48 protein-coding genes and 3 pseudogenes (1 of these 51 running past the window's edge) are annotated in these 56741 nt (G+C 72.1%); 29 read left to right on the plus strand and 22 right to left on the minus strand.

The genetic code is table 11. The features are described from left to right. Nucleotides 1-134 precede the first annotated feature (134 nt). Entirely contained in the window at nucleotides 135-2930 is a 2796-nt protein-coding gene (locus AB0D93_RS19420; protein WP_362120855.1) for an AAA family ATPase, read from the minus strand. Nucleotides 2931-3104: 174 nt separating this feature from the next. Here AB0D93_RS19420 and AB0D93_RS19425 point away from each other — a divergent pair, with 174 nt between their 5' ends. Then, nucleotides 3105-3449, plus strand: coding sequence for an STAS domain-containing protein (locus AB0D93_RS19425; RefSeq protein ID WP_362120857.1), 345 nt, complete (start codon nucleotides 3105-3107; stop codon nucleotides 3447-3449). Then, a complete protein-coding gene (locus tag AB0D93_RS19430; protein WP_362120859.1) occupies nucleotides 3446-5146 on the plus strand; it encodes a SpoIIE family protein phosphatase in 1701 nt (566 codons plus the stop codon). Before AB0D93_RS19425 ends, AB0D93_RS19430 begins: the two co-directional genes overlap by 4 nt. Before the next feature lie 31 nt (nucleotides 5147-5177). Here AB0D93_RS19430 and AB0D93_RS19435 read toward each other — a convergent pair whose 3' ends face one another. From AB0D93_RS19435 to AB0D93_RS19455, 5 genes are all read right to left on the minus strand, one after another. Further along, nucleotides 5178-5888, minus strand: coding sequence for a sulfite exporter TauE/SafE family protein (locus AB0D93_RS19435; protein ID WP_362120861.1), 711 nt, complete (start codon nucleotides 5886-5888; stop codon nucleotides 5178-5180). After that, nucleotides 5885-7360: an amidohydrolase family protein gene (locus tag AB0D93_RS19440; protein WP_362120863.1), complete on the minus strand. Its 1476-nt coding sequence runs from the start codon at nucleotides 7358-7360 to the stop codon at nucleotides 5885-5887. Before AB0D93_RS19440 ends, AB0D93_RS19435 begins: the two co-directional genes overlap by 4 nt. A gap of 34 nt (nucleotides 7361-7394) precedes the next feature. Beyond that, nucleotides 7395-8747 (minus strand): solute carrier family 23 protein, encoded by a 1353-nt coding sequence (locus AB0D93_RS19445; protein WP_362120865.1) that lies wholly within the window; start codon nucleotides 8745-8747, stop codon nucleotides 7395-7397. Between the two features lie 220 nt (nucleotides 8748-8967). After that, nucleotides 8968-9768 (minus strand): SAM-dependent methyltransferase, encoded by an 801-nt coding sequence (locus AB0D93_RS19450; RefSeq protein ID WP_362120867.1) that lies wholly within the window; start codon nucleotides 9766-9768, stop codon nucleotides 8968-8970. A 696-nt stretch (nucleotides 9769-10464) separates the two neighbouring features. After that, on the minus strand, nucleotides 10465-11577 hold the full coding sequence (locus AB0D93_RS19455) for a 4Fe-4S binding protein (RefSeq protein ID WP_362120869.1): 1113 nt from the start codon (nucleotides 11575-11577) through the stop codon (nucleotides 10465-10467). A gap of 164 nt (nucleotides 11578-11741) precedes the next feature. Here AB0D93_RS19455 and AB0D93_RS19460 point away from each other — a divergent pair, with 164 nt between their 5' ends. The 5 genes from AB0D93_RS19460 (at nucleotide 11742) to AB0D93_RS19480 (ending at nucleotide 17436) form a co-directional block, all read left to right on the plus strand. Next, on the plus strand, nucleotides 11742-12446 hold the full coding sequence (locus AB0D93_RS19460; protein WP_362120871.1) for an SDR family oxidoreductase: 705 nt from the start codon (nucleotides 11742-11744) through the stop codon (nucleotides 12444-12446). Between the two features lie 336 nt (nucleotides 12447-12782). After that, the gene (locus AB0D93_RS19465; protein WP_362121133.1) at nucleotides 12783-14663 is read left to right on the plus strand and encodes an ABC transporter ATP-binding protein; all 1881 of its coding nucleotides are present in this window, start codon (nucleotides 12783-12785) and stop codon (nucleotides 14661-14663) included. Nucleotides 14664-14809: 146 nt separating this feature from the next. After that, entirely contained in the window at nucleotides 14810-15778 is a 969-nt protein-coding gene (locus AB0D93_RS19470) for a threo-3-hydroxy-L-aspartate ammonia-lyase (RefSeq protein WP_362120873.1), read from the plus strand. Between the two features lie 171 nt (nucleotides 15779-15949). Beyond that, a complete protein-coding gene (locus AB0D93_RS19475; protein WP_362120875.1) occupies nucleotides 15950-16636 on the plus strand; it encodes an SDR family oxidoreductase in 687 nt (228 codons plus the stop codon). Nucleotides 16637-16677: 41 nt separating this feature from the next. Then, nucleotides 16678-17436, plus strand: a complete 759-nt coding sequence (locus tag AB0D93_RS19480; protein ID WP_362120877.1) for an SDR family oxidoreductase — start codon at nucleotides 16678-16680, stop codon at nucleotides 17434-17436. A gap of 64 nt (nucleotides 17437-17500) precedes the next feature. Here AB0D93_RS19480 and AB0D93_RS19485 read toward each other — a convergent pair whose 3' ends face one another. Further along, nucleotides 17501-18286 carry an SDR family NAD(P)-dependent oxidoreductase gene (locus tag AB0D93_RS19485; RefSeq protein ID WP_362120879.1) on the minus strand — a complete coding sequence of 262 codons (786 nt, stop codon included), beginning with the start codon at nucleotides 18284-18286 and terminating at the stop codon, nucleotides 17501-17503. A gap of 160 nt (nucleotides 18287-18446) precedes the next feature. Between AB0D93_RS19485 and AB0D93_RS19490 the strand changes: the two genes are divergently transcribed. Further along, nucleotides 18447-19157 (plus strand): TetR family transcriptional regulator, encoded by a 711-nt coding sequence (locus AB0D93_RS19490; protein ID WP_362120881.1) that lies wholly within the window; start codon nucleotides 18447-18449, stop codon nucleotides 19155-19157. Nucleotides 19158-19363: 206 nt separating this feature from the next. Beyond that, nucleotides 19364-20815: a WGR domain-containing protein gene (locus tag AB0D93_RS19495; protein ID WP_362120883.1), complete on the plus strand. Its 1452-nt coding sequence runs from the start codon at nucleotides 19364-19366 to the stop codon at nucleotides 20813-20815. A 99-nt stretch (nucleotides 20816-20914) separates the two neighbouring features. Here AB0D93_RS19495 and AB0D93_RS19500 read toward each other — a convergent pair whose 3' ends face one another. Together AB0D93_RS19500 and AB0D93_RS19505 are read right to left on the minus strand one after the other, a co-directional pair. Then, entirely contained in the window at nucleotides 20915-22498 is a 1584-nt protein-coding gene (locus AB0D93_RS19500) for a glycerol-3-phosphate dehydrogenase/oxidase (protein WP_362120885.1), read from the minus strand. Then, nucleotides 22495-23094 carry a TetR/AcrR family transcriptional regulator gene (locus tag AB0D93_RS19505; RefSeq protein WP_362120887.1) on the minus strand — a complete coding sequence of 200 codons (600 nt, stop codon included), beginning with the start codon at nucleotides 23092-23094 and terminating at the stop codon, nucleotides 22495-22497. Before AB0D93_RS19505 ends, AB0D93_RS19500 begins: the two co-directional genes overlap by 4 nt. Before the next feature lie 113 nt (nucleotides 23095-23207). On the opposite strand from AB0D93_RS19505, the gene AB0D93_RS19510 reads away from it, so the two are divergent. From AB0D93_RS19510 to AB0D93_RS19520, 3 genes are all read left to right on the plus strand, one after another. After that, the gene (locus AB0D93_RS19510) at nucleotides 23208-24800 is read left to right on the plus strand and encodes an FAD-binding oxidoreductase (RefSeq protein WP_362120889.1); all 1593 of its coding nucleotides are present in this window, start codon (nucleotides 23208-23210) and stop codon (nucleotides 24798-24800) included. A gap of 33 nt (nucleotides 24801-24833) precedes the next feature. Beyond that, complete coding sequence (locus AB0D93_RS19515; RefSeq protein ID WP_362120891.1) at nucleotides 24834-25715, plus strand: diacylglycerol kinase family protein; 882 nt, start codon at nucleotides 24834-24836, stop codon at nucleotides 25713-25715. Nucleotides 25716-25874: 159 nt separating this feature from the next. After that, a complete protein-coding gene (locus tag AB0D93_RS19520; RefSeq protein ID WP_362120893.1) occupies nucleotides 25875-26252 on the plus strand; it encodes an NUDIX domain-containing protein in 378 nt (125 codons plus the stop codon). 18 nt (nucleotides 26253-26270) lie between these two features. Here the strand turns inward: AB0D93_RS19520 and AB0D93_RS19525 are convergent, their stop codons facing one another. Then, nucleotides 26271-26642: a hotdog domain-containing protein gene (locus AB0D93_RS19525; protein ID WP_362120895.1), complete on the minus strand. Its 372-nt coding sequence runs from the start codon at nucleotides 26640-26642 to the stop codon at nucleotides 26271-26273. A 99-nt stretch (nucleotides 26643-26741) separates the two neighbouring features. Further along, nucleotides 26742-27213: pseudogene (locus AB0D93_RS19530) on the minus strand (molybdopterin molybdenumtransferase MoeA); the annotation flags it as partial. Nucleotides 27214-27360: 147 nt separating this feature from the next. Between AB0D93_RS19530 and AB0D93_RS19535 the strand changes: the two are divergent. Together AB0D93_RS19535 and AB0D93_RS19540 are read left to right on the plus strand one after the other, a co-directional pair. Further along, nucleotides 27361-28317: a Dyp-type peroxidase gene (locus tag AB0D93_RS19535; protein WP_362120897.1), complete on the plus strand. Its 957-nt coding sequence runs from the start codon at nucleotides 27361-27363 to the stop codon at nucleotides 28315-28317. 157 nt (nucleotides 28318-28474) lie between these two features. After that, on the plus strand, nucleotides 28475-31003 hold the full coding sequence (locus AB0D93_RS19540; protein ID WP_362120900.1) for an ATP-dependent Clp protease ATP-binding subunit: 2529 nt from the start codon (nucleotides 28475-28477) through the stop codon (nucleotides 31001-31003). Nucleotides 31004-31025: 22 nt separating this feature from the next. Here the strand turns inward: AB0D93_RS19540 and AB0D93_RS19545 are convergent, their stop codons facing one another. Beyond that, nucleotides 31026-31556: a GreA/GreB family elongation factor gene (locus tag AB0D93_RS19545; RefSeq protein ID WP_362120902.1), complete on the minus strand. Its 531-nt coding sequence runs from the start codon at nucleotides 31554-31556 to the stop codon at nucleotides 31026-31028. A 390-nt stretch (nucleotides 31557-31946) separates the two neighbouring features. Between AB0D93_RS19545 and AB0D93_RS19550 the strand changes: the two genes are divergently transcribed. Next, nucleotides 31947-33371: an NAD(P)/FAD-dependent oxidoreductase gene (locus AB0D93_RS19550; RefSeq protein WP_362120904.1), complete on the plus strand. Its 1425-nt coding sequence runs from the start codon at nucleotides 31947-31949 to the stop codon at nucleotides 33369-33371. A gap of 193 nt (nucleotides 33372-33564) precedes the next feature. Here AB0D93_RS19550 and AB0D93_RS19555 read toward each other — a convergent pair. The 4 genes and pseudogenes from AB0D93_RS19555 to AB0D93_RS19570 all read right to left on the minus strand — a co-directional run. Continuing rightward, nucleotides 33565-33843: pseudogene (locus tag AB0D93_RS19555) on the minus strand (MerR family DNA-binding protein); the annotation flags it as partial. Nucleotides 33844-33946: 103 nt separating this feature from the next. Beyond that, nucleotides 33947-34552, minus strand: coding sequence for a YdeI/OmpD-associated family protein (locus tag AB0D93_RS19560; protein ID WP_362120906.1), 606 nt, complete (start codon nucleotides 34550-34552; stop codon nucleotides 33947-33949). Between the two features lie 176 nt (nucleotides 34553-34728). Then, nucleotides 34729-35478 carry an SDR family oxidoreductase gene (locus AB0D93_RS19565; protein WP_362120908.1) on the minus strand — a complete coding sequence of 250 codons (750 nt, stop codon included), beginning with the start codon at nucleotides 35476-35478 and terminating at the stop codon, nucleotides 34729-34731. A gap of 425 nt (nucleotides 35479-35903) precedes the next feature. Then, nucleotides 35904-36875: an alpha/beta hydrolase gene (locus AB0D93_RS19570; protein WP_362120910.1), complete on the minus strand. Its 972-nt coding sequence runs from the start codon at nucleotides 36873-36875 to the stop codon at nucleotides 35904-35906. Nucleotides 36876-37076: 201 nt separating this feature from the next. Between AB0D93_RS19570 and AB0D93_RS19575 the strand changes: the two genes are divergently transcribed. Continuing rightward, nucleotides 37077-37247: a hypothetical protein gene (locus AB0D93_RS19575; protein ID WP_362120912.1), complete on the plus strand. Its 171-nt coding sequence runs from the start codon at nucleotides 37077-37079 to the stop codon at nucleotides 37245-37247. Between the two features lie 312 nt (nucleotides 37248-37559). Continuing rightward, nucleotides 37560-38516 carry a hypothetical protein gene (locus AB0D93_RS19580; protein ID WP_362120914.1) on the plus strand — a complete coding sequence of 319 codons (957 nt, stop codon included), beginning with the start codon at nucleotides 37560-37562 and terminating at the stop codon, nucleotides 38514-38516. Between the two features lie 202 nt (nucleotides 38517-38718). Here the strand turns inward: AB0D93_RS19580 and AB0D93_RS19585 are convergent, their stop codons facing one another. Next, complete coding sequence (locus tag AB0D93_RS19585; RefSeq protein WP_362120916.1) at nucleotides 38719-39399, minus strand: hypothetical protein; 681 nt, start codon at nucleotides 39397-39399, stop codon at nucleotides 38719-38721. Nucleotides 39400-39833: 434 nt separating this feature from the next. Between AB0D93_RS19585 and AB0D93_RS19590 the strand changes: the two are divergent. The 3 genes and pseudogenes from AB0D93_RS19590 to AB0D93_RS19600 all read left to right on the plus strand — a co-directional run bounded on the left by AB0D93_RS19590 (nucleotide 39834) and on the right by AB0D93_RS19600 (nucleotide 42727). Continuing rightward, nucleotides 39834-41030, plus strand: a pseudogene (locus AB0D93_RS19590) (beta-ketoacyl-[acyl-carrier-protein] synthase family protein). Between the two features lie 330 nt (nucleotides 41031-41360). Then, nucleotides 41361-41897, plus strand: a complete 537-nt coding sequence (locus AB0D93_RS19595) for a hypothetical protein (protein ID WP_362120918.1) — start codon at nucleotides 41361-41363, stop codon at nucleotides 41895-41897. Between the two features lie 362 nt (nucleotides 41898-42259). Further along, nucleotides 42260-42727, plus strand: coding sequence for a GNAT family N-acetyltransferase (locus AB0D93_RS19600; RefSeq protein ID WP_362120920.1), 468 nt, complete (start codon nucleotides 42260-42262; stop codon nucleotides 42725-42727). Between the two features lie 163 nt (nucleotides 42728-42890). Here the strand turns inward: AB0D93_RS19600 and AB0D93_RS19605 are convergent, their stop codons facing one another. Further along, nucleotides 42891-43289, minus strand: coding sequence for an ACT domain-containing protein (locus tag AB0D93_RS19605; protein ID WP_362120922.1), 399 nt, complete (start codon nucleotides 43287-43289; stop codon nucleotides 42891-42893). Nucleotides 43290-43582: 293 nt separating this feature from the next. Then, nucleotides 43583-44740: an erythromycin esterase family protein gene (locus AB0D93_RS19610; RefSeq protein WP_362120924.1), complete on the minus strand. Its 1158-nt coding sequence runs from the start codon at nucleotides 44738-44740 to the stop codon at nucleotides 43583-43585. Nucleotides 44741-44843: 103 nt separating this feature from the next. On the opposite strand from AB0D93_RS19610, the gene AB0D93_RS19615 reads away from it, so the two are divergent. Continuing rightward, the gene (locus AB0D93_RS19615; protein ID WP_362120926.1) at nucleotides 44844-45593 is read left to right on the plus strand and encodes a TioE family transcriptional regulator; all 750 of its coding nucleotides are present in this window, start codon (nucleotides 44844-44846) and stop codon (nucleotides 45591-45593) included. A gap of 26 nt (nucleotides 45594-45619) precedes the next feature. Here AB0D93_RS19615 and AB0D93_RS19620 read toward each other — a convergent pair whose 3' ends face one another. Further along, nucleotides 45620-46162: a DUF1707 domain-containing protein gene (locus AB0D93_RS19620; protein WP_362120928.1), complete on the minus strand. Its 543-nt coding sequence runs from the start codon at nucleotides 46160-46162 to the stop codon at nucleotides 45620-45622. Between the two features lie 106 nt (nucleotides 46163-46268). Here AB0D93_RS19620 and AB0D93_RS19625 point away from each other — a divergent pair, with 106 nt between their 5' ends. Then, nucleotides 46269-47108 (plus strand): LLM class F420-dependent oxidoreductase, encoded by an 840-nt coding sequence (locus AB0D93_RS19625; protein ID WP_362120930.1) that lies wholly within the window; start codon nucleotides 46269-46271, stop codon nucleotides 47106-47108. A 462-nt stretch (nucleotides 47109-47570) separates the two neighbouring features. On the opposite strand, the gene AB0D93_RS19630 is transcribed toward AB0D93_RS19625, so the two are convergent. Then, on the minus strand, nucleotides 47571-48494 hold the full coding sequence (locus AB0D93_RS19630; protein ID WP_362120932.1) for an SDR family oxidoreductase: 924 nt from the start codon (nucleotides 48492-48494) through the stop codon (nucleotides 47571-47573). An 83-nt stretch (nucleotides 48495-48577) separates the two neighbouring features. Between AB0D93_RS19630 and AB0D93_RS19635 the strand changes: the two genes are divergently transcribed. Further along, entirely contained in the window at nucleotides 48578-49144 is a 567-nt protein-coding gene (locus AB0D93_RS19635) for a helix-turn-helix domain-containing protein (RefSeq protein WP_362120934.1), read from the plus strand. A gap of 213 nt (nucleotides 49145-49357) precedes the next feature. After that, nucleotides 49358-51016: a penicillin-binding transpeptidase domain-containing protein gene (locus AB0D93_RS19640; protein WP_362120937.1), complete on the plus strand. Its 1659-nt coding sequence runs from the start codon at nucleotides 49358-49360 to the stop codon at nucleotides 51014-51016. A gap of 121 nt (nucleotides 51017-51137) precedes the next feature. Here the strand turns inward: AB0D93_RS19640 and AB0D93_RS19645 are convergent, their stop codons facing one another. After that, on the minus strand, nucleotides 51138-51806 hold the full coding sequence (locus AB0D93_RS19645; protein ID WP_362120938.1) for an O-methyltransferase: 669 nt from the start codon (nucleotides 51804-51806) through the stop codon (nucleotides 51138-51140). Nucleotides 51807-51998: 192 nt separating this feature from the next. Between AB0D93_RS19645 and AB0D93_RS19650 the strand changes: the two genes are divergently transcribed. From AB0D93_RS19650 to AB0D93_RS19670, 5 genes are all read left to right on the plus strand, one after another. Further along, nucleotides 51999-52556, plus strand: coding sequence for a YciI family protein (locus AB0D93_RS19650; RefSeq protein WP_362121135.1), 558 nt, complete (start codon nucleotides 51999-52001; stop codon nucleotides 52554-52556). Between the two features lie 90 nt (nucleotides 52557-52646). Next, complete coding sequence (gene argG, locus AB0D93_RS19655) at nucleotides 52647-54095, plus strand: argininosuccinate synthase (RefSeq protein ID WP_362120939.1); 1449 nt, start codon at nucleotides 52647-52649, stop codon at nucleotides 54093-54095. 117 nt (nucleotides 54096-54212) lie between these two features. Next, a complete protein-coding gene (locus AB0D93_RS19660; protein WP_362120940.1) occupies nucleotides 54213-55169 on the plus strand; it encodes a helix-turn-helix domain-containing protein in 957 nt (318 codons plus the stop codon). Between the two features lie 99 nt (nucleotides 55170-55268). Further along, complete coding sequence (gene gap, locus AB0D93_RS19665) at nucleotides 55269-56267, plus strand: type I glyceraldehyde-3-phosphate dehydrogenase (RefSeq protein WP_362120941.1); 999 nt, start codon at nucleotides 55269-55271, stop codon at nucleotides 56265-56267. 138 nt (nucleotides 56268-56405) lie between these two features. Next, nucleotides 56406-56741: the beginning of an acyl-CoA desaturase gene (locus AB0D93_RS19670; protein ID WP_362120942.1), read on the plus strand. It continues 738 nt past the right edge of the window; only the first 336 of its 1074 coding nucleotides appear in the window; the start codon lies at nucleotides 56406-56408; its stop codon lies beyond the right edge, outside the window.

Genomic DNA, 56741 nt, shown 5'->3' on the forward strand with positions numbered 1-56741 from the left:
CCGGAGCCCGGCCCGCGGGGCGGCGAGCGGGCTGTGTGCGGCGGCGCCGTGCGGGGCTGGGGGGGGCGGTGGTCGCATCCCGCCGCCCCCCGCCGGCGCGCACGAGCCCGTCCAGGCTCGTGCGCGAAGAGCCGTCACCCCCTTGGCGCCTCCGGTTGTCGCGGAGAGGACAGCACCGTGCGCAGGTGTCTGCGGGAGCTGACTCCCAGCTTGGCGAAGACGTTGCCGAGGTGCCACTCCACCGTGCGCGGGCTGATGAAGAGCTGGGCGGCGATCTCGCCGTTGGTGTTGCCGTCTCCGGCCAGCCTGGCGATCTGGCTCTCCTGGCTGGTGAGTTCGTCGAGGACGCCGACCGTCCGCTTGCGTACGGTCTCCCCGGTGGCCAGCAGCTCCCTGCGGGCGCGTTCGGCGAAGGCTTCGGCCCCGCTGCGGTTGAACAGCTCGTAGGCGGGTCCCAGCTGCGCACGGCTCTCCTGGCGGCGGTTGCGGCGGCGCAGCCACTCGCCGTACAGCAGACGGGCGCGGGCCAGGTGGACGGTGATCCGGCAGCGTCCGAGGTGTTCGACGGCCTCCCGGTACAGCGCGTCGGCGGCCCGGTCGTCGCTCATCAGCGCCTGTGAGCAGGCCCCGACGCCCAGGGCCCATGGCGTTCCGCCGGCGCGGGTGCGTTCGGTGAGCGTGGCCAGCGGTGCCACGGCCGTCTCGGGCCGCCCGCTGCGTACGGCCGCCTCGATCAGCTCGGTGAGGGCCCAGCCGTAGAACCCCAGGTCCTCGAACCGGCACGCGCGCAGCGCGGCCGACAGCGCGTCGTCGTAGCGGCCGAGGCCGTTGTACAGCAGCGCGGTCGCGTACTCGGCGAGGGCGAGAGAACGGCCCTCTCCCCGGGCGCGGACTTCTTCGACGGTCGTGCTGATGAGGTCCAGAGCCCGGGATTCCCGGCCCCGCCAGGCGGCGAGCACGAGCGACGCGTACATCATGGGTACGCCGCCCACCGCCTGCGAGATCGCCGTGGCCTCGTCGATCAGAGCCGCGGCGGTGTCGAGTTCGCCGGCGTGCACCTGGAAGCAGGCCTGGTAGCTCAGCGCCATCGGCAGGACGGCGAGCGCCCCCGCTTCGCGGGCGAGGGCGACCGCGCCGGTCCCCAGCTCGTACCAGGCATCGTCGTCCCACAGTTCCGGTGCGAGTGGCTCCGGTGTCACGCGGCACGCCAGCCACAGCCAGCGCATGTCCGCCTCCGCCGCGGCCGGCTTCTGCTCCTGCCGGACGGCATGCTGTGCGCGCCGTAGGGCCTCGATGCCGGCAGGGTAGCCATCGATGATCCGGCCGGCCACGCTGTCCAGGAGGACGTCGACGGTCCGCGGCGGTGTCGGCGGCGGCGGTCCGGCGCGGACCGCCTCGGCCACCTCCCGCTGCCCGGGCCCCTCGCTCAGACGGCCGGCGTAGATCGCCGCGCCGGCCGCTTCCAGCAGGGTGTCACGGGCCAGGGCGGCGTCGAGAGGGGCCAGCCGGTGTGCGGCGTCGAGCAGGAGCCGAGGCGCTTCGCTGCCGCGCACCTGGGAGAACACCAGCCGGGCTCGCAGCCGTTCGAGCCGGGCGCGTTGCAGGTCGTCGAGGGGGCCGGCCTCCGCGACCGCCAGCAGGTTGTCGGCCTGGTCGGCTCCACCGGCGTCGATGTGGGCCTGAGCCGCGGCCAGCGCGCGGATGGCGCGGCGTGCGGGATCGGGGGTCAGTTCCGCGGCCCCCTGCAGGAACGAGGCCTCCGCGGCGACTCCTCCCCGGCTGCGGGCTCGGCCGGCCGAGCGTTCCAGGTCGAGGGCGACGCTCTCGTCGGGACTGGCGGCGGCGTGGGCGCGATGCCAGGCCCGGCGATCGGGATCGAGACCGGGATCGGTCGCTTCTGTCAGTGCTCGGTGCGCCGCCCGCCGGTCCGGCGCGGACGTCCTGTGGTAGACGGCCGAGCGCACCAGCGGGTGGTGGAACCGGACGGAGGTGCCGAACTCGACAAGTCCTGCGGCCTCGGCGGGTGCTGCGGCGTCGGGCGGTATCCCCTGCAGGGCCGCCGCGCGTCGCAGCAGGCACGCGTCCCCGGTCGGGTCGGCCGCAGCCGTCAGCAGGAGCCGCCGGCTGTCCCCGGGGAGCGACCGGAACTGCTGGTAGAAGGCGTTCTCCAGGCAGCTCGCCAGCGGGCGCCCGCTGGCGAGCCAGAAACCGCCCGCCAGCTCCGCGGGCACCCGTGGCAGATGCAGGAGGGCCATCGGGTTGCCGTGGGCCTCGGCGACGATCCGGTCCCGTACCAGCGGATCGAGCGGTGCACGGAGGGTCGAGGCCAGCAGGGCACGGGCGTCGGGCTCGCTCAGCCCCTCGACGACCAGCTCCGGCAGCCCGGCCGGCTCGTGATCGCCGGGGGCATCCCGCACGGCGAAGATCAGAGCCACGGGTTCGGCCATCAACCGCCTGGCGGCGAACGCCAGAACCTGCCGGGACGCCTCATCCAGCCACTGCGCGTCGTCGACGAGACAGAGCAGGGGCCGGTCCTCGGCGGCGCCGGCCAACAGACCGAGCACGGCAAGCCCCACCAGGAACCGGTTCGGCGCCTTTCCCTCCCGCAGTGCGAACGCGACGGAGAGGGCGTCGTGCTGCGGTGCGGGCAGACGTCGCAGCCCACCGAGCAAGGGCGCGCAGAGCTGGTGAAGGCCGGCGAAGGGAAGTTCCATCTCCGACTCGACACCTGTGACGCCGACGGTACGGAAACCGACGGCTGTGTGCCCTGCGTGGTCCAGCAACGCGGTCTTGCCGATGCCCGCCTCACCGCGCAGCACCAGGACGGCGCTGCTGCCTGAGCGCGCTTGGGCCAGCACCCCCTCCAGCACGGCCCGCTCACGGTCCCGGCCGCGCAGTCCGACCTGCGGATGTGTGACAGGCACGCTCATGAGTCGGCTTCCTGGTCCGTTTCTCAATTCTATGCCCCCGGGGTTTCAGCCCCGGGGCCGATCCCCGGGGGTTTCCCCGGGGCGAGGCACAGCGGCGTGCCCGACGGTGGATGAGCCGGTGACACGAGGTCCCGGGCAGAAAGCCGCCATCCACGACCCCTTGGAGTCACACAGATGTTCACCCTCACCATCACCACCCACCCGGTGTCCGCGTCGTCCGCCGCCCCCGTTCATGGCCGTCACGCGCTGGTCGTCGTGTCCGGCGAACTGGACGTGGCCACCGCGCCCCGGCTCCAGGCGGTCCTTCGCGACTGCGCCGAGCGGGGCGAGCACATCAGCATGGACCTGGGGAGGGTGCGCTTCATCGACGGGGCGGGGCTACGCCCGCTGGCCGACGCGGACACCCGCGCACGCCGCCAGGGCCGGCGGTTCACCATCGTCTCGGCCGCCCGGCCGGTACGCCGGGTCATGGGCCTGACGGATCTGCGCCACCTGGTGCAACCGGCGGTCACGACATGACCGGGCTGCTGGACCGTCTGGCCCTCCTGGAGTCGGTCCGCACCAGCGTCGGGCACCGCCAGAACGTGGCGGCGGTCTGCCAGGAACTGGTGGAGGCGGTGGTGCCCGCCTTCGCGGACACCACCGACGTCGAGGTCCTCGACGACGTCGTACGTGGAGAGGAGCCTCCCACCGTTCCCCTCGCCCGGGACGTTCCCCTGCGCCGAGCGGCCCTGCGCGGCCGCCTCCGCGCCCAGGTCGGAGACGTGCACCCGCTGCCGGCCGGGACCCCCTTCTCGGATGTCCTGTCCGACCTTCGGCCGCGTCTCGTCCCGCTCGCGGCGGACGGCCCGTGGCCGGCCACCGACCCGGCCAGAGGCGAGGCCGTACGGCGGTCCGGAGCCCACTCCCTGATCGTGGCACCGCTCGTGCTGGGCGAGCAGGCTCTGGGCGTGGTCAGCTTCTACCGCCACCCACGACAAGAGCCCTTCGAGCGGGACGACGTCGCGGTGGCCTCGGCCATCTGCGCGCATGCTGCGCTCTGCATCAACAACGCCCGGCAGTACATGCGTGAGTGGATCATCGCCTCGACCGTCCAGCGCCGTCTCCTTCCCCGGCATCCGGCCCAGCGGCCGACCGTGGAGCTGGCCCCGCTGCACCTGCCGGACCAGGAAGGCGGTGGCGCCTGGTACGACGCGATCGCGCTGCCCGGCGCCCGGACCGTGCTGGTCGTCGGCGACGTGGCGGGGCGAGGCATTGCCGCGGCCACCACGATGGGACTGCTGCGCACGGCCCTCCACACCCTGGCGGCCCTGGACCTGCAGCCCGACGAACTCATGGCCCGCCTCAACGACACCGCTACCCGTCTCGCCACCGAGCGTGCCGCCCTTCCCGCCTCGGATCCCCTGCATGGCGAGCCGTTCACGGCCGGCTGCGCGGTCGCCGTCTACGACCCTGTCGATCTCACCTGCACCGTCGCCCGTGCCGGCCTGCCCGCGCCGGTCGCCGCCCTTCCCGACGGCACCTCGGCTCCCCTCCCGGTCCCCCCAGGCCCCCCGCTCGGCGCGACAGGCACCGCCCCCTTCCCCGCGACCACCGTCGGCCTTCCGGAAGGAACCACCCTGGCGATGGGCACCCACGCGCTCGCCGACGAGGTTCTGGCGCCGGCCGCTCCCTTGCGCCCGCTCCTGGACGGTGCCGGCACAAAGCCCCTGCCGGACGTGCGCGACAGCCTCGCGGTCGCGCTCACCCGAGGTCACCGGGCCGGCGAGCGACTGATGCTGCTCGCCCGCACGAAGGCGCTCCCCACCGGCCAGGTACTGACCCGCACCCTGCCCGCGGGGCCCGAGGCCGCGCCGGTGGCCCGTCAAGCGGTCCGCCGCCGACTGAAGGACTGGGAGGTGGACGACGAAACCGCGTACACCACGGAACTCATCGTCAGCGAGCTGGTCGGCAACGCGGTCCGCCACGGCGCTCCGCCCGTGCAGTTGCGCCTGATCCACGACCGGACGCTGACCTGCGAAGTCGGTGACGCCGCGGCCAGCGCTCCGCGGGTGAAACACGCGCGCACCGTCGACGAGAACGGCCGGGGGCTGTTCATCGTCGCGAACCTCGCCGACCAGTGGGGCACCCGCTACCGGACGCGGGGAAAGACCGTCTGGGCCCAGCAAGCGGCACCCACACCGGCCACCCCCGGTGCCGCGGGCAGGCAGGAGTGACGCAGGCTTCCGCGGCGCTTTCCCGGCCGGGTCAGGTCCCCGCCATCAGCACCACCCCCGACACGAGGGCGAAGACGAGGACGAAGGCACGCATCCTCTTCGCGTCGAGACGCCGGTGCGCGAGCCGGCTCAGCCAGGCGCCCGCCGCGAGCGCGGGCAGGAGCAGGAGCGCCCAGCCCATGTCCGCCGGACGCCCCCGCCCGGTGCCGAACAGCAGGGCCAGGGAGGCGACTTCGCCCACCAGGAAGCAGGCGGCGACCGTGGCCCGCAGCTCGCCCGGCGGCCGGTGCTGGTAGACGAGGGCGAGGGGCGGGCCGCCCACGCCGGTCGCCGTCTCGGTCAGCCCGGTGACGACACCGGCGCCCACATAGGCACCGCGCCCGGGCACGAACGACGGCACGACCAGGCTCACCACGGCCGCCAGCACCGTCGCCGCCCCGACGACGGCCCCGAGAGCGCCCTCCGGGATCACCCACAGCAGCGCCAGCCCCGCAGGTGTCGCCGACAGCCGCGCCGCCGTGATCCACCGTGCGCCGCGCAGATCGAGACTGCGCCGCTCGCGCCAGGCGACGTACAGGTTGAGCGGGATCATCGCGGTCAGCACGAACACCGGCAGCAGCCCCGGATCGAGCAGGCCCGCGACCGGTGCCACGATCAGCGCGAACCCGAGGCCGCTGGTGCCCTGCACGAAGGCGGCCGCCGCGACGGTCAACGCCAGCACCGCCAGTGTGCCGGCGCTCATCGCCGGCCACCGGGACAGGGCACGACCGGGTCACGGGGCGGCTGGGAGTCCGCCGCCGCGACCGTGGTCCGCGTCGCCGCCGTCCGCTGCCGTGCCGCCACCGACGTCGGATGGACCCGGGTCACCCCGGCGCGCCCCATCACCCGCGGGGCCAGCTCGGCGGCCCGGCGGACCAGTGCCGGTCCGTCCCAGTCGGGCGGCCAGCCGCGCCACAGCCGCAGCCGGCCGGCGACGAACACGGCGGTGAGCTGGTCCCGGTTGCCGCGCCGGACCAGCTCCCACGGCAGGTCCCAGGACGGCTGCATCTCCGGCCCGCCGACGTCCACCAGGAGGAAGTCCGCGGCGGCACCGGGCACGACGCGTCCCGTGCGCCGGCCGAGTCCGACCGCGTCCGCCCCGCCCGCCGTGGCCCGCTCCCACCACGTCCAGCCGGCGCCGCAGGAGGAGTCGCCGCAGGCCAGGCCGTAGGCGAGCCGCTGGGCGAACTCCGCCGCGTCCGCGAGCCGGAAGCCGTCCCCACGCGTCCCGTCGGTGCCCAGCCCGAACCGGATGCCCCGCTCGGCGAAGGTGGTCGCGGGGGCGACGGCGTTGCCCTTCCACGCGCTAGCGACCGGGTTGTAGCTCACCGCCGTACCGCTGTCCGCGAGCAGCGTCACCTCGGCCGGGGTGAGCAGCGTCGCGTGCGCCGCCAGCAACTGCGGTCCCAGCGCGCCCACATGGTGCAGATGCTCCAGGGGCCGCAGCCCGTGCCGGACCAGTGAACGCTCGACGGCGACGAGGTGTTCGTTCACATGGATCTGTACGACCGTGCCCGCGTCGGCGGCGAGTCGCGCGGTCACCGCCAGCGTGTGCGGGGTCGCGGCCTCCGGCACGGACACGGCGAGCGAGGGACGGACCAGGTCGTCACCGCCGTAGCGGGCCAGGTGTCTCTCGGCGGCGGTGAGCACGGTCCGCGGATCCGCGTCCCGGCCCGTGCCGTCCGGGGCGTCGTTGCAAACGAGCCCCAGCACACAGCGGATGCCCGCGTCGCGCGCGGCCGAGCCCACCACGTCCACGTCCACCGGGGCCCGGGTCCCGGCCTCGGCCACCGTCGTGAAACCGCCCCGCAGGGACTCCAGAGCGGCCAGTTTCGCGGCGACGTACGCCGACTCCTCGTCGAGTGCGCGCTCCAGGGGCACCCACACCCGGCGGAAGATCTCCGACGGCTCCCCGAAGGCCAGGGCGCCACCGAAACTCTGCGTCAGATGGTGGTGGGCGTCGACGAAGCCCGGAACCAGCGCGTGTCCGGGCAGCCGGACCGGTGTCGGCGAGGGGTGGGTCCGGACGATCCGCTCGACCGGGCCGACGTCACGGAACACGCCGTTCCGCACGAGTACCGCGTGCCGCTCCAGCGGGCCGTCGGGGGTCAGCGTCACGTCGGGGACCAGCAGCAGCACGTCACGGCGGAGCAGGTCGGGGGTCAGGTCGGTCATGCTTCTCCGTTGTCCGACGGGTTGGGTGGCGAGGTCAGACACGGGCCGCGGAGCCCGGTGCCTCGGCCGGCACGGCGGCGGTGTCGGCGGTGCGTCGCCCCAGGTGGTGGAAGACGACGTTGAGGACGGCGGCGACGAAGGCGCCCACGGCGACCCCGCTCTCCAGCAGGATCCGCACACCGGACGGGAAACCGGCGTACACGCCCGGGACCAGGATCGGCAGCAGCCCCAGCGCGAGCGCGACCGCGCAGGTCACCGTGGCCGTGTGGTCCTCGAGCCGGGCCCGGCCGAGCATCTGCACGCCGAGTACGGTGATCACCGCGAAGACGACCATCGCGGCGCCGCCGACCACGGCCGACGGCAGCACGCTGATGGCCCGCGCGACGGGGGTCAGAAAGCCGAGGACGACGAGGACGACCCCGGCGGCGGCCGTGACGTAGCGGCTGCGTACGCCGGTGACCCGCACGATGCCGATGTTCTCCCCGCTGGTCACCATCAGCGGCAGCCCGAAGCAGCCGCCGAGGAGCGAGGTCAGGGCGTCCCCGCGTACCGTGCGCGGCACGTCGGAGCGGACGTCGACGTCCTTGCCGACCGCCTCCGCGTTGATGACGGTCTGCCCGGTCGCCTCCGCCATGGACGCGAGGCTGTACAGCATCAGCGGCAGCGCGGCGAGCAGGTCGAAGACGGGGGTGCCGAACGGCAACGGCCTCGGTACGCCGACCAGTTGGCCCGAGAGCGCGGGACCCGGGTGGACCTGGCCGAGAGCGACGGCGAGGGCGGTGCCGGCCACGAGCCCGAGGAGTACGGCGAGTTGTCGCAGGACCCCGCGCAGCAGCCGGGTGAAGGTGACGATCAGGCCGATGGTGGCGAAGGCCAGCCCCAGCCGTACCGGTTGGGCGAAGCCGGGTGTGCCGGGCTGCCCGGTGACCAGCAGTGCGCCGACCTTCACCAGGTTGACCCCGACGATCACGATCATCGTGCCGATGACCAGCGGCGGGAAGAATCTCAGCAGGCGTGCGAACAACGGCAGCACCAGGAAGGTGAACGCGGCGGTGAGGAGCACCGCGCCGGTCGCCGTGCGCAGCCCGTGCGCTTGGGCGATCGACAGGAAGAGGATCAGCGGCGCGCCGCCCGGCAGCATCACGAACGGCAGCCGTGGCCCGAACTTCCATGGGCCGAGGGACTGCACGAGTGAGCCGATCCCGGACAGCAGCAGGGCCGCCGAGAGCAGGTCGACGGTGATGCCCGGGCTGAGCCGGAGGGTGGCGCTCATCAGGAAGATCGCGGATATGGGTGTCGCCGCCATGACGAGGACGTGCTGGAGGCCGAAGAGCAGGATCCGCCCGAGGGGGCGGGACTCGTCGACGGGATGTACGGGACTGGACACGTGCGGGCTCCGTTCGGCTCGCTCGGCTCAGGCCTCGACGATCCGGCCGTGGACGGCGGCCAAATCGATTTGGCCAAATCGATTTGGCCGCCAGTATGGAGGCGCCGACGGGGTGTCGGTCAAGGGGGCGGGCAGCACGGGACACCGCGCCCTGGGCGATCCCGCGCCCGGCGGCGAGGACGCGCGGGGCGCGGTGTGGCGGGCCGTTGGAGTCCCGGGGTCAGGCGTTCTTGCGGGCCACGCCTCCGTAGAAGCCGATCTCGGCCGAGCCCGGCGGCGGGGTGCTGTCCGGGCGCCAGAACGGAACCTGGGTCAGTCCCGGCTCGACCGGTTCGAAGCCGTCGAAGAACCGCGCGACCCGGTCGCGGGAGCGCAGGTTCATGGTGGCCGTCGCGCTGTTGTAGACGGCCTCGGCCTCGCTGCGGTCGTCGGCGAAGTCGCCCGTGGCGTGCGACAGCACCAGGAAGCTGCCGGCCGGGAGCGCGTCGCGCAGGGTGGCCACGATCCGCTCGGGCTCGTCCGCGTCGCGGAGGAAGTGGAGGACCGCGACGAGGAACAGGGCGACCGGGCGGCCGAAGTCGATGATCCGGCGGACCTCGGGGTGATCGACGACCGACTGCGGATCGCGCAGGTCGGCGAGCACGATGCCGGTCGTTCCGGCCCGGCTGAGCAGCGCGTCGGCGTGCGCCTTCACGATCGGATCGTTGTCGACGTAGGCGACGCGCACGTCCGGAGCCCGTTCCTGGGCGACCTCGTGCACGTTGGGCGAGGTGGGCAGGCCGGTGCCGATGTCGAGGATCTGACGGACGCCGCTGTCGACTACGTACCGGACCGCACGGTGCAGAAAGGCCCGGTTGGCCCGCACGGAGATCCACACCTCGGGAGCGGCCGCGGCCAGTTGGCCGGCCGCCAGCTGGTCCACCTCGTAGTTGTCCTTGCCGCCCAGGAGGTAGTCGTAGATCCGTGCGGGATGCGGCTTGCTGGTGTCGATGTGCACGGCCTGGCCGCCGTCCTGAGTCACGCTGGGCTCCTCTCCCCAACCGCCGCGGTCTCGGTCCCGCACCCGGTTGGCCAAAGCTTCCCATATCAACTTCCGTGCCGATGCGAAGAGTTCGGCTGCGGACGGTCACCCGGTGATGCGCTCGCCCAGGCGCGGCGCCTGACCGGCGGGACCGGGACCACCGTGTGGGACACCCGGCCGGTGCCCTCCACCGTGAGGGGCACCCGCGCTGGACTTCGAGCCGGAGTTCGCCGCCGTGATCGGGCGAGCGGGCCGGAACCTCACCCCGAGCAGGCCCGCGACCACATCGCCCACTGCATGCGGTGACACGCCGGCAGTCGGCCGCCGCTGGAGGCCCACTCGGTGCTCGGCGGGTGTCGCTCGGGGGGTTGTCCCTGTGTCCGGCGTGCCTCGTGCGGCGGTCCCGCCCGTCGGTCGCCGGGGCGGGCGTCACCCGCCCGGCCCGGCTCCGCTGGCATCTTGGCGGACGGCGGCGGAGGGTCTGAACGAGATCGGTGAGTCGATGGTTCGTCCGACCGGTCGTCGAGTCGTCCCTCCGTGTCCGTGACGAGGCGGGCCGACGCCCCGGGGGCGGGGAACGGTTGAATCCATGCGCTCGGTTCGTTCCCCGCCCCTACCACCCGGGCGCGCCCGCTCGGGTTCCCGTCTCCGCCGCGGCTCCGGACGCAGGGCCAACGGAAGCGGAGCGGCCGGCACTCAGTGCCCGTCGGGTGTCTCGGCGTCCGCTCTCGCCGGGGGCCGCCAGCCGCCGGAGACCTCCTTGGTCGGCTTGTGCGGGAAGCGGCGTTCGGCGTACCGCTGCGCCTGCGAGCCGGGCAGGACGTAGAGGGTCTCGGTCTTATCCTGGAGGGGACGCAGGACGGTGTCCAGGTAGGCCCTGCGGTCGTCGAGGTAGGGGCCCAGCACGTCCTCGCCGGCCGGACAGACGGCCAGGCAGTACCCGGACTTGTAACTGGGCTTGAAGGCGAGGCTCTGCCACATCGACGCGTTCTCCGGGTCCGTGACCCGGGAGCGGAAGTCGGCGGCGTCCTCGCTGTCGGCCACGGTCTGCACCCAGTCGTTGAACCCGCTCATAAACTCCCGGTAGTTGTGGGTCGTGCAGGCCCGCGCGTCGAACGAGCCGTCCTTGCCGATCGCGCCCACCGGGCAGGCGGCGACGCACAACTTGCAGTCCACGCACGGGCTGTAGTCCAGCTCCTGCCCGTACGCGCTGACCGGGGCGTCCACGAGCACCGTGGCCAGCAGGACGAAGTTGCCGAACCTGGGGTGGATGACATTGCGGTGCAGCCCCATCACGCCGAGGCCGGCGGCCACGGCGACCGTCTTGTGGGCCACCACCCAGATACGGCCCGGGAAGCGCTCCATCTCCTGGGGAAACCCGGCGGACGGGTTCAGCGCGCGGTAGCCGGCGTCCCCCAGCGCCCGGGCCACCTTGCGGGCGGCGGCGTTGACCTGTTCGTCGGTCTGGTGGAACTCCTGGTTGCCCACGCTGCGCGCGGGCGAGCGCATGCTGTCGCGGTTCATCCGGACCATCAGCGAGACCAGCGAGCGCGTTCCCGGCAGCGCGGCCAGGACGTGCTCGCGCTCGCCTGCGAGGTCGGGATGGTCGAGGCTCACCGCCGCCGCGTCGTCCGCGCCGGCCTCCAGACACAGCGCACGCAACCGGTCCGCGTCGATCACGGGCGGCGGCGCGGAGCGGTCGCCGGCCGATCGGGCGGCACGTACGGCCCGCACGGACGGGTGGGCGGCGAGTCCGGCCGGGAGCTTCTTCGGGCCTTCCGTGTCCTCAGCGGCGTCCTGCGCGCTCATCTTGCCCCTTCCAGCATAGTTGGAATTCCAAACTCACTATGCCGGTCGGCGGGGCGTTCGGGCAAGGGGTCGCTCCGCGTGCCCTCGCCGACGCGCTTGAAGTTGGAAACCGATCGGTTTACGGTGATGGGAAACCGATCGGTTTACAAGCTTTGGAGATGGTCATGACGTCGATCAAGGACTCTGTCGCGCTGGTCACCGGCGGCAGCCGCGGCCTGGGCAAGGCGCTGGTGGAGGAGCTGTACGCGCGCGGCGCGGCCAAGGTGTACGCCACGGCCCGCGACCCGCGCACCGTGACCCACCCCGACGCCGTGCCGCTCGGTCTGGAGGTCACCGACCCCGCTTCCGTCGAGGCCGCGGCGGCCCAGGCCCAGGACGTCACGATCCTGATCAACAACGCCGGTGTCTCGCTCGGCGCGACCTCCTTCCTCGACGCCCCCGTCGACGACGTCCGCCGTGAGTTCGAGACCAACTTCTTCGGGCCCCTCCTGGTCACCCGGGCCTTCGCGCCGGTCATCGGGCGCAATGGTGGCGGGCACCTCCTCAACGTCCACTCCGTGCTGTCCTGGCTCGGCGTCGCGGGCTCCTACAGCGCCACCAAGGCCGCGCTGTGGTCCCAGACCAACTCCCTGCGCCTGGAGCTGCGTCCGCGTGGCATCGAGGTCACCGGACTGCACGTCGGGTACATCGACACCGACATGACCTCGAAGATCGACGCACCGAAGTCCACACCGGGCGACATCGCCGCCCTGGCGCTGGACGGTGTCGAGGCCGGGGCGTACGAGGTCCTGGCGGACGACATCAGCCGGAGCGTGAAGGCGGGGCTCTCCGGAGACCTGGTGGCGCTGTACCCGCAACTGGCGGCATAGGCCTGTCGTTTGGATCACGCCGCGGACGCGGGGGCTGGCCCGCACGTCTGCGGCGCTGTCCTGCGACCTGATCCAAACGACCGGCCCCAGCCGTCGCGGGTCGGCCGACCGGCGAAACATCACTGGTCACAGCAGTCACAAGGATCGGCGTTTCGGCCACGCCGCACCGTCATAAAAGCCCTGCGCCACTGCGACCGCGCGTTCGAGGGCCCCGGATCTGCGGGTCCGGTCTTCGTCCGGAAACGTGTGCGTTCGAGTCCCCCGCGCCCTCGTTGAGTTGGGCACCGCCGGACCACCCGGGTGCGGTGCCGACCCGAAGGAGGGACGCAGGTGACCGTGACCGACGCCTCGACAGAAGACTTCCCGCCGCCACCTCCACCGCCGGCCACGATCGGTTACGCGGGCAAGGCGGGCAAGAACCCCCTGGAAGAAGCCAGTTTCCGGAAGATGTGCGGGCGCCTGCCGTCCGTGCTGCGCCACACCGCGGGCATGGCGTGGTCCGTCGACCGGTCCGGGGTCGTCCTGCTGCTCGCCTGCCAGCTCCTCACCGGCGTCTCGGCCGCCGTGGTCCTCGGCTGCACCGCGCGCGCCATGACACACATCCTCGGTGCGGGCCCGGTGTCCGAACGTCTGCACGGGGCCCTGCCCGCCCTCGTGGCCGTCACCGCGGCCGCGGCGGTTGGCCGAATCAGCAGGGCCCTGGCGTCCTACGCCGACGGCCGGATCACCCCGCGCCTGGTGACCGAGGCCGACGTGGCGCTCGTATCCGCCGTCTGCCGGGTGGAAGCGGCCGCCCAGGACGAGGACGGCTTCGCCGACCGGCAGGAGGCCGCCGAGGTCGGCGTCACCCGCACCACCACGATGGTCAAGGACGCGCAGCAGTTCCTGGCCTCGCTCATCCGCATGATCGCCGCCGGCGGCGTCATCACCGCGCTCCACTGGCTGATGCTCCCGCTGTTGCTGCTGGCGGTCCTGCCGGCGGGCCTGGGTGCCGTGCTGTCCGCCCGTGTCGACTACGAGACGCACTACGCCAACGTCGGCGACCGCAACGTACGCGGCATGATGCGCTGGTGGGCCACCTTCTCGCGGCACGGCGACGAGGTGCGCGCGAACGGCATGACCGACTACCTCGTCTACTGGTACCGCGCGCTGTCCGAGCGCATCGACCGGCGCATCCTGACCGCCGCGCCCCGCATGCTCCGGATCACCCTGGCGACCTCCGTCCTCGGCGGTGCGTTCCTGCTCCTCACCTGGGCCGCGCTCGCCTGGCTCGCGATGACCGGGCGGGTCGCCCTGCCCGTCGCCGCGACCGCGGTGGTCGCCGTGCAGACCACGCTCGCCGCACTGTCCCAGTTCGTGCAGTACGGCGCCGCGATGTTCCACACCTCCCTCTACCTCGCCGACATGCGTTCCTTCCTCGACATGGCGGCCGAACGCGCCCCGAAACGCGGGGAGTCGACGATCCCGGAGCAGGTCGAGGAGATCCGGCTCGAAGAGGTCGTCCACCAGTACCCCGGCAAGGCCGGACCCGCCGTGGACGGCGTCTCGCTCACGCTGCGGCGCGGGGAGATCCTCGCGATCGTCGGCGAGAACGGCTCCGGCAAGTCCACGCTGACCAAGCTCATCACCGGCATCCTGCTCCCGGACAAGGGCCGTGTCCTGTGGGACGGCGTCGACCTCGCGCGCGCCCGGCCCGACTCCGTCTGGAGCCGGACCGCGCTCGTCCCGCAGAACTTCGCCTGCTGGCCCCTTCGCGCCAGGGAGAACATCACCCTCGGTCAGCCGCGCACCCATGACGACGGTCCGGTGTGGGACGCCATCGACGCGGTCGGCATGCGGGAAGCGGTCGAACGCCTTCCCCGCGGCCTCGACACCCTGCTCGCACGCGAGATCTACGGCGGCGCCGAGCTCTCCGGCGGCCAGTGGCAGCGCCTGGCCTGCGGCCGCGCCCTGTACCGCCGTTCCCCGCTGCTCATCCTGGACGAGCCGACGTCCCAGATGGACCCGCGCGGCGAGCACCAGATCTTCCTGGAAATCAAACGCATCGCCGCGCGGCGCATCACCATCGTGGTCACCCACCAGCTGGAGAACACCCGCCTCGCGGACCGGATCGTCGTCCTGCGCAACGGCCGGGTCGTCGAGCAGGGCGGCTACGACGACCTCGTGCACGCCGGCGGCCTCTTCGCCGAACTCGTCGCGCTGGCCAAGGACCGGTGACGAGCAGCGGCGCCACGTCTCCACCGACGCCCGTCCGGCTCCTTCTGGACAGACGGGCGTCGGGCTGCCTAGAGTCCTTGTCCAAGAATGGAAAATCAATCCAATCGCCGTTCCGGCGGACCGGAGGAAGGGAAGGGGAGACCGTCATGGCCGCCGCTTCGCCCGTAACGTTCGACGACGTCCGTGCGGCCGCCGCACGCCTCGACGGCATCGCCCACCGCACCCCCGTCCTCACCTCGCGCACCCTCAACGCCCTGGTGGGCGCGGAGGTGTTCATCAAGTGCGAGAACTTCCAGCGCGTCGGTGCCTTCAAGTTCCGCGGCGCCTACAACGCGGCCGCCCAGCTCTCCCCGGACCAACTGGCCAGGGGCATCGCCGCCTACTCCTCCGGCAACCACGCCCAGGCCACCGCCCTGGCGGCCCGCGAACTCGGCACCGGCGCCGTCATCCTGATGCCCGAGGACGCCCCGCGCCTCAAGCGGGAGGCAACCGCCGGATACGGCGCGGAAATCGTCACCTACGACCGCTACACCGAGGACCGCACCGCACTCGGTGAGGCACTGGCCGAGGACCGTGGCCTGGCCCTCATCCCGCCCTACGACCACCCCCACGTCATCGCCGGGCAGGGCACCGCGGCGCTCGAACTCCTCGACGAGACCGGCCCGCTCGACGCCCTGGTCGTACCCGTCGGAGGCGGCGGCCTGATCGCCGGGAGCGCCACCGCCGCCAAAGCCGTGCACCCCGGCATCCGGATCATCGGCGTGGAGCCGGAGGAAGGGGACGACACCAAGCGCTCGCTGGAAAGCGGCTCCCGTGTCACCCTGCCCGTGCCCCGGACCATCGCCGACGGACAGGCGCTGCCCACGCCCGGCGAGATCACCTTCGAGATCAACCGGCGCCTGGTGGACGCCATCGCCCTCGTCAGCGACGCCGAGATCGTCACCGCCATGCGCTTCGCCTTCGAACGCCTGAAGATCGTCCTCGAACCCAGCGGCGCCACCGGCCTGGCCGCCCTCCTGGCCGGCCGGATCGACAGCCTCCCGCCCCGCATCGGCATCATCGCCTCCGGCGGCAACATCGACGCCCAGAGGTTCGCGGAGCTGCTGAACGGCTGAGCGAAGTCCCTCGCACCCATCACATGCGCGACCACGCGATCCGGTGCAGGCTGGCTGTGGAGGGGGAAGCGGTCCACGGACGCGCTGACGGTGGCAGCCGAGCGGGGCGCCGGAGCGTCATCCCGCCTGCGCACGCCGGCCGGCGGCAGTCGCCGGCAGGGAGGAAGCGCCATGGAGATCAAAGGCTCAGTGGCCCTGGTGACGGGAGCCAACAGGGGCATCGGCCATGCGTTCGCCCGCGCGCTGGTCGAGCGCGGAGCGGCCAAGGTCTACGCGGGTGTCCGCGATCCGGCACAGGTGACCGATGAGGACCTCACGGCACTGCGGCTGGACGTCACCCAGCCCGACGAGGTCGCCGCGGCGGCCGCCGCCGCGAGTGACGTCACCATCGTGGTCAACAACGCCGGCGTCGGAGGGTTCGGCACGGAGCTCCTGACGGGCTCCTTCGACGACGCCCGACAGGCGATGGAGACCAACTATTTCGGCACCTGGGCCGTCTCCCGTGCCTTCGCGCCCGTCCTGGCCCGCAACGGCGGCGGCGCCCTGGTGAACATGTTGTCGGTCGCCTCCTGGTTCTCCCGGCTGGACTACCCCGGATATGCGGCCTCCAAGGCCGCCCAGTGGTCGTTGACCGGCGCGCTGCGCCATGGCCTGCGTGAACAGGGGACCCTCGTGGTCGCCGTCCACGCCGGTTTCGTGGAGACGGAGCTCAGCTCCTTCACGGACGCACCGAAGATCAGCGCGGCCGACGTCGCGGAGCAGACCCTGGACGCCCTCGCCGACGACCGGGCCGAAGTCCTGGCCGACGACTGGACCAGGCAGGTCAAGCAGGCCCTGTCGCAACCCGTGGAGCGGTGAGAAGGAGCCTGCCGCCCTGTCCCTGGGGCTGAGGAGGACTCATGTGTGCCGAGCCGTCCGCTGTGCACGGCAGCCGTGCACCGGCCCTGCCCGGACAGACCGTCGTGGTCATCGGCGGCAGCGCCGGCATCGGGCTGGCGACCGCCAGGCACGCCCGCGCCGAGGGCGCCACGGTGATCCTGACCGGGCGGAACCCCGAACGGCTGCGGACCGCGGCCGCACAGGCCGAAGCGAGCACCACCGCCGCCTTCGATGCCAACGATCCGGCGCAACTGCAGCGGTTCTTCGAGGAGTTGCCCGGACCGGTCGACCATGTGCTGGTCACGGCCGGGCACCCGACCTACGGACGCCTGCTGGACATGGACCCGGAACAGGCTAGCCGGGCGATCGGCGGGCACATGGTGCTCGCCCTCGACGTCGCGCGGCACGCCGTCGGCACCGTGCGACCGGGCGGCACGCTGCTGTTCGTGGGCGGCACAGGCGCCCGACGGGTGCGCGCCGGCCTCGGCGTCGCGCCCGCGGCCACGGCGGCGATGCCCGTGCTCATCGCCGGCCTCGCGCTCGAACTGGCGCCCGTCCGGGTCAACCTGATCGCTGCGGGGTTCGTGGACACGCCGTTGTCGTCCAGGCTCCTCGGCGAAGGACTCGAGGCCCGGCGCGAGGAACTGCGTGCCACGCTGCCCATCGGCCGCGTCGTCGTACCGGCCGACGTCGCGGCCCTCGCCGTGCACATCATGACCAACACGGCGCTCACCGGCGCGACCTACGACATCGACGGTGGCCAGCAACTCGTCGGCTGAGAGCGGACGCGCGGCGGGCGGACGCGGCACGCCCGCGGGCCGCACCTGAAGGCCGCTCGCCGCGTCAGAAGTGCGTGCCGCCGTCGATGCGGATCTCCGTGCCGGTGACGAACCTCCCGTCCTCCGAGGCGAGCATGGCGACGACGGACGCCACCGTCTCGGGCCCCGCGAAGCCCTGCCCCACCGCCGGGAGGAGCTTGGCGAACAGGGTCAGGTCGGCGTCCTCGGGCAGCCCCGGTCCGGCACTCTGCCCGCTGACGCCACTGCCGTCGGTCATCCCGGAGGAGATGGAGCCGGGCTGGACGGCGGTGAAGCGGATGCCCTGCCGGGCGTACTCGGCGGCGAGGGCGTGCGTCATCGACTGGACGCCGCCCTTGCTCGCCGCGTACGCCGCCATGTAGGGGTGCGCGAACTGCGCCGAGGTGGAGCTGAAGTTGACGACCGCCGCGTCCCGTCCGGCGAGCAGCGCCGGTATGGACTCGCGGATGACGAGGAAGGTGCCGACCAGGTTGACCTGCAGGACGCGGGTGAAGTCCTGGAGGCTCGTCTCGTGGGTGTGCGCGGAGCGCAGGATCCCGGCCGCGTTGACCAGCACGTCCAGACCACCGAGCGTGGCGACGGCGGCGGCGACCCCCTCGCGTACCGAGGTCTCGTCGGCGATGTCGATGACGGTCGTGGTGAGATGGTCCGCGTGTGCCCCGGCCTTCTCCACGGTGTCCTGCAGGCCCCGCTCGCTCACGTCCGCGGCCACGACGGTGCCGCCCTCGGCGAGGAGGCGCAGCACGGTGGCCTGGCCGATGCCCGAGCCGCCGCCGGTGATCAGCGCGCGGCGGCCTTCGTAGCGGTTCATGTCTTCTCCTGCCCGTCCCGCCGGTGCGCGGCGGTGCCTTCACGGTGCCGGCTGCCTTGCCCGCCGACACCTCCATGCTCAACACATTACGCCTAAGTGGCACGATTTGCCATCAGGTCATTGCGTGCCAAGCGGGGCTGCCGGGCCGTACCCTTCTGGAGTGAGCACCAAGCCGCCCTCCTCCCTGACCGAGCGCCGCAAGGCCGCCACCCAGCTCGAGATCGCGCACGCGGCGGCCGAGCTGTTCGCCACGCAGGGACCGCACGCGACCACGGCCGAGGAGATCGCCCGGGACGCGGGGGTCGCGCTGCGCACCTTTTATCGCTACTTCCGCTCCAAGCAGGACGCGGTGAGCCCGCTGCTCGCCGCCGGAGCCGACCGGTGGCGAGCCCTCCTGGAGACGGCGGAGCCGGGCGCCGACCTGTCCCGGGTGCTGGAGAGCGCGGTGGAGCGGTCCCTGGCGGCACCGGACGCGACGGCCGCCCAGGCACTGCTGCGGACCCGGGGGCTGCTGCGGGCCGCGGCCGACGATCCCGCGTTGCGCGCGGTCTGGTACCGCGTCAACCAGGAGTCCGAGGAACGGCTCGTCCCGGTCGTCGCCCGCCTCGCGGACGGGCACCTCCAGGCCCTCCAGGTGCGGCTGGTGGCGGCCGCGGCCACGGACGCGATCCGGATCGCGCTGGAGACCTGGGCCGACACCGAAGCCGGCGTCACCGGCGAGGACTCCCCGGCCGCCCTGGCGGTCGAGTGCCTACGTCAACTGGTGGGCGGCATGGACTTGTTGAGGCCCGACGCCGGCGGCGAGGCCCATGCGGCAGATGTCCGCCAGGGCCACTCGCGAGGATCTCACCCCGTGTCGGACTCCAGCTGACCGTGCCGCGCAGCCGTTCCCCGCGGAGGTGATGCCCCGAGGCCGGGCCTCGGCGTCGTCGGTGCGCACCGCCTCCACCGCCCCGTCATCCGCCGCCGGAGCACTGCCGTCGCCGGCCACGGCCCGTTGTCAGTGGTCGCCCTTACGGTTTGACCAGTGAGGACCTGCCGGAACGGCCGCGGGTCCATCCTGGGGAGGGATCTGCCATGACCACGGCGTCCGCGGTGTCGACGACGTATCTTGAGCTGTCACAGGAGGGCGGCGGCGCCCACAAGTTCTACGAGGTGACCGTCGACGGCTCGGTGGTGACGGTGCGTTACGGCAGGATCGGCGCCGCCGGGCAGGTGCAGACGACGACCTTCCCGTCCGCCGAGAAGGCGACGGCGGCCGCCGCGAAGAAGGTGGGGGAGAAGGTCCGCAAGGGTTATGCGCCGGCCGTCCAAGGGCAGCGTGCACCACGCCCGGTGACCCGCCGTCAGGTCAGTTCCGCCCCCTCCACCGCGCGGGCGGTGGCGCCCGTGCTGTGGCGCTTCCGCACCGGCTCGGCCGCGTTCGGCATCCATGTCGACGACGAGCACTGCTGGGTGGGCAACCAGTCCGGTGACGTCTACACCCTGGGCCACGACGGTGCGGTCCTCGCCCGGTTCGGCCTGCCGGACGGCGTGAAGTGCCTGGTCTCCGACGACTTCTGGATCTACGCGGGCTGCGACGACGGCAAGGTCTACGACCTCTCCTCCAAGCTGCCGTTCGCCGCCTACGACATCGCCGCCGACGTCGACATCTTCTGGCTGGACATCCACGAGGGCGTCCTGAACGTCTCGGACCGCGCGGGCCGCCTCACCGTCATCGACCACGAGGACGAACACCAGTGGTCCCGCCGCAGCCAGGGCGAACACGCCTGGATGGTCCGCGCCGACGACCGGGCCGTCTACCACGGCCATCACCGGGGCGTGACGGCCTACGCCCCCGACGGCGGCGGCGAGTTGTGGCACACGGCGACCAAGGGCAGCGTGCTCTTCGGCTGGCAGGAGGCCGACGCCGTCTACGCGGGCACCGGGCACCGCGTGGTCCAGCGGCTGTCGAAGGCGACCGGCGCGATCGAGGCGACGTACGTCTGCGACAGCGCGGTCTACTCGTGCGCTACCTCCCCGGGCGGCCGGTTCGTCTTCGCCGGTGACGCCGCCTCGTCCGTCTACTGCTTCGACCAGCACGGCACCCGCCTGTGGAAGCTCGGCACGGGCGGCGGTTCGGCACTGTCGATGCAGTACCACGACGAACGGCTGTACCTGGTGACCACCGACGGCTCACTGGTGTGCGTCGACGCGAGTGAGACGGCTATCGCCGCGGCCCAGCAGGGCACGGTGCCGGTGGCACGGGACGTCAAGCTCGCCGCCGCCCTGCCGACCTACGCACCCGCCACCGCGGCCGCCGCGGTCACCACCGTCGACCGGGCTCCCGCCGGAGCCGTCGTGGTCGAGTGCGTGCGGGAGAGCGGCCGGCTCCGGGTGCACGTGGTGTCCGAGGGGTACGACGCCTCCTGGAACGTACAGTTCCCGCGCGCGATACGGGAGCCGGGCGCCCGCTACGTCGTGGACGCCCTGCACCCTGCGGCGGGCGGCTTCTACCGTGTCCGCGGCGACATCCGACGCCTGCTGTGACGCTCCCGCTCACCTTCGCCGTCGCCAGGTCCGGCCTGCCGGTACCCCGAGCCGCACGCCCGTGGTCTCGCCGAGCCTCACCCGGCCGGTCGGGGCACCTCAGCGCCGTACGCTCGCCGCATCCGCCAGCACCTCCCGTGCCACGGCGACCGCCGCGGCGCGGTCCTCCGGCACCAGGCCGATGCGGGTACGCCGGTCCAGGAGGTCGGACTCGTCCAGGGCGCCCTCATGCCGGACCGCCCACAGCAGTTCGGCACGGGTGACCGGATGGCCGGGCAGCACCGGCTCCGCCAGGGCCGGATCCTGCGCCGCGAGAGCGTGGACGGCCTCCGCCTCGGTGCCGTGGCGGCGCACCAGATGCCGGGGCGCGGACAGGGTGCGCAGCCGGGCGGGGGAGGCGGCGCCGACCAGCGGGAGGGTGGCGGTGGGGGAGGGACCGGCCGGGAGCCCCCGGGCGGCGATCGCCGCGTCCACGGCGTCCTGCGCCATCCGCCGATAGGTGGTGAGCTTGCCGCCGACGATGGTCGTGACGCCGTCGGCGGACGTCAGCACCGCGTGCCGGCGGGAGATGTCGGAGGTGCGGGTGGATGCGCCGTCGCGGCCGTCGTGTTCGGACGTGTCCAGCAGGGGGCGCAGTCCGGCGAAGGCGCCGACGACCTCCTCCCGGGCCACCGGTGCGTCCAGCACGGATCCGAGGACGTCCAGCAGGAAGCCGATGTCGGTCTCGGGCACGTCCGGAACGTCCGGGATCCCGCCCTCGACCGGCTCGTCGGTGAGACCGACGTACACCCGGCCGTCGCCCTGGGGCAGGACCAGCACGAAGCGGTTGGTCTCGCCGGGGATCGGGATGTGCAGGCCGGCCGGCAGGGTGCCGAGCCGCTCCGAGCGCAGGACCAGGTGGGTTCCGCGGGAGGGCCGGATCCGGATGCCCTCGACGAGGCCGCCCGCCCACACCCCGGCGGCGTTGACGACCGCGCGGGCCCTGATCTCGCCCTCCTCGCCGGTGAGTTCGTCACGGATCCGGGCGCCGGTGCCGGTCAGCTCCAGCACCCTGACCCGGGTCAGCACCCGCGCCCCGTGCGCGGCGGCCGTCCTGGCCAGGGCGGTGACCAGCCGGGCGTCGTCGGTCACCTTGCCGTCCCAGGACAGCAGTCCGCCCCGCAGCCCGGCCTGGCGCACCGAGGGCGCCAGATGCCGGGCCTCCGTCGCCGACAGCCGGCGCGGGGCGGGCAACACCTGCCGCGGGGTCCGGGCAGCCAGCCGCAACATGTCCCCGGCCCGGAACCCGGCCCAGGCCAGCGAGGCCTGGGCCCTGGACACCAGCGGGGTGAGCGGCAGGACGAACGGCTGCGCGGCCACCAGGTGCGGGGCGGTACGGGTCATCAGCACCCCACGCTCGACCGCGCTCTCGTGCGCGACGTCGAACTGGGCCGAGGCCAGGTAGCGCAGACCGCCGTGGATGAGCTTCGAGCTCCAGCGGGAGGTGCCGTAGGCCAGGTCGTGGGCGTCCACCGCCACGACGTCGAGGCCCCGGGCCGCCGCGTCCAGCGCGGCTCCGGCCCCGGTGGCGCCGAGCCCGACGACCAGGACGTCGGCGACCCCGCCGTCCGCGGCCGCGGCCAGTTCCCGGCCACGGCGGTGTGCGCTGAGGGACGAGCCGGCGTCGGCCCTGGTGTGACTCATGGCGTGAGGGTCCTCTCCAGGAGGGTGCGCAGCTCGCCGAGGAAGGCGGCGGAGTCGAGCTCCGGATCCTCCTCGTCGGTCATGGTGCGCAGGGACAGGGTGAAGGACTGCACGGTCAACAGGAGGGCGCGGGACTGCCGTTCGACATGGCCGGGGCGTACCGACCTGTCCGCGTGGCCCGCGCGCAGTGCGTCGGCGAGCAGGGCCAGCAGCGCCTCCTGGCTCGCCCCGCGCCGGTCGAGCACATACGGCAGCAGCAGCTCCGGATCCACGTCGACGATCTTGCGGAAGAGCGGGTGGGCGCGGAAGGCCCCGACGCCCGCCACCAGGCCGTCCACGATCCGGGTGCGGGTGTCCGTGCCGTCGGTGGGCTCGGGGATCGCCCGGGTGGCCACGTCGATCCACTCACGGGTCATCAGATCGCCCACGAGGGTGCGCAGGTCCGGCCAGCGCCGGTACAGCGTCATCCGTGAGACGCCGGCGCGGCGGGCCACGTCGGCGAGCGTGGTGCGGCGGACCCCGACCGCCAGTACGCAGTCGCGCACCGCGTCGAGCACGTGATCGTTGTCCGAACCGTTGTGACGAATAGGCGTCATGTGTCACAGTGTAACGCCCCAGGGGCCCGGCGGGAGAAGACACCGTCGCCCCGGGCACGGCCGCCGGGCCGTCGCGCGAACCGAGCACACCGACCTGTGAGGACGACCGTTCAATGGACATGCTGTGGAACGGCTGGGGCGACCCGGCCAAGGCGGCACCGCTGCCCGACTCGGTGACCGCACTGCTGCGCGACCTGCTCGGCGTCAAGCCCCGCACCACCCCCGCCCTCACCCTGGAGGACGCCGCCCCGCCCGCCCCCACGGCCGGCCCCGCCGCCTTCGAGGCGCTCGCCGAGGCCGTCGGCGGCGACGAGCACGTCCGCACCGACGACGAGAGCCGCGTCCGGCACACCCGCGGCAAGTCCACCCCCGACCTGCTGCGCATCCGCGCCGGAGACTTCTCGGACGTCCCGCAGGCCGTGGTGCTGCCCGCCTCCCACGACGAGGTCCTCGCCGTACTGCGCGCCTGCGCCGCGCACGGTCTCGCCGTCGTCCCGTTCGGCGGCGGCACCTCCGTCGTCGGTGGACTCGCCCCGCAGCGCAGCGCGTTCGTCGCCCTCGACCTGCGCCGCATGAACGGCCTGCTCGACCTCGACCCCGTCTCGCGCACCGCAGTCCTCCAGCCCGGTCTGCGCGCCCCCGAGGCCGAGGCGCTGCTCGCCGAGCGGGGTTTCACCCTCGGCCACTTCCCGCAGTCCTTCGAGTGGGCCACCATCGGCGGCTTCGCCGCCGCCCGCTCCAGCGGCCAGGCGTCGGCCGGCTACGGCCGCTTCGACGAGATGGTCCTTGGCCTGACCCTCGCCACCCCCGAGGGCACCATCGAGACCGGCCGCGCCCCCCGCTCCGCCGCCGGCCCCGACCTGCGCCAGCTGATCCTCGGCTCGGAGGGCGCCTTCGGCGTCATCACCTCCGTCACCGTACGAATCCGCCCGCTGCCGCAGGTGCGCGTCTACGAGGGCTGGCGGTTCGCCTCCTTCGAGGAGGGCACCGCAGCGCTGCGCAGGCTCGCCCAGGACGGACCCCGGCCGACCGTGCTGCGCCTGTCCGACGAGACCGAGACCCTCATCGGGCTGGCCCAGCCCGACGCCATCGGCGGCGACCCGGCGCAGAACGCGGCCGGCTGCCAGGTCATCACCGGCTACGAGGGCACGCCCGAGGACACCGCACAGCGGCGCGAGCAGGCGGCGGCCGTCCTCACGGCCTGCGGCGGCACCCTCCTCGGGGCGGAACCGGGCGAACGCTGGGCCCACGGCAGGTACTCGGCGCCGTACCTGCGCGACGCCCTGCTCGACGTCGGCGCCTTCGCCGAAACCCTGGAGACCGCGGCCTTCTGGTCCCGCGTTCCCGACCTCTACAGGGCCGTGCGCACCGCGCTCACCGACACCCTCACCGAGGCCGGCACCCCACCCCTGGTGATGTGCCACATCTCGCACGTGTACGAGAACGGCGCCTCCCTGTACTTCACGGTGGTCAGCGCCCAGGGCGAGGACCCGGTGGCACACTGGGAGCCCGCCAAGCACGCGGCCAACGAGGCCGTCCTCGCGGCCGGCGGCACCATCTCCCACCACCACGGGGTCGGCACCGACCACCGCGACTGGTACGTCCGCGAGGCCGGACCGCTCGGCGTCTCCGCCCTGCGCGCCGTCAAGCGCCGCCTGGACCCCGAGGGCCTGCTCAACCCCGGCGTCCTGCTCCCCACCGACTGACCCACCCGATCCGCCTGCTTCGGAGGCACACCGATGCGACAGTTCACCGCCGTCGTCAATCCCACCGCGGGCGGCTCCACCGGAGCGGCGACTCTGCTGCACCTGGCCCGGCTGCTGCGCGAGGCCGGGGCCGAGCTGGAGACGGAGTACAGCCACAGTCTCGCGCACGCCCAGGACATCGCCCGGCGCGCCGGCGAGCGGGGGCGGATCGTCCTGGCCGTCGGCGGCGACGGCATCGCCGGCGGCATCGGCGGCGCGCTGAGCGGCACCGGAACCGTCCTCGGCCTGGTGCCCGCGGGCCGCGGCAACGACTTCGCCCGCGCCCTCAAGCTGCCGGCCGACCCCGCCGCGCTCGCCGGCATCCTGCTGCACGCCGAGCCCCGGCCGGTCGACACCATCGAGGTGGAGTCGGCCGTCCACCCCCGCACCGTGGTCCTGGGCAGCGTCTACGCCGGTGTGGACGCCGTGGCCAACCGGCACGCCAACAACGCCCGGCTGCTGCGCGGCTCCGCGTCCTACTACGCCGGCGGCCTGCGCGCCGTCACCACCTGGCGGGCAGCCGACTACCGGGTGACGGTCGACGGCGAGGAGCACACCCACCGCGGCTACACCGTCGTCGCCGCCAACTCCCCCTACTACGGCTCCGGTCGGCTGATCGCGCCCGACGCGCGCGTGGACGACGGCCTGCTGGACGTGGTGATGATCCGCGAGGCGCCGCGCAGACTCTTCTTCGCCCTCATGAACGAGCTGAGGACCGGCGAGCACGTGCGCCGCCCTGAGGTACGCGTCCTGCGCGGCCGGGAACTGCGCATCGAGGCCGACCGGCCCGTCCCCTACGGCGCCGACGGCGAGGTCGACGCCACCCTCCCGGTCACCGTGCGGGTCCGCCCCGGAGACCTTCCGATGCTGTACTGACCCGCGCCCACGACGACGCGAGGACGATGTCGGCTCCCGTCTCGGCACGCAAATTCCCAAAGCGGAGCGAGAAGTGACACGGCGTCGGTGCACGACCGGCCGGCCATGGGTAAGGGAGGAGAACCTGGCCGAGCGCGCCGGGGGAGGGTTGGGTCGGTCATGTCTCTGGAGCCCGCCGAGGGCGTGGTGCAGGCGGTCGTCCTGTACGACGGACGGCTGCTGCTCGTACAGGAGGGCGCCGGCTGGGTGTTGCCGTCGGGGACCCCGGAGCCGGCCGAGCCGGCCGAGGCCACCGCGGCCCGCGTCGTCTACGAACTCACCGGCTACCTCGTCGACGGCACCGAATCCCTGGGCGGGTACGACGGGGCACCGGCGGACGGACCGTCGGCGGTGGTGTGTCAGCTGCTGAGCGAATCCCCGTCGGACGGCGCAGGCCTCGCGCCGGAGCAGATGCGCTGGGCCCCGATACCGGAGGCCGTCGACGCCGCGCTCCCGCGGGCCGTGCGCACGTACCTCCTGGGACACCGGCCCGTGTAGAACCCGCGGGCCCGCGCGTCAGCGGTCCGCCGCCGAATCCGGTGTGTGCGCCAGGAACCGCAGGCGGTCGACGATCGCCCGGTCGATCTCACCCGTCGCGACCAGCCGCCCCGAGCCGTCGACGGCCCGCACGGCGAACGTGACCCGCCCGCCGGTGGCCCCGGTGACCGGTTCGGCACTCACCTCCACCCGGCCGCCGACCGGCGTGGCCCTCAGATGCCGGACCCGCACCTCCGTGCCGACGGTGGTCCGGCCGGACCCGATGAACGGCGCGGCGGCCCGCACTGTGGCCGCCTCCATCCACGCGATCAACCGTGGGGTGGCGAGAACGGGCACGTCACCGCTGCCCACGGACACCGCGGTGTCGGCGTCGGTCACCTCGTGGCGCATGCCCTCACGCTAGTGCCGACAGGCCCCGGCCGCCGTACGACGGCACCCGCCCCCATGCGCCGTCTCAACGCCTGTGCCCCTCGAGGCGGCCGGCCGGTGTCACCGGCCGGGCAACTCCAACACGTCCACCGTGGCACCCGCCGGCACACCGCCCTTCGGGACCACCACGATGCCGTTCGCCAGGGCCAGCCCACGCAGCATCGCCGGACCGTCGAACGGCAGCGGCGTCACCGCCTGACCCGCACCGAACACCGGCAGCAGCCGGGTGTCGTGCGGATGACCCCGCAGAGCGGAGCCGGCCACCAGCCGGAGGGGCGCGGCGTCGCGGTGCCCGCCGAGGTGGCGCAGCAGCGGCTCGGCCAGGGAGAGCATGCCCGCCACCGCGGCCCAGCGGGTTGCCGGGCTGCCCCACCAGTCGGCGCGCCCTGCCGTCGGCGGTGGCCGGCAACTCGGCCGGCAGCATCGGATGACCGGGCCGTACGGCCACGGAGTCGACGAGCAGTCGGGCACCCACCGTCCGCAGTGTCTCGTGCAGGAAGTCCACGGGGCCGGCGGCCATACTCCCCCCGGACCCCCGGACCCCCGGACCCCCGGACCCCCGGACCGTCGGACCCCCGGACCCCGGCCCCCCGGACCCGCCCCGCACACGACCTGCCGAGCCGGCACGACGGCGCCATGCTGGAACGACTTGGTTTCCCTCATGAGGAGGCTGTCTCCCATGGTTGAACCTCAGCCCGTCGTCGTCCCGCCGGCCCGGGCGGCGGTCTTCCTCGTCGTCACCATCGCGCCGGGCGGGGAGCGCGCGGTCCGCGACCTGCTCGAGGACGTCTCCGGCCTGCGGCGCTCGGTGGCCTTCCGCGCGCCCTCCGAGGAACTCAGCTGTGTCGTCGGCATCGGATCGGACGCCTGGAACCGGCTGTTCAGCGGGCCACGCCCACGGCAGCTGCATTCCTTCGTGGATCTGGTCGGCCCGCGCCATCGAGCCCTCGGCACGCCCGGAGACCTCCTCTTCCACGTCCGCTCCCGCCGCATGGACCTGTGCTTCGAACTGGCCCGGCTGCTGGCCGAGCGACTGGCGGGGGCGGCCACCGTGGTCGACGAAGTGCACGGCTTCAAGTTCTTCGACGAACGCGATCTGCTCGGCTTCGTCGACGGCAGCGAGAACCCGGAGGGAAAGGTCGCGGACGACGCCGTCTTCGTCGGGGACGAGGACCCGGACTTCGCCGGGGGCAGTTATGTGATCGTCCAGAAGTACCTGCACGACATGACGGCCTGGAACGCCCTGTCGGCGGAGGAGCAGGACAGGGTCATCGGGCGTACCAAGCTGGCCAACGTGGAACTCTCCGACGATGTGAAGCCCGCGGATTCCCATGTCGCGCTCAACACCATCACCGACGAGAACGGCGACGAACGCAAGATCGTGCGGGAGAACATGCCCTTCGGCAACATCGGCAGAGGCGAGTTCGGTACGTACTTCATCGGCTATGCGCGCACCCCCGACGTGACGGAGGAAATGCTGAGGAACATGTTCCTCGGCCGGCAGCCGGCCCGGCACGACCGGATTCTCGACTTCTCGGTGGCGGTCACGGGCTGCCTCTTCCACGTCCCCACGATCACGTTTCTCGACGACCTGCCCGCCGCTCCGGGCGACGCCGCGACGACCGGCGAATCCTGAAACACCGGCGGTCGGAGAGGCACCCGACTGTGACGCAGCGTGACCGGGAAGGGCCCGTGTGTCGTCCGTTTGCGGTGCCGTGCCCAGTGGGGTTCAGTGATTACGGACCCCGGAACAACGACCCCGCGAGTCACACGTCCCGCGCCCAGGAGCCGTCATGTCGATGTCGTTCGGTGCACCGTTCGGTTCGTCGGATCCGTTCAGCGAGCTGTTCAACCGCTTCTTCGGGATGTCACCGGCGTCATCGCCTCCGGCGGTGCAGCGGGTGCCCATCGGGCGGCTGCTGACGGAATCGTCGCAGCAACTGCTCAACCTGGCCGCACAACGGGCGGTCGAGGACGGCGCCTCCGATCTGGACACCGAGCACCTGCTGTGGGCGGCGACCAAGGTCGAGCCGTCCCGCAGACTGCTGTCGCAGGTGGGCGTCGACCCCGACACGCTGGCGGCCGAGATCGCGAAGATCCTTCCACGGGAGTCCGGTGAGCCGTCCTCGCAACCGGGCCTCACCCCCGCGGCCAAGCGCACGCTCGGTGCCGCCTACGCCCAGTCGCAGGCGGCCGGGGTCTCCTACATCGGCCCGGAACACATTCTCGGCGCACTGCTGGGTGACAGCGACACCGGCGCCGCCAAGCTGCTGCGCGCCGAGGGCATGGACACGGGGAAGCTGACGGACCTCACCGAACAGGCCGCCCGCAGCGAGGGCCTGCCCGCCGAACGGAAGGCGCCGGCCACGACGTTGGACGAGTTCGGCCGGGACCTGACCGAGGAGGCGAAGGCGGGCAAGCTTGATCCGGTGGTCGGCCGTGCGGAGGAGATCGAGCAGACGGTCGAGATCCTCTCCCGGCGGTCGAAGAACAATCCGGTGCTGATCGGTGAGCCGGGTGTGGGCAAGACGGCGATCGTGGAGGGCCTCGCGCAGCGGATCGTGGCGGGAGAGGTCCCCCACACGCTCAAGGACAAGCGGGTCGTCGCGCTGGACCTGTCGGGGATGGTGGCGGGGGCGCAGTACCGGGGCCAGTTCGAGGAGCGGCTGAAGAAGGTCATCGAGGACGTCCAGAAGGCCAAGGGCGAGATCATCCTGTTCATCGACGAACTCCACACCGTGGTCGGCGCGGGAGCGACGGGCGAGGGCTCGATGGACGCGGGCAACATGCTCAAGCCCGCCCTCGCCCGCGGTGAGCTGCACGTGGTGGGGGCCACGACGATCGACGAGTACCGCAAGTACGTGGAGAAGGACGCGGCGCTGGAGCGCCGGTTCCAGCCGGTGATGGTGCCGGAGCCGACCGTGGAGGAGACGGTGCAGATCCTTGAGGGCCTGCGCGACTCCTACGAGGCGCATCACCAGGTCAGGTTCGACGACGCCGCGTTGGTCGCGGCGGCGGAGCTGTCCGACCGCTACGTCACCGACCGCTTCCTGCCGGACAAGGCCATCGACGTGATGGACCAGGCCGGCGCACGGGTACGGCTGCGCAGTGCGGGCCGTTCCACGGAGGTGGTCAGCCGGGAGGACCGCATTGCCAAGCTGCGCCGCGAGCTCGAACAGGCCGTCTCCGTCGAGGACTTCGAGAAGGCCTCGGAGCTGAAGCGGCAGATCGCCCAGGCGGAGGGCGAACTCGCGGGCATCGAGGAGCGGCGTGAGGGCGTGGTGTCGGTGACGGCCGCGGACATCGCCGACGTCGTCTCGCGCCGTACCGGGATCCCGGTGTCGCAGCTGACGGCGAGTGAGAAGGAGAAGTTGCTCAAGCTGGAGGAGGAGATGCACGCCCGGATCGTCGGCCAGGACGAGGCCGTCACGGCCGTGTCCCAGGCGGTGCGACGCAACCGGGCCGGGATGGGCGATCCGAACCGGCCCGTGGGCTCCTTCCTCTTCCTCGGGCCCACGGGCGTGGGCAAGACGGAACTCGCCAAGACCCTCGCGGCGCTGCTGTTCGGGGACGAGGACCGCATGACCCGGTTCGACATGAGCGAGTTCCAGGAGAAGCACACCGTCGCCCGGCTCGTGGGTGCCCCTCCCGGATACGTGGGGTACGAGGAGGCGGGCCAGCTGACGGAGAAGGTGCGCCGCCAGCCGTACAGCGTGGTGCTGTTCGACGAGGTGGAGAAGGCGCACCCGGACGTCTTCAACACGCTGCTGCAGATCCTGGACGACGGCCGGCTGACCGACGCGCAGGGCCGCACGGTCGACTTCCGGCACTGCGTGATCATCATGACGTCCAACATCGGCGCGCACCGGATCCTCGATCACAAGGGCGATGTGTCGGAGCTGAAGGACGAGTTGATGGAGGACCTGCGGGGGAGGTTCCTGCCCGAGTTCCTCAACCGGATCGACGACATCATCATCTTCCACGGGCTGACCGAGGACGATCTGGGTCAGATCGTGGAGCACCTGCTGGACCAGAGCAAGCGGCGCGTCCGGGCCCAGGGCATGACCCTTGAGGTGACCGAGGCGGCGAAGAAGCTGCTCATCGCGCACGGACACCAGCCGGAGTTCGGCGCCCGTCCGCTGCGCCGCACCATCCAGGCGGAACTGGACAACCGGATCGCCACCCTGCTGCTGAGCGGCGAGGCGGAACCCGGAGACACCATCGTCGCCGACGTGCAGCACGACTCGTTGCACTGCGTGGTGCGCAAGGCGGCCGGCTCCGGCGAGCCGGCCGAGGCGGGCGCCGCGGCCACGGATCGGTGACAGCGGACGAACGGTGCGGAGCTCAGTCCTCCTCCCGGTCGGTCTCGGCCCTTTCCTCCTCGTACGGCGTCTGGGTGTCCTCCTGCTCGGGCCGCTCCCCGATCGACACCACGACCGCGCTCGACGGGCCGTCCGGTGTGTCGAAGCGGACCGCGTCACCGGCACGGCGGCCGAGCAGCGCACGGCCGAGCGGACTGTCGGCGGTGACCAGGTTCTGGTCGAGGGCTTCGGCCAGCTCGCCGATCTGCAGCGTCTCCACCGAGCCGTCGGGGAAACGGACGGTGACCGTGCTGCCCACACCCACCACATCCGTGGAGGCCGGCCCGGCCAGGTTCGCCCGGCGCAGCCGCTCGGTGATGGCCTCGATGCGGCGGTCCAGGCGGTCGAGCTGGTTGGCGCGCTGCAACTGGTCGGCCTGATCGGCCTGGTCGCCCACGTCCGTGCGGTCCCGCAGCGTGCCGTCGACGAGTCGGCGCTCGTCGCGCAGGTCGGCCAGCTCCTGCTCCAGCGCGCGGCGGGCCGCGGCACCGATCGGCTCGGGGTCACCGGTCATTCCGCCTCCACTGCTCCAGGGAAAGATATTGACAAGTCGGACATTTTTCGCATCGTATCAACGGAAACCCGAGGTCGTGCTGCCCGCATCCGAGGCGCGGGTCAGAAGCTCCGGTGGAGGTGCGATGAGTCCGGATATACCGTGTTTGCGGGTGCTCACCCGCCCCGGTTCCCCTCTTCACCAGGAGGTTTCCATGTCCTCGAAGCGACGCCGGAAGAAGAAGTCACGGCGCAACCATCCCGCCAACCACGGCAAGCGGCCCCAGTCCTGAAGGCCGGGCGGTCGCCCAAGCGACGGGGAACGTGAGCCCGTTCCCCGCCAGACTCGTCCCATGACACTGACGACGTCACCTCCCGCCTCGTCGAACGCGGTCACACCGAGGTGCACGGCATGACGTCCGCAGTCGTGGTCGGCGGCGGGCCGAACGGGCTCGTCGCCGCCGCCCTCCTCGCCAAGGCGGGGCTGCGTGTCACGCTCCTGGAGGCGGCCGACGAGGTCGGCGGAGGCACCCGCAGCCACGAGGCACTCCTGCCGGGGCTCGTGCACGACCACTGCTCGGCCATCCATCCCATGGCCGCCGGCTCCCCGGCCCTGCGCGCACTCGACCTCGAACGGCACGGACTGCGCTGGCTGTCGCCGGACATCGACTGCGTCCACCCGCTGGACGACGGCAGCGCAGGGGTACTGCTGCGGTCCGTGGCGGACACCGCGCACATGCTGGGACCCGACGGTGACCGGTACCGCGCTCTCGTGACCTTCCCGGTACGGCACTGGGACGCCCTTGCCCACGAGGTGCTGGGCCCCCTGCTGCGCATTCCCGCGCACCCGTTGCTGCTCGCGCGCTTCGGCCTGCCCACCACCCTTCCGGCGACCGTCCTCGCCCGCCTCTTCACCACCACGCGGGCGCGGGCCCTGTGGGCGGGCGTCGCGGCGCACGCCTTCCGCCCGCTGTCGCGCCCGTTCACCTCCGCGATCGGGCTCGGCATCCTCACCGCGGGACACTCCACCGGCTGGGCCGTGGCCGAAGGCGGCTCACAGTCCATCGCGCGCAGCACGGAACGCGTACTGCGCCTGTACGGCGGCACCGTCCACACCGGCGTCCGCGTCACCGACCACCGGCAGCTCCCGCCCGCCGACGTGACCCTGCTGGACCTCGACCCCGGCCAGGTCGCCGCGCTCTACGGCGACCGCCTCCCGGCCCGGGTGCGAGGCGCCTACCAGCGGTTCCGGCGCGCACCCGCCGTCTTCAAGCTCGACCTGGCCGTCGAGGGCGGTGTGCCCTGGACGAACGAGCACGCACGGAGGGCGGGTACGGCGCACCTCGGCGGCCCGCTCACGGAGGTGGCCCGCGCGGAAAGCGACGTGGTGGCCGGACGCATGCCCGAGCGCCCCTTCGTCCTGGTCGGCCAGCAGTACCTGGCCGACCCCTCCCGTTCGGTGGGCGACGTCCACCCCGTGTACACCTACGCGCACGTCCCGTACGGCTACGACGGCGACGCGAGCGAAGCGATACTCCGTCAGCTGGAACGGTTCGCCCCCGGCGTCCGGGACCGCGTGGTGGGCCGCCGGGCCACCCCGCCCGCCTCCTTCGCCGCCGCCAACCCGAACTTCGCCGGCGGCGACATCATCACCGGAGCCAAGACGACTCCTCAGCTCCTCCTGGGATCCCGCCCGACCGTCGAGCCGTACGCGACCGGCCTGCCGGGCGTGTTCCTGTGCTCGGCAGCGACCCCGCCGGGCCCCGGCGCACACGGCATGTGCGGTGCCGGAGCCGCGGCGGCCGCACTGCGTCACCTCGGCGTCGGGTCCCGGTAGACCAGCCGCCCTCCGACGTTCCCGGACACCGCGCAGGTGGTACGTCGATCGCACCACCGCGGCCGGTGGACGGCGAAGTGAACCCCCTTCACGGGTAGGGCCAGGTCCAGCGCCGGCTGAAGACGTACGGGGGTTGCACCGGCCGGATCGACGGCATCACCGGCGCGGCTCCCGACGCGCAGCCGCCGCCTACGCGACGGGCGTCCGAGTAAAAGTCGATCTTGGCGTCCAGTACGGTGAGGGTGTCGTGCAACTCCGCGATGCACGTGAGGACTTCGCGCCGTGTCTGCTCCAGCATCCGCTGCCGTTCCCCGTAGGTCTTGGCTCCCTGGCGGAGCAGTTCGGCGTAGCGCGCCATCTCGGCGACCGGCATCCCGGTCAGCCGCAGCTTGGTCACACAGGCGAGCCACTCCAGATCCTCGTTGCCGAACCGGCGTTGACTCGCGTGCGAGCGCTCCACCTGGCCCATCAGGCTTCGATCACCGTCATGCGGAGCACGCTAGATCGTTCAAGTGCGCTTCAAGCAAGTGCCTTCGGCGCGGGGCGTTCCTGAGCGGCAGGCCCCGGCACGGAGATCAGGGATAGATCTTCTGGTGCGCGGCGAGCATGGCGACGAACTTCTCGATGCGCGCCGCCCGGGTCTGCGGCCTCTTGGCGTCCTGGATCCGGTAGAGGACGGCGAACCGGTTGCGGCTGTCGAGGGTGGAGAAGAAGTCCCGCGCCGGGGGCACGGCCTCCAGGGCCGCCTGGAGATCGTCGGGCACCGTGGCCGCGCTCTGACCCGTGTACGCCGCCTCCCAGCGGCCGTCCGCCTCGGCCTTCTGCACTTCCCGGAGCCCGGCCGGTCGCATGCGGCCCTGCTCCATGAGGTCGATGGCCTTCTGCCGGTTCACCTGCGACCACTTGCTGCCCTGCCGGCGCGGGGTGAAGCGCTGCAACCAGTACCGGTCGTCCAGCTTCTTCTTCTGCCCGTCGATCCAGCCGAAGCAGAGCGCCGACTCCAGCGCTCGCGCGTAGTCGATGCCGTCGATTCCGGAGCCCGCCTTCGGGATCTTCAGCCAGACGGCGCGCACCTCCGCGTGGTGCTCGTCCAGCCATGCCTCCCATGCCTCCGGCGTGGCGAAGGAGAGGATCGGATCGGCCCCGCTCCCTGTTGCGTCCGTCCGTGCTCCGCCCGACATGCGCCACATCAAAGCCCACCCCGTTGGTGCGGTCAATCAGGACGCCCTTCGGCGTTGTCTCTACGGCGCGCGAGTCGTCTCCGAAGGCCCGGCGCATCCGCCGCCGGACGCTTACGTCCCCGCCCCCGGCCCCACCGACGCGCGGTCGGGCCGGGAGCGCGAGGGGCACCATTCGCTCACGCCGCGTAGCCGCCGTCCACGGACAGCTCAGCGCCCGTCACGTACACCGTCTCCGGTCCCGCCAGGTAGGCCACGGCCGACGCCACCTCCTCGGCCGTGCCGAACCGGCCGAGGGCGGTCATGGCCGCCTGGCCGGACGCGAAGGGGCCGTCCGCCGGGTTCATGTCGGTGTCGATCGGGCCCGGATGCACGACGTTCGCCGTGATCCCGCGCCCGCCCAGTTCGCGGGCCAGCGCCTTCGTCAGACCGACGACGGCCGACTTGCTCATCGCGTACAGCGTGGCGCCAGGCCCGGGCGTGTGGTGGGTGACGCAACTGCCGACGGTGATGATCCGGCCGCCCGGCACCATGACCGCGGCGGCAGCCTGGGCGGCCAGGAACACCCCGCGCACGTTCACGGAGATCAGCCGGTCGACATCGGCGCGCGAGAGGCTCTCCAGGGGCTGCATCAGCCCGACGGCCGCGTTGTTCACGAGGACGTCCAGCCCTCCGAGGGCGTCGGCCGCACGGCTCACCGCGCCCGCCGCCTCCTCCGCGTCGGCGGCATCGGCACGCAGGGCGACCGCCCGCCGCCCGAGCGCCTCCACGGCCCGCACCACATCCGCCGCCGCCTCCTTTCCGTGCACATAGGTCAGCGCCACATCCGCGCCCTCCCGCGCCAGCCGCAGTGCCGTCGCCGCGCCGATGCCCCGGCTGCCGCCGGTGACCAGGGCCTTCCTACCGTCAAGAGCTGCCTGTGAAGTCATGTGTCCATCCCACCGGCGAGGCATGGGGAACGCTGGCGGCGAACGGACCTCGACCTGGCGTCCGGAGCGCGGGACACCTGCCGCGCGCCGCGGCCTCGGGGCGGCGCAGCAGTGGACACCGCGGCGTTCGTGCGGGACGGGCAGTGCTGCCGGGGCTGCGGGCGCGCCCGTGGCCGGCTGACCGTCGCCGTCCCGTCAACCGCGTTGTCGGTGGCGGGTCGTCCACGCACGTGGTGGACGTGTCCTCGCCGACCCGCGGGTCCCGCGCCGGACCGTCGGCCGCGCCCCCGCCCGAAAGCCCGCCCTTCGTGGCGCCGAGGCCGGCCCGGGACACGGTGATCCTGCCCATTCCCGTGTCCGAGCCGACCGCACAGGTCGTGGGGCCCACGGCCGCTCGTAGCGGGCGGACGCCGGTGCCCGTGGCCTCAGCCGGTGTGCAATGCCGTACGGAGGGTGTGGGTGGCGAGGTCGATCGCGGCTTCGGCGGCGTGGGTGCCGCGCAGGGCGTTGAGCATCACGAAGTCGTGGATGATGCCCTGGAAGCGTACGGCGGTGACCGGGACACCGGCCTCACGGAGTTTGCTGGCGTAGGCCTCGCCCTCGTCGCGCAGGACGTCGGCCTCGCCGGTGACGACCAGGGCCGGGGGCAGACCGGCGAGTTGTGCGGTGGTGGCACGCAGCGGGGAGGCGGTGATCCGGGCGCGTTCGTCCTCGTCGGTGGTGTACTGGTCCCAGAACCACTGCATGGCGTCGCGGCGCAGGAAGTAGCCGGTGGCGAACCGGCGGTAGGACGGCGTGTCGAAGTTCGCGTCGGTGACCGGGTAGAAGAGCACCTGCTGCGCCAGCGCGGGTCCGCCGCGTTCCTTGGCCATGAGCGTGAGCGCCGCGGCCATGTTGCCGCCGACGGAATCACCGGCCACGGCCAGTCGCGCACCGTCCAGGCCCTTGGTGGCGCCCTGTTCCACCACCCATCGCGCGACCGTGTAGCTCTGTTCGAGGGCGACTGGGTAGTGGGCCTCCGGGGAGAGGTCGTACTCGGGAAAGACGACCGCGGCGTCCGCGCCGACGGCGAGTTCCCGCACGAGACGGTCGTGGGTGTGGGCGTCACCGAAGACCCAGCCCGCACCGTGGACGTAGAGGATCACGGGGAGGGTCTCCTCGGCTCCGGCGGGCTTGACGATGCGGGCCTGGACGCTGCCCGTCGGACCGCTGGAGACGGTGATCCACTCCTCGTCGACGGCGGGCTTCTTGATGGGGCCGCACTGCAGTTCGTCGAGTGCCTTACGGCCCTCCTCCGGGGTCAGGTCGAAGGGGTGGGGCGGGTTGGCGGTCGCCTCCACGAAGGCCTGTGCGGCGGGCTCCAGGACCGGACGGACGGGTTCCACGGCATCGGACATGGGATCTCCTCGTATGCACTGGGGTCGGAGGATCCGGCGGAGACGGGCCGGACATTCACCCAGGTGTTCCGGCGCCACTGAACGCCACCGTCCGTCCGCCGGGCGCAGGGAAACGGCCCCAGGCGTGCTGCCGGCGGTCTTTCCACAGTGCACGGTTTCGCCCCGTTTCGCATGCGGTGCGGCGCCGGTGATCGACGGCAGGTGATGGAGACGGTGTGCCTGCCGTCGGTGGGCGAACGCATCCTCGGCGGAGCGGTGTGCGGCGCGCTGCCGCTGTCCTGTGCTGCCGTCTCCGCCCTGGTGGCCAACGCCGTGGTGGCACGGTTCCCACGGTGCACCGGTCCCGACACGATCATCTGGCCGGCGCCCTGATCCAGGCCGGAGCACTCGCCTGGCGGCAACAGGCCGCCCTGCCGCGCTCGTCCTGTCCCTGCCGCTGGCCGGAATCGGCGAAGGGCCGCAACGCACGCCGTGTTCCGCAACGCATACACACCCTGGTCGCGGTGCGCCACCGTGAGGCCACGGACCGCCTGCGTCGGGCCAGATCTTCACCGCCGGCGTCAGCCTGAAGATCACCGGTTTCGCGTCGGGCGGAGGGCCGGACAAGTGTCGGATGATACGTGTAAACCATAACGATCTCGTCCGAACTCTTGTGCGCCCGTCGATTCCCCTTAGCCTCCGGCCATGGCATTTCTTTCAAGTCGCCGCAAAAGGGCTCGCCTTGCTCCGGAACTCGACGACCAGGAACTGGGCAGGCTGCTGAAGACACTCGTGGCGACCACCAGGACCGGCACCATCGCGACCACCGACCTGTGTGTGGCGCAGATGTCCCGCCTCCTGGAGCAGGACCCGGGCGACTGGGACCGCCGTGCGCACCGTATGGACGTCCTGGCGAAATACCTCGCCGGATCACATCTGCCGCGGGCCTGGGCCACGCGCGAGCCGAGCAGCGCGAACGCACTCGTCCTGCACGCCTGGACCCAGGTCGCGCAGGCCCGCACCCAGGGACACCTGGAGGACCCCAGAGGCGTCGGCTCGACCTGCCTGCGCGCCGCCGAACTGCTACCGGAGGACCCCACTCCCTGGGTGGTGCTCCTCGAGGTGGCACGACTGGAACGCCGTGACCAGTCCCAGGTCTTCGGGGTGTGGAACGAGGTGCTCGCACGCGACCGCTGGAGCCGCGAGGCCTATCTGAGCATGCTGGCCTACCTGAGCCCGGAGGAGGCGGGGTCACGCATCCAGGTCCTGGAGTTCGTGGACACCCTGCGCGCCCGCATGCCCGCCAACGCGCCGTGCGTGGCGACCGAACTCACCGCGCAGGTCCTCCAGTACCACGCCATCCTCGACCGGGGTGGATTCGAGGCGCTGGTCGCGCGCAACCACTGGTCCCAGGCGATGGCAACACAGGCACTCGACCGCGCGGCGCAGACCTGGAGCCGGCCGGGATTCCTGCGCCACGCCAAGACGCTCGCCGACATCAACCTCCTCGCCTACGCGCTGACGGCCGCGGACCGGCGCGCCGAGGCGCGAGCCGCCTTCGAGGTCATCGGTGGCATCGTCACGGCATGGCCCTGGCAGACCGGCGGCGATCCGGTGAGCGAGTTCGAGCAGACGCGGCAGAGGACCACCGGCGGTGTATGAGCCCGACGATTCCGCCCTCGGCCCTGATGTGCCGTCAACTCACCCGTCACCGGGCGGCGTCGGCGAGCAATGAGGTGACACTCGACCCGCCCCGCAGGCGCCCCGGCGGCACAGGCCGGCGTCTGCCGGGACCGCTCCCGAGCGGGCTGGGGCGCACCTCCGACGCCCGGGCCCGGTCAGGACGCGGTGATGCGGCCACGGCTCACTCGGCCGCTTCGGACCGGGAATCCTCCGCGTTCGCCGCCGTCGGCTCCGCGGCGGCGTGGAGGGTGTAGAACACGGACGAACCCTGCTTGCTGCGGTGGGCGCTGTTGCGGGCCACGAGGTTCTCCAGAGTGGTGCGGATGACCTTGGTCTGGATCTCCCGGTCCGGATGTGCCGTGCCCAGCGCCTCGGCGACCTCCGCCGCGGAGCGGGGCTCCCGCTGTTCCGCGAGGAGGCGGCGGACGAGTTCGACGAGAGTGGGCTGCGCCGTCTGGCCGGCCGTCTTCTTCGCGGCGATCTTCTTCGCGGCGGGCTTCGTGCCCGAGGGCTTCCTGGCGGACTCCTTCGCCGGCTGCTTCTCGCGCTCCGGCTGCTCCGCGGCCCTCTTCTTCGGCGCGGGGCGCGTCCCGGACCCGGTGGTGGACCTGGTGCGCGGGGCGGGCACCACGGCGGCGTCGGTGGTGGTGCCGCGCGCGCTCGGCGGGGACACGACGCCGAGTGCCTGCTGCATGCTCACCAGGACGGTGTGGTCGTGCTCCAGAGCGGCCAACTGCTCCTGCAGACCCGCGATTTCGGCGGTGATGCGCTCCTGCTCCTTGACGTTGTGTTCGAGGTCGTTGGTCACCTGGCTGACATACTGCGAGGTCAACTCGGTGACGGGTGTGATGGGCTCGGGCATCTGACGCTCCAATCGTGACTGTGGCGCGCTCCTTGGCTTCCCTATGCGGCAAGCGGGAAGGGGGAGTTGTCGTCCGGGTTTCCCGGCAGAGCGGAATGTGTCCTGCGGGATGTTCCCGACACGTGAATGATACGGACGCGTCGACCTGTTTCTACCTTCCGTCTCGCCCAGTGCGCCGCTTTCGGGTGGTGGTGAAGCGTTTTTCAGATCGCCCGGTACGAGACCGCCCGCGGTGACCCGGGTAGCTGACCGGCCGTCAGCTGCGACTGCGAGTCCAACCTCGTTGATTGTCGGGATAGTACAATCTCTCGCTTCTGAATCGCTCGACTCCTGCCCTGACTTCCCTTCTCGGTGCTGGCAAGATCATCTTGAGGTCAGCAAGTGCTATGTAGCATGTACACAATTCAGGAGGCTCGTGTGACCACAACGATCGTGTGCTGGTGACGGGTGTCGGCGCGATGACGCCACTGGGAGCCGATGCGCCGTCGTCGTGGTCGGGGATGCTGGACGGCAAGTCGGGGGTGCGTTTCCTGGAGGAGGACTGGGCCGCGGACCTGCCCGTGCACGTCGCGGCCGGGCTCACGGTGGACCCCGCCTCCCTGCTTCCGAGGGCCGAGGCCAGGAAGCTGGACCGCGGTGAGCAACTCGCCGTCCTCAGCGCGCGCGAAGCTTGGCAGGACGCCGGTGCTCCGCAGGTCGAGCCGGAACGGTTCGCTGTCGTCATCGGTACGGGGACCGGTGGTGTCCTCACCACGCTTGGGCAGGACGACGTCTTCGAACGTGCCGGGATCCGCCGGTTGTCGCCGTAGGCGGTCCCCATGCTGATGCCCAACGGGCCGGCTGCCTGGGTGAGCATGGACCTGGGTGCGAAGGGAGGCGCCAGGACTCCGGTGAGTGCCTGTGCGTCCGGGGCCGAGGCCCTCGCACTGGGGCAGGACCTGATCCGCAGCGGGCGGGCCGACGTGGTCGTCGCAGGTGGGGTGGAGGCATGCCTGCACCCCTTCACCATCGCGGCATTCGCCCAGATGAAGGCCTTGTCGACGCAGTCAGTGGACCCAGAGGCCGTGTCCCGCCCGTTCGACGTCAAGCGGTCGGGGTTCGTGATGGGGGAGGGCGCGGGGATGATGGTGCTCGAACGCGCCGGGTTCGCCCGGGCTCGTGGAGCACGTGCCCACGGCACACTGGCCGGCAGCGCCGTGAGTTCGAGCGCGAACCACATCACGGCCTCCGACGCGGAAGGCCAGGCCTTTGCCATGGAACTGGCGCTGCGCGACGCCGGCCTGGCCCCGGCGGACATCGGGGTCGTGCACGCCCACGCCACCTCGACGGAGTCCGGTGACCTGGCGGAGGCCGAGGCGATCGGCCGAGTGATAGGCAGCCATGCTGCGGTGACGGCGACGAAGTCGATGACAGGACACATGATGGGCGCGTCCGGGGCGGTTGGCGCCATGGCCGCTCTGTTCGCGCTCAAGTACGGCACGGTGCCGGCCACACGCAACCTCGACGAACTCGACCCGCGCGTGGACCTGGACGTGGTGCGCGGTGAGCGGCGCACCGGTCAGTGGACCGCCGCGCTGGCCAACTCGTTCGGGTTCGGCGGACACAACGTCAGCCTCGTCTTCAGCAAGTGACGGCGAGACCCTGACCACCACGCCGGCGGGTGCAGCGCCGTCGATGTCAGCTGGTGCCGGACTCGTCGATCTCCGAGGTGCCGATCCCGCTAGCTCCAACCGTCAGGGGATGCCTTCGTGATCCCAGCCGGTGAAGATCTCCGGTGCTCTCGCGGCAGGTAGGTTCCCGCCACGCGGCTGCAGGTGGGGGGTGCTCATCACACGAACCGGGCATCGGCACGGCGCCGGACGGGCACCGCGATGGTTCTGGTCCGGGTGCTCGATGAACGCGAAGGCGCTCCTCCCACTTCGTGGTCTCTCGGCGCTCAAGGCTTGGCGGAGGGCGGGTGTATGGGTGAGATCCTGCGCAGGGTCCTGCTCTTGGGGCGGGCCCTGCAGGGGTGGTGGTCGGGCCGTCTGGGCAAGGAGATCGCCTCCACATGGGCCGCGGGCATCGTTTTGGGCGTTCCTGTTTGGATCTTCATCGAGATCTTCTGGCACCCGGACTCGATCCTCGGTGACGGCGGGCTCGCCGCCATCGGACTGCTCATGATCCTTGCTGTCACGACGCTCTTCGCCTGGACGGGCGTCATGATCGTCCGCGAGACGATCGCCGAGTCCCCCGTGACCAAGGGCGTCGCTCGGCGCCGGTTGCTCGCAGTTCAGGTGCTCACGGCCGGGACGGCCGGGTGGGTCGCCCTGCGGGCGGTCCTGGTCTTCGGCCATCACGTAGCGCCGACCGTAGGCCTGATCTCGGCGATTCCGCTGGCGGCTCCGTACCCACTCGCCTTCCTGGCGCTCACCCTGCGCGAGGACGTCCGGTGGCGCGTCGTACGCGCAGTGCTCCCCGCGCCGATTGCCCTGGTGGTGCTGCTCCGGTTCGTGTGACTGGGGCCTTGCGGCCGGTCGGTCGCTCCGTGAAGCTCGACGGCGACCGAGGCCTCTACGGCCAGCCCGTGGCCCGGGACCCGGAGCGGGAGCCGATCCCTGCCTCCGGCGGGGGGGAGAGCGGTACCGGTACCGGCGCAGCGCGGTGAGGCGGGCACCCGCCGTCGTGGCCGTGTTCGCCCACCGTTCCTGAGTCCGCCGCCCTGTTCCCGGCCGCCGAGCACGTCGTACGCCCCGGAGCCGGACCCATTCCCTGGCTGGACGACGCCGCCCTCGGGATCCTGGGGCGGGCGACCGCACCTGGCCCTGACGCCGGTCGCTTCCCGGAGGCGAGGGAAAGCCGGCGCGCTAGCATCGTGATCATGGCGGACTGGAAGATACGTCCCGCTTCGGCCGCGGACGTCGAGGCGGTGGCCGAGCTGAGGGCCGTCGTGATGAGGCCGGACCTGGAGCGGCTCGGGCGGTACGACGAGCACCGGGTGCGGCAGCGGCTGCGGGATGGGTTCGTGCCGGAAAACACCTGGGTGATAGAGGCCGACGGTGCCCTGGCCGGATGCGTGGCGCTGCGTCCCGCGCACGACGCCCACTGGCTGGAACACTTCTACGTCGGCCCCAGCCTGCAGGGCGGCGGCGTCGGATCGGCCGTGCTGCGCATGTTGCTGGAGCGGTGCGACGGCGACGGCACTCGGATGCGGCTGAACGTGCTCCAGGGCAGCCGGGCCCGTGGGCTGTACGAACGCCACGGCTTCACCGTGGAGTCCGAGGACCCGGTGGATGTGTTCATGGTCCGCGAGCCAGCCGGCGCCCTGTGCGCTGACGCCCCGCAGTGAGCGCGAGCGAGGAGCGGCGGGCCACGGAGGCCGGTACGGGCGCCCGCGCCCTCGTCGGCGGGCGGCGGGCGTGATGTGTGCCCGGCCGGCCGACGCCCGCGGAGTGTCGCGGACTGGCCGCTGCCCTGCCCCGGTGTGCGCTGAGCGACCTCAGGAGGCGGGGTCAGGAGGAGTCGTGGGTCAGTTCCCGCAGGACGTCCATGGCCCGCTCGGCGTGCTCGTACGGTACGAAGAGGTGATCGTGGTGGAAGCCGGCGACGACATTGCAGCTCAGGCCCGCGTCGGCGAGGGCGCGGGAGACCGCGGCGGTCAGTCCTACCGCGGCCAGCGCGGAGTGGACCCGCAAGGTGATCCATCCGGCCACGTAGTCGTACGCCATCCCCGCGGCGTCCGCCTCCGCCCGGGGCACGACGAGGGTCAGGCCCTCCTGCTCGGCGACCGTCACCACGGGGGTGACACCGGACGGCACGCCGCCCTCCGCCATGGTGAAGACGTAATGGCCCGGATTCAGTTCCGGACGCAAGCCGCTCAGCAATGTCTGCAGATCAGTCTCGCCGGTCACATGCCCACCCTACGGGCCGGACGCCCGGCCGGCCCGCAGGCGAGCAGTGCCGGTCATACCGTCGGCCGCCCCGTCTCCCGGGCGCCGGCCCCACGGCGCCGCCACACGAGGCCCTCGACGTCCCTTTCCGTGGCCCGGGCGTCAACCGCACGCGTGCTGCGGATACCGGGGCGACGCCCGGGGGCGCAGGAAGGCCCGGTACTGGCGCAGCGCGGCCGGTGCAAACGTGCCGGGACCGTTGCCGTGTGGGGCGGCCCGGCGGCGTCGGATCCGGCTCGGCGTCCCGGCCGCGGTCACATGGGTGCGGGTGTGCCAGCGGTCGCGCCGTCGTTGATGTGCAGGACCGCCTCCACGGCGTCGAGCGTCACGCGGTCGAGCGGGAAGTAACCCTGCCTGGGATGTGTGTCCGTCCGCTTGCGGGCGGACGGCACCGTGGCGGCCGCTTGCAGGGACCAGGTGGTGACACGGCTCTGCAGGAGGCCTTCATGGGTGTCCGGGGCGGGGTCTTCGAGCCCGAGCGTGTCACTGCGGCCCAGACTGCCCACGACGCAGACGTACCGCCGGCCGAGCAGGGATCCCACGATGGCGCCGGCGCCGGACCAGTCGGCACCCAGGTCTCCCGGGCGCCAGGCGCTCGGGTTCCGCTGCAGATGGAGGTTGTGCCCGAAGACCAGGGTGCCGCCCCGCTCTTGCTCGATGCCGCGGATGTCCAGGAGGTTCTGGGCCATGAGCGCGTCCCGGACACCGAGCAGGCCCGCTATCCGGGGACCGGGTTCGAGGGGCAGTGCCGACTGCTTGTGGTAGCGCAGGAGGCCGAGGCCGGCGGTGAGATGTGTCCTGGCCCTGAACCACGTATCGCGGGACGTCGCCGTGATCAGTTCCGGGGCGCGTGCGTGGAGCAGGACCAGCATGTCGTCCGTGATCGTCCGCAGCCGCTCGGCGTCGGTCGTGGCGCCCGGGGACATCGCGGCGTCGAGCACCGCCTCCGGCCGGCTCCAGCGTGTGTCGTCGCCGGTGAGGTGCGCGATGTCGAGGTCGAGCCCCAGGAAGTCGCGGGCATGTTCCAGATAGGGCCGGGGGCTGGGCGCGCTGTAGTTCTCCAACGGTGCGTCGAAGCCGTGGAAGGCCAGGCGTTCCGCGGGCGGGCGGTCCTGGTTGTAGGTGCGCATCCAGTCGACCAGCCGCCTGTTGGCCTCCTGGTCGCCGAAGCCGTGGGAGAAGCCTTCACGCATGACCGCGTCGAGGCTCCCGGCTCCCTCCTGCACGTGGTCGTTCACGGCGAGCGCGGCCACGCGGTCGGTCTCGAGGGCGATCGACCGGAAGCCGCGGTCGGCCAGCTGGGCGAACAGCCCGTTGCGGATCCGTCCGAAGGCCGGTTCCTGGTGGGTGGGCTCACCCAGCGCCAAGAGCTCGCATGACGGGGTGACGAAGGCTCGGATGTCCTGACTCATGGACCTCAATCGTATCTTTGAAAGAACGGTTGAGACTTTGGCAGGCGTCAGTCATGGTCTGTAGGGGCTTCTGCTGCCCAGGCCTCCGGTAAAGTCTCAACCGGTGATCACCTTGCGACCGACCGACCTGGCCCGCGAGCACGGCATCTCGACCCAGGCCGTGCGCAACTACGAGCGGCACGGATTCATCCCGCCCGCCGAGCGCACCGACACCGGCTACCGGATCTACACCGAGGTGCACGCGGCCGCACTGCGCGCCTACCTCGCGCTCGTCCCGGCGTACGGCTACGCGGCCGGCGGCCGGATCATGAACGCTCTGCACCGTGGCGGACTCGACGAGGCCCTGACGGTCGTCGACCGGGGCCACAGCCAGTTGCTGCGCGACCGGGACACCCTCGACGCCGTACGGACGGCGGTGACGCACCTGACGGCGGAGCCGCAGTCCGCTCCGGATCCCGCACCGGGCTCCCGCACCCGCACCGTCGGCGAACTCGCACACCAACTCGGCGTCACGACGGCGACCTTGCGCAACTGGGAGAGCGCCGGCATCGTCACCCCCGCCCGCGACCCGGTCACCGGCTACCGCGTCTTCCGCGCCGACGACATCCGCGACGCCGAGCTCGCGCACCTGCTCAGACGCGGAGGCCATCTGCTGGACGACATCGCCACCGTGGTCCAGCAGGTCCGCACGGCCGGCGGCACGGACGCACTCGCCGCCTCCCTGGACGCCTGGCAGGGAAGGCTCACCGCACAGGGCCTCGCCATGCTCCACGCGGCGACACATCTCAACGCCTATCTGGCGCTCCTCGACCGTGCGGACGGGGCGGACGCCGGCGGTCGCGGTGACGCATAGAGGACAGATCAGCGCCGGCGGGAGCTTCAGCGCCGGGCGTGGCGGATCTTCAACCGTCCGAATCCCAGAAACCCGGAGATCCGGATCCTCGGTCCTCCGGGGCGGGACGCCCGCCGGGCCCTGTAGCGCAGGTCCTTCCACCCGGTGCGCAGCCCCTCGACGTCGACGACCGCGTCGCGAGGCACCGTGATCCTGGCCCCGCCGGTGCCGAGTTGCAGTTCGATGTCGACGACCGGATGCTCGATGACCGCCCGGGACAGATCCAGGCGGACCCTTCCGTAGGCGGATTCGACCTTGAGGACCCGGGGCACCCGCCACGCGCCGCGCCGCTGGATCCGCCCGGCGGCGGCGCCGATGGCCGACGTGGTGTCCGGGACGTTCTCCGGGAGCGGGGCCAGGGCCGACGCGAGTTCGCCCTGCGTCCTCGCGGTGAGCACCTGGCCGAGACGATGGTCCATCTCCTCGTGCGAGATGCGCTCATCGGCGTACCCCTCCTGCAGGCGCGCCACGGCCGCCTCACGGTCGTCTTCGCCGAGCAGTGGCGACGGGTCTTCCTGCGAAGAGGTCACCCTCCCACTCTAGTGCCGCTTCCGCACTGCCCGTCATGCTCGCCGCCGTGGCCGAGGCACTCGTGGCCGCTCCGCAACTCGCTGTAGCTGGCGGTAAGTTGGCACGATGCGTTTCGCTTTCAAGACATCGCCGCAGGGCACCTCGTGGGAGGCCGTGCTCGATGTGTGGCGGGCCGCCGACGAGATCGAGACCTTCGAGTCCGGATGGACCTCCGACCACTTCCAGGCCATGCACGGCACCGACCCGGCCACACCCCGCCTGGAGGGCTGGATCACCCTGGCGGCGCTGGCCCAGGCCACCCGGCGCCTGCGCCTGGGCACGCTCGTCACTGGCATCCACTACCGGCACCCGGCGGTCCTCGCCAACATGGCCGCCACACTGGATGTCATCTCCCAGGGGCGACTGGAGCTCGGCATCGGAACAGGTTGGAGCGAAGAGGAGTCCCGCGCGTACGGCATCGACCTGGGCACACCGCGCGAGCGCAGCGATCGTTTCGAGGAGGCCTGCGAAGTGCTCACCGGTCTCCTCGGGCCGGACCGAACGACCACCTTGGAAGGCACCTACTACCAACTGGCGCAGGCGCGTTGCCATCCCAAACCCGTCCAGCGGCCGCATCCGCCGCTGTGCATCGGTGGCAGTGGGGAGAAGCGCACGCTGCGGACCGTGGCGAGGTTCGCTCAGCACTGGAACTTCGACACCGGGACACCCGCACAGTTCCGCAGGGCACGCGAGGTGTTGTCCGAGCACTGCGGGCGCATCGGACGCGACCCCGCGGAGATCCGGCTCTCGGCCCAGGTCCGCTTCACCGGCGATCCGGCCGAAGCGGCCGCGAGCGCCGCCGCCTTCGCCGAGGAGGGCGCCGAACTGGCCGTCCTCTACCTACCGTTGCCGTACTCACCACACGTACTGGAGCCTCTGGCCGACGAGTTGGCCAAGATCTCCTGACCGGATCCGGGGCCGGCCGGCGCTCGGCGGGGGCGGCGGACGGCAAGGGCCCGCCGTCGGCGAGCGCCCTGGGCCGGCTCCGGGCTGTCGCCGTGCCGGGCCCTGACCCGCTCCAGCGCCTCGCGGGTACCGTCCCGCTCGGCGGTGTCGAGCCGGACGGCCTTCGGCTCCGACTGGCCTGTTCGATCGCTTCCGCGCGCCCGTCGCGGAAGCCGTTCTCCGCCGACGGCCGCGCGGGCACGGTCCAGGTCCCTGGCGGTCGGAGCGATGGACGTCCGAGAACGAGTGGCTCCAGCGCCCGGATACCGCATGAGCGGCAAGCAGCGGTCCCGTGGCGATCGGCATCCACGGCCGGGCCGACGAGCCCGGCGGAGTGCCGCTGGTGCGTGCTGCCATAGAGCTCCGTTTCCGCCCCGGTGAGGCAGCGGGCGGTCCCCACCGGGGGCGGGCCGGAGTCCCCCCTCAGGCGCCGGTGGCGGGGGTGTGGAAGTAGTGCCCCTTGTCGAGGTCGTCGAGGAGGTCCGGGTGGGTCGGCCGCCAGTCCAGCAGTTCGCGGGTCAGGGCGCCGGCGGCCGGCATGTCGAGGCCGAGGAAGCCGGCGAGCCAGCCGAAGTGCCCGGCCGCGGCCTCGGGCGCCACGGACGTCACCGGCACGTCGAGGTGCCGGCCGATCACCTCGGCGACGTCACGGATCGCGACACCCTCGTCCGCGACCCCGTGCAGCACCGATCCGGCCGGTGCCCGCTCGACGGCCAGCCGGAACAGATGTGCGGCGTCGAGGCGGTGGACGGCGGGCCAGCGGTTGGCGCCGTCGCCGATGTAGCCGGAGACGCCCTTCTCGCGGGCGATGGCGACCAGCGTCGCCATGAATCCGTTGTCCCCGTCGCCGTGACAGGTCGGCGAGAGCCGTACCACGGAGGACCGGACACCGCGTGAGGCGAACCCCAGCACCTCCTGTGCCGTGACCGCCCGGAGGCTGATCGGCGAGTCGTCGAGCGTGGGCATGTCGCGCTCGGTCGCAGCGCGGCCGAGCGCCAGCCCGGCCAGGCCGGAGGCGAGGACGAAGGGCCGGTCGCTGCCGGCGAGCGCGTCACCGAAGACGTCGACGGCGCGGCGGTCGGCCTCGGCGGCGCCCTTGAAATCGCCGCTGAAGGCGATGTCGTGCTTGAAGGCGAGGTGGATCACCCCGTCCGAGGCGGCGGCCGTCTTCCGCAGCAGATCGAGGTCGTCGACGGTGCCGCGGACGGCCTCCGCGCCCGCCGCGGTGACCGCGGCGGCAGAGGCTTCTGAGCGGGCGAGCCCGACGACCTGGTGTCCCGCTTCGACGAGCTCAGGGACGACGGCGGACCCGATCCAGCCGGAGGCGCCGGTCACGAAGATGCGCATGGGAGACCCCAAACATTCGATGTCAGTGACTGACATAGACCGTACACCTGATGTCAGCGGCTGTCATCACGTAAGATCCGGGCATGGGTAGATGGGAGCCGGACGCGCGCGGACGCCTGGCGAAGGCCGCGCTGGCGCTCTATGCCGAGCGCGGGTACGAGCAGACCACCGTGGCGGAGATCGCCAAGCGGGCCGGGCTCACGGAGCGGACCTTCTTCCGGCACTACGCCGACAAGCGCGAGGTGCTCTTCGCCGGTGCCGGTGAGCTGGAGGACCTGTTCGTCCGCGCGGTCGCCGGTGCTCCGCGGGCCGCGGTCCCGCTCGACGCCCTGACGGCCGGGCTCGACGCCGTCGCCGGGATGTTCGCCGACCGACGTGACTTCGCGTGTCGGCGGCAGGCCGTGATCACGGCGAACGCGGAACTGCGGGAGCGCGAGCTGATCAAGCTCGCGTCGCTGGGGGCGGCGCTCGCCGAAACCCTGCGCGGCCGGGGTGTCGCGGAGCCCGCCGCGAGCCTGGCCGCCGAGGCCGCGGTCGCCGTCTTCAAGGTCGCCTTCGAACGCTGGATCGCACCGGACGAGGAACGCTCGATGCAGTTGCTGATCCGGGAGTCGCTGGCCGAACTCAGGGCCGTGGCCGCGGGCGCGTAGGCGATCCCACCGCGGCCCACGGGCGCCCGCACCGGCCGACCGTAAGGCCGATGCGCCAGGTGAGGTCACGACGATCGCGATGAGTGGACCGGTGCCCTGCGTGGCACCGCCACCGCACCCCACGACCGCACCGTGGCAAGGCACTTGAGGTTCAGATAACGATCTGCAGACGAGCGACACGCAAGTTCATGGAACGTACATACGATTCGTCACATGAACAGAGCTGTGAAGATCGGCCTTGCCGGTACCTGCACCGCGCTGCTCGCCCTCGGGGGAATCGGTACCTACAACATCCTGCACAGCCTGACCTCCGGGTCGGTGGGTGACGGCTCCTCCCAGGGTGCGCGCACTTTCGACTCCTCGGCGGTGTCGAGCACGCCCCCGTCGGACGCCGAGTCCGTGAAGCTGACCCGCGCCTTCCTGGACAGCTGGTCCCAGCGGCACCTGGACGGCGCGGCGAGCGACACCGACGTACCGCAGACGGCAGCGCCGGCACTGCGGGACTACGCCGACGGCCTGCGCCTAAAGAAGCTGTCCTTCGCTCACATCCTGTCGGCGGGACCCTCCTCGGTGACGTCGGGAGCCACGAAGGTCACCTTCGACGTCACCGCACAGGTAGAGGGGGGCACCTGGAGCTACTCGAGCGCGGTGGCGGTCCTGAAGAGCACGAACGGGCAGTTGGCGGTCCACTGGAACAACTCGGTGCTCTATCCGGGTCTCGACGACGGCCAGTCACTGACCGCGGGCAGGCTGCCGGCCGGCGCGGGCGGCGTCAAGGTCGTCGCGAGCGACGGCAAGACGGACCTCTCCCGCTTCGCGTCACTGCGGGACATCACGGCCACCATCGGCAAGAACGCGAAGCCCACGGGCGGCACCCCCGGCACGGGCGTGGCCGTGGTCGACGGTGGCGGCGCGGGCGTGAAGACCCTCAAGGTCTTCTCCAAGGGCCGCCCGGCCACCGTGCGGACGACCATCGACGCCGGCCTCCAGACAGTGGCCGAAGAGGCCGTGAAGGACGCTCACCTGCAGCAGAAGCCCGCCGGGACCGTGGCGCTGGACTGGCACAGCGGTCACATCCTCGCGATCGCGCACACGGGCGACGACGGCGACATCGCCCTCAACGGCATCAAGTCCCCGGGCTCCACCATGAAGATCATCACCTCGGCGGCCCTCTTCGACAAGGCGGGTCTCACGCCGAACAGTCCGGCGCCGTGCACGGACTCGCTGACCGCCAACAGCCAGCTGTTCCACAACGACTCCGGCGTGCGGCCCAACACCCAGGCCTCCCTCGCCCAGGCGTTCACGGTGTCCTGCAACACCTCCTTCATCAAGGACGGCTTCCACTACCTGGTGCACGACGGTGACGCCTCCGCCTTGAACGACGAGGCCGTGAACGTCTTCGGCATGGGCAGCTGGTCCATCGGCGGCGGGGTCGCCACCACCGATCCGAGCATCCCGGCGGACGTCCAGGGCGGCGACCAGGCGGCCCAGTTCATCGGCCAGGGTAAGGTCACCGCCACGCCCCTGTTCATGGCGTCGGTGGCGGCCACCGTCCGCGACGCCGGCTTCGAACAGCCCGTGATCCTGCCCGGACAGCACCAGGAGACCGCGCCCCGGCCCATCTCCGCCCGCACGGCCGGCTATCTGCAGTCGATGATGCGCAACGTCGCCACCAGCGGTACGGCCGCCCCGCGCCTGGGCGGACTCGTGGGCGTCGGCGCCAAGACCGGCACCGCGGAGGAGGGGGACCACACCAACGGCTGGCTGACCGCCTACAACTCCCGCGTCTCGGTCGCGGCCCTCGTCGAGGGCGGCAGCTCCGGCGTCGACTCAGCGGGATACGTCGTACGACGGCTGCTGACCGGCAGCTGACGCGGTCCGCTCGGCGAACCGGCCGAACCACCTGCCCCGGCGGTGACCGCGCCGGCGGTGACCGCGCCCGGCAGGAGGTGCGCCGTCACCGGCGGGGGTGTCGCCCCCGCCGGTGACTCGCTCAGGCCGTGACCAGGGCGAGGGTGAAGCCGTCGTAGCCCTTCGTACCGACCGTCTGGACAGTGGTGGCGGTCAACCGCGGGTGCTCCGCGATGAGTTCGGTGAAGCGGCGGACGCCCTGGACGCGCGGGTCGTCGTCGGCCGCGTCGGTGACCGCGCCGTCGCGGACCACGTTGTCGCCGACGATGACGCTCCCCGGCCCGGTGAGCTTCAGGGACCACTCCAGGTACTCCGGGTTGGAGGGCTTGTCCGCGTCGATGAAGACCAGGTCGAACGGACCGGCCTCCTCGGCCGCGAGCCGGGGCAGCGAGTCCTGGGCCTTGCCGACGCGGAGGTCGACGAGGTGCCCCAGCCCGGCACGGGCGATGTTGGCCGTGGCGACGGCCGCGTAGTGCGGGTCGCTCTCCAGGGTGACCAGACGGCCGCCGTCCGGCAGGGCCCGGGCGAGCCAGATGGTGCTGTAGCCGCCGAGGGTGCCGATCTCCAGGATGCGCCGGGCGCCCCGGATCCGGGCGAGCAGGTTCAGCAGCTTGCCCTGGTTGGGAGCCACCTGGATCTGCGGGAGCCCGGCGGCATCGCTGTCCCCGGCGGCCGAGAGCAGGGCGTCGTCCTCCTGCACGAGCAGACCGTTGAAGTAGTCGTCGACAGCGGTCCACGTCTGCTGAGACACAGTGAGTTCCCTTTCGATACCTACTAAGTTCCGAATGGAAACTTACTGGGTGGGTCCGGAGGTGTGTCAACGGCATTCCGGGGCCGGAACCGGCATGGCGTGAGGCGCCGAGGCCGAACAGCGGCCCCTGCCGATCACGCGCTCCGCAAAAGCGGTTGAGGGCCCGTCCCCGCTCGGGGAGGGTCTGTGGCCATGGAATTCTTCTGCTTCCACCGCGACCGGCGCGGCTCCCTGCCCCTGCGTGACGAGCTGTTGGGGCAACACTGGGCCTACATGGACCAGTACGCCGAGGAGATGATCGCCCGCGGCCCGACCCTGGCCGCCGACGACGAGACGCCCACCGGTAGCGTGCACGTCCTCGACCTGCAGGACCCCGCGGCCGCGAGGGCCTTCGCCTTCGAGGAACCCAACTACCAGTCCGGCGTGTACCGGGATGTGCTGCTGCGTCGTTGGCGCAACACGCTGGGGCGCACCATGTGGGACTTCCCGGGTGGCCGGACCGGCGGTGACCGGTACCTGGTGCTCGGCCTCGGCGCGGCGCGGACGGCCGACGCCGGCCTCGACGCACCCCCGCCGGACCGGCGCGAGCTGATCGCGTACGGGCCGCTGCTCTCCGACGACGGTGCCACCTGGCTCGGCACGGCCGCGCTGCTCCGCGCCCCGGACCCGGAGGCGGCGCGAGCGGTCCTGACCGCGGACCGGTATGCGGAGGTCGAGGTTCGCACCTGGAGGTTCGGCGGTCGGCAGTAGGTACGGCGCCGACCGCCGCAGAGAACGCCGTCGGGGGGTTCTTTCGCTCCGGGCTATGCATGGCCATGCGTAATGTTGCATACTCTTCCTATGTCCAAGGTCCTCACTTCCCTTCCGGTCGGCGAGCGCGTCGGCATCGCCTTCTCCGGCGGCCTCGACACGTCGGTCGCCGTCGCGTGGATGCGCGACAAGGGCGCCATCCCGTGCACCTACACCGCCGACATCGGCCAGTACGACGAGCCCGACATCGCCTCGGTGCCGGGCCGTGCGGCGACCTACGGTGCCGAGATCGCGCGCCTGGTCGACTGCCGCGCGGCCCTGGTCGAGGAAGGGCTGGCCGCGCTCGCCTGCGGCGCGTTCCACATCCGCTCGGGCGGGCGTGCCTACTTCAACACCACGCCCCTCGGCCGCGCCGTCACCGGGACCCTGCTGGTCCGGGCGATGCTCGAGGACGACGTCCAGATCTGGGGCGACGGCTCCACCTTCAAGGGCAACGACATCGAGCGGTTCTACCGCTACGGCCTGCTCGCCAACCCCCACCTGCGGATCTACAAGCCCTGGCTGGACTCCGACTTCGTGACCGAGCTCGGCGGCCGCAAGGAGATGTCCGAGTGGCTGCTCGCGCACGGGCTGCCGTACCGCGACAGCACGGAGAAGGCGTACTCGACCGACGCCAACATCTGGGGCGCCACGCACGAGGCCAAGACCCTGGAGCACCTGGACACCGGCGTGGAGACCGTCGAGCCGATCATGGGCGTGCGGTTCTGGGACCCGGCCGTGGAGATCGCCGCCGAGGACGTGACCGTCGGCTTCGACCAGGGCCGCCCCGTGACGATCAACGGCAAGGATTTCGCCTCTCCGGTCGACCTGGTCATGGAGGCGAACGCCATCGGCGGCCGGCACGGCCTCGGCATGTCGGACCAGATCGAGAACCGGATCATCGAGGCCAAGAGCCGCGGCATCTACGAGGCGCCCGGCATGGCGCTGCTGCACGCGGCCTACGAGCGCCTGGTCAACGCGATCCACAACGAGGACACCCTCGCCCAGTACCACACCGAGGGCCGCAAGCTCGGCCGCCTGATGTACGAGGGCCGCTGGCTGGACCCGCAGGCGCTGATGATCCGCGAGTCGCTGCAGCGCTGGGTCGGCGCCGCGGTCACCGGCGAGGTGACACTGCGGCTGCGGCGCGGTGAGGACTACTCGATCCTCGACACCACGGGCCCGGCGTTCAGCTACCACCCCGACAAGCTGTCCATGGAGCGCACCGAGGACTCCGCGTTCGGCCCGTCGGACCGGATCGGCCAGCTCACCATGCGCAACCTCGACATCGCCGACTCCCGCGCCCGCCTCGAGCAGTACGCCGGGCTGGGCATGGTCGGCACCGAGCACCCGGCCCTGATCGGCGCGGCCCAGGCCGCCTCCACGGGCCTGATCGGCACCATGCCGCAGGGCGGCGCCGAGGCGATCGCCTCCCGCGGCGAGGTCTCGGAGGAGGACGAGGCGCTGGACCGGGCCGCGATGGAGTCCGGCACGGACTGACCCCGCCCACACGCCCTTGGGCAGCGGGCCCCGCCGGTTCCCCACCGGCGGGGCCCGTCGTCGTACGCCGTCCGGCTGGCACCCGGCGTCCACCGGGCCTCTCGTACGCTGTGTTCCGTGTCGTCCCCCCGCCTGCAGCGTGTCGCCGTCCTGGTGCTCGAAGGTGCCAAGCCGCTCGACGTCGGGATTCCCGCGCAGGTGTTCACCACGCGCGCGAGCATGCCGTACGAGGTGCGGGTGTGCGGTGCGGTGCCCGGGCTGGTGACAGGCGGGGACGGGCTGTCGTACCACGTCGCCCATGGCCTGGAGGCTCTCGGATGGGCGGACATCGTGTTCATCCCCGGGTACCGGTTTCCGGACCGCGAGGACCCGCCGCGCTCCGTCGTGGAGGCGCTGGTCGCCGCCCATGCCCGGGGCACGCGGCTGGCCGCCATCTCGACGGGGGCCTTCGCGCTGGCCGCGACGGGCCTGCTCGACGGCAAGCGGGCGACGACGCACTGGCACTACACACGAGCCCTCGCGGTGAAGCATCCGCTCGTCCGGGTCGACGAGAACGTGCTCTTCGTCGACGAGGGCAGCGTGCTGACGTCGGCCGGAGCGGCCTCCGGCATCGACCTGTGCCTGCACATCCTCCGCAAGGACCTCGGGGTCGCCGTGTCGAACCATGCGGCGCGCCGCCTGGTCGCCGCCCCCTACCGCAGCGGAGGCCAGGCCCAGTACGTGCCGCGCAGTGTGCCCGAGGCGCTGGGGGAGCGGTTCGCCGCGACCCGTGAGTGGGCTCTGCACCGCCTCGGCGAGCCCCTCACCCTCACGGTCCTCGCCCGGCATGCCGCGGTCTCGCCGCGCACGTTCTCCCGGCGCTTCGCCGAGGACACCGGATACACGCCGATGCAGTGGGTGATGCGTGCCCGCATCGACCTCGCCAGGGAGCTGCTCGAACGTTCCGGGCGCAGCATCGAGCAGATCGCCGCCGATGTCGGTCTCGGCACCGGCACCAATCTGCGCACCCACTTCCAGCGCATCCTCGGCACCACCCCGAGCGAGTACCGGCGCACCTTCACCCAGGGCGAGTAGCCGGCCCCCTGGCGCGATCCTTGCGAACCATGGCGCTCCGGACACGGTCATGAGCGGACGCGGCCCGCGACCCTGGTGGGGACGGAAGGGACACCATTCATGACTCGCATCGCCATCAACGGATTCGGCCGTATCGGACGCAACGTGCTGCGCGCCCTCCTCGAACGCGGCACCGCCCTCGACGTCGTCGCCGTGAACGACCTCACCGAACCCGCCACCCTCGCGCGCCTGCTCGCCTACGACACCACGGCCGGCCGGCTCGGCCGCCCCGTGACCGTCGACGGGGACACCCTGGTCGTGGACGGCCGTCGGATCAAGGTCCTCGCCGAGCGCGAGCCGGCGCAACTGCCCTGGGACGAGCTCGGTGTGGACATCGTGCTCGAGGCGACCGGCCGCTTCACATCGGCGAAGGCGGCCCGGGCACACCTCGACGCGGGCGCGAAGAAGGTCCTCGTCAGCGCGCCGTCCGACGGCGCCGACGTCACCCTCGCGTACGGGGTGAACACCGACGCGTACGACCCGGCCCTGCACACCGTCGTCTCGAACGCCTCCTGCACCACCAACGCGCTCGCGCCGCTGGCCGCCGTACTGGACGAACTCGCCGGCATCGAGCACGGGTTCATGACGACGGTGCACGCCTACACCCAGGAGCAGAACCTCCAGGACGGTCCGCACCGCGACGCCCGCCGGGCCCGCGCCGCCGCCGTCAACATCGTGCCGACCACGACCGGCGCGGCGAAGGCGATCGGGCTGGTGCTGCCGAACCTGGACGGCAAGCTGTCGGGCGACTCGATCCGCGTGCCCGTGCCGGTCGGCTCGATCGTCGAACTCAACACGACCGTGGCCCGTGACGTGACGCGCGACGACGTGCTGACGGCGTACCGCGCCGCGGCCGAGGGGCCGCTCGCGGGCATCCTGGAGTACTCCGAGGACCCGCTGGTGTCGTCGGACATCACGGGCAACCCGGCATCGTCGATCTTCGACTCGGCCCTCACCCGCGTCGACGGCCGTCACATCAAGGTGGTCGCCTGGTACGACAACGAGTGGGGCTTCTCCCACCGTGTGGTCGACACCCTCGAACTCCTCGCCGGGCGCTGACCGCCGCCCCTGCCGCGAAGCCCCGGATCAGCGGCTCGGGGTGGTGGCAACACCCCGGCCGCCGTAGGGAAAGCCCCCCGTTCCGTCCGGTGCCTGTCCGGATGTTCCGGTGCCACGGTCGTGCACAGACTCGACGGCATGACGATTTCCACGCATGCCCCGGCCGCCGGGGCGTCCGCCGCCCCGTCCCGTACCTCCGACTCAGGGCCGGGCAGCGACTTCGCCCGGCTGTCCCGGCGTATCGCCGAGGCGGGTCTGCTGAGGCGGCGTCCCGGCTACTACACGGCCAGACTCGCTCTGGTGATCGCGCTGTCGGCGGCCGGCTGGGGGGCCTTCCTCGCGCTCGGCGACACCTGGTGGCAGCTGGCGGTCGCCGCGTTCCTGGCACTGGCCTTCGGCCAGGTCGCCCTGGTGGCCCATGACTTGGCGCACCGTCAGGTCTTCCGGCGCGGCCGGCCGAGCGAGACGTGGGGC

This window comes from Streptomyces sp. NPDC048191 (assembly GCF_040652655.1).
Taxonomy (GTDB): domain Bacteria; phylum Actinomycetota; class Actinomycetes; order Streptomycetales; family Streptomycetaceae; genus Streptomyces.

What these genes read in the sequence shown, in the direction of transcription:
- AB0D93_RS19420 (WP_362120855.1), bottom strand. Translation starts at nt 2,930, where the DNA reads ATGAGCGTGCCTGTCACACATCCGCAGGTCGGACTGCGCGGCCGGGAC.
- AB0D93_RS19425 (WP_362120857.1), top strand. Translation starts at nt 3,105, where the DNA reads ATGTTCACCCTCACCATCACCACCCACCCGGTGTCCGCGTCGTCCGCC.
- AB0D93_RS19430 (WP_362120859.1), top strand. Translation starts at nt 3,446, where the DNA reads ATGACCGGGCTGCTGGACCGTCTGGCCCTCCTGGAGTCGGTCCGCACC.
- AB0D93_RS19435 (WP_362120861.1), bottom strand. Translation starts at nt 5,888, where the DNA reads ATGAGCGCCGGCACACTGGCGGTGCTGGCGTTGACCGTCGCGGCGGCC.
- AB0D93_RS19440 (WP_362120863.1), bottom strand. Translation starts at nt 7,360, where the DNA reads ATGACCGACCTGACCCCCGACCTGCTCCGCCGTGACGTGCTGCTGCTG.
- AB0D93_RS19455 (WP_362120869.1), bottom strand. Translation starts at nt 11,577, where the DNA reads ATGAGCGCGCAGGACGCCGCTGAGGACACGGAAGGCCCGAAGAAGCTC.
- AB0D93_RS19460 (WP_362120871.1), top strand. Translation starts at nt 11,742, where the DNA reads ATGACGTCGATCAAGGACTCTGTCGCGCTGGTCACCGGCGGCAGCCGC.
- AB0D93_RS19470 (WP_362120873.1), top strand. Translation starts at nt 14,810, where the DNA reads ATGGCCGCCGCTTCGCCCGTAACGTTCGACGACGTCCGTGCGGCCGCC.
- AB0D93_RS19475 (WP_362120875.1), top strand. Translation starts at nt 15,950, where the DNA reads ATGGAGATCAAAGGCTCAGTGGCCCTGGTGACGGGAGCCAACAGGGGC.
- AB0D93_RS19480 (WP_362120877.1), top strand. Translation starts at nt 16,678, where the DNA reads ATGTGTGCCGAGCCGTCCGCTGTGCACGGCAGCCGTGCACCGGCCCTG.
- AB0D93_RS19485 (WP_362120879.1), bottom strand. Translation starts at nt 18,286, where the DNA reads ATGAACCGCTACGAAGGCCGCCGCGCGCTGATCACCGGCGGCGGCTCG.
- AB0D93_RS19495 (WP_362120883.1), top strand. Translation starts at nt 19,364, where the DNA reads ATGACCACGGCGTCCGCGGTGTCGACGACGTATCTTGAGCTGTCACAG.
- AB0D93_RS19500 (WP_362120885.1), bottom strand. Translation starts at nt 22,498, where the DNA reads ATGAGTCACACCAGGGCCGACGCCGGCTCGTCCCTCAGCGCACACCGC.
- AB0D93_RS19505 (WP_362120887.1), bottom strand. Translation starts at nt 23,094, where the DNA reads ATGACGCCTATTCGTCACAACGGTTCGGACAACGATCACGTGCTCGAC.
- AB0D93_RS19510 (WP_362120889.1), top strand. Translation starts at nt 23,208, where the DNA reads ATGGACATGCTGTGGAACGGCTGGGGCGACCCGGCCAAGGCGGCACCG.
- AB0D93_RS19515 (WP_362120891.1), top strand. Translation starts at nt 24,834, where the DNA reads ATGCGACAGTTCACCGCCGTCGTCAATCCCACCGCGGGCGGCTCCACC.
- AB0D93_RS19520 (WP_362120893.1), top strand. Translation starts at nt 25,875, where the DNA reads ATGTCTCTGGAGCCCGCCGAGGGCGTGGTGCAGGCGGTCGTCCTGTAC.
- AB0D93_RS19525 (WP_362120895.1), bottom strand. Translation starts at nt 26,642, where the DNA reads ATGCGCCACGAGGTGACCGACGCCGACACCGCGGTGTCCGTGGGCAGC.
- AB0D93_RS19535 (WP_362120897.1), top strand. Translation starts at nt 27,361, where the DNA reads ATGGTTGAACCTCAGCCCGTCGTCGTCCCGCCGGCCCGGGCGGCGGTC.
- AB0D93_RS19540 (WP_362120900.1), top strand. Translation starts at nt 28,475, where the DNA reads ATGTCGATGTCGTTCGGTGCACCGTTCGGTTCGTCGGATCCGTTCAGC.
- AB0D93_RS19545 (WP_362120902.1), bottom strand. Translation starts at nt 31,556, where the DNA reads ATGACCGGTGACCCCGAGCCGATCGGTGCCGCGGCCCGCCGCGCGCTG.
- AB0D93_RS19550 (WP_362120904.1), top strand. Translation starts at nt 31,947, where the DNA reads ATGACGTCCGCAGTCGTGGTCGGCGGCGGGCCGAACGGGCTCGTCGCC.
- AB0D93_RS19560 (WP_362120906.1), bottom strand. Translation starts at nt 34,552, where the DNA reads ATGTCGGGCGGAGCACGGACGGACGCAACAGGGAGCGGGGCCGATCCG.
- AB0D93_RS19565 (WP_362120908.1), bottom strand. Translation starts at nt 35,478, where the DNA reads ATGACTTCACAGGCAGCTCTTGACGGTAGGAAGGCCCTGGTCACCGGC.
- AB0D93_RS19570 (WP_362120910.1), bottom strand. Translation starts at nt 36,875, where the DNA reads ATGTCCGATGCCGTGGAACCCGTCCGTCCGGTCCTGGAGCCCGCCGCA.
- AB0D93_RS19580 (WP_362120914.1), top strand. Translation starts at nt 37,560, where the DNA reads ATGGCATTTCTTTCAAGTCGCCGCAAAAGGGCTCGCCTTGCTCCGGAA.
- AB0D93_RS19585 (WP_362120916.1), bottom strand. Translation starts at nt 39,399, where the DNA reads ATGCCCGAGCCCATCACACCCGTCACCGAGTTGACCTCGCAGTATGTC.
- AB0D93_RS19595 (WP_362120918.1), top strand. Translation starts at nt 41,361, where the DNA reads ATGGGTGAGATCCTGCGCAGGGTCCTGCTCTTGGGGCGGGCCCTGCAG.
- AB0D93_RS19600 (WP_362120920.1), top strand. Translation starts at nt 42,260, where the DNA reads ATGGCGGACTGGAAGATACGTCCCGCTTCGGCCGCGGACGTCGAGGCG.
- AB0D93_RS19610 (WP_362120924.1), bottom strand. Translation starts at nt 44,740, where the DNA reads ATGAGTCAGGACATCCGAGCCTTCGTCACCCCGTCATGCGAGCTCTTG.
- AB0D93_RS19625 (WP_362120930.1), top strand. Translation starts at nt 46,269, where the DNA reads ATGCGTTTCGCTTTCAAGACATCGCCGCAGGGCACCTCGTGGGAGGCC.
- AB0D93_RS19630 (WP_362120932.1), bottom strand. Translation starts at nt 48,494, where the DNA reads ATGCGCATCTTCGTGACCGGCGCCTCCGGCTGGATCGGGTCCGCCGTC.
- AB0D93_RS19635 (WP_362120934.1), top strand. Translation starts at nt 48,578, where the DNA reads ATGGGTAGATGGGAGCCGGACGCGCGCGGACGCCTGGCGAAGGCCGCG.
- AB0D93_RS19640 (WP_362120937.1), top strand. Translation starts at nt 49,358, where the DNA reads ATGAACAGAGCTGTGAAGATCGGCCTTGCCGGTACCTGCACCGCGCTG.
- AB0D93_RS19650 (WP_362121135.1), top strand. Translation starts at nt 51,999, where the DNA reads ATGGAATTCTTCTGCTTCCACCGCGACCGGCGCGGCTCCCTGCCCCTG.
- argG (WP_362120939.1), top strand. Translation starts at nt 52,647, where the DNA reads ATGTCCAAGGTCCTCACTTCCCTTCCGGTCGGCGAGCGCGTCGGCATC.
- gap (WP_362120941.1), top strand. Translation starts at nt 55,269, where the DNA reads ATGACTCGCATCGCCATCAACGGATTCGGCCGTATCGGACGCAACGTG.